This is a genomic window from Enterobacter cloacae complex sp. IR5412, assembly GCF_049237385.1.
Taxonomy (GTDB): domain Bacteria; phylum Pseudomonadota; class Gammaproteobacteria; order Enterobacterales; family Enterobacteriaceae; genus Enterobacter; species Enterobacter intestinihominis.
Genome location: NZ_JBMKHQ010000003.1, coordinates 377,833 through 435,503 on the forward strand (window position 1 = coordinate 377,833; position 57,671 = coordinate 435,503).

General features: G+C 56.8%; 36 protein-coding genes and 2 pseudogenes (2 of these 38 only partly in view). 20 read left to right on the forward strand and 18 right to left on the reverse strand.

The features are described from left to right. Positions 1–154 carry the 3' portion of a hypothetical protein gene (locus tag ACOTX2_RS08090; protein ID WP_074136297.1) on the forward strand. 92 nt of this gene lie to the left of the window's left edge, so only the last 154 of its 246 coding nucleotides appear in the window; the start codon falls outside the window, past its left edge; the stop codon is at positions 152–154. An 81-nt stretch (positions 155–235) separates the two neighbouring features. Here ACOTX2_RS08090 and ACOTX2_RS08095 read toward each other — a convergent pair whose 3' ends face one another. Then, on the reverse strand, positions 236–1,009 hold the full coding sequence (locus ACOTX2_RS08095; protein ID WP_421625902.1) for an ABC transporter substrate-binding protein: 774 nt from the start codon (positions 1,007–1,009) through the stop codon (positions 236–238). 10 nt (positions 1,010–1,019) lie between these two features. Continuing rightward, on the reverse strand, positions 1,020–2,189 hold the full coding sequence (locus ACOTX2_RS08100; RefSeq protein ID WP_023306171.1) for a pyridoxal phosphate-dependent aminotransferase: 1,170 nt from the start codon (positions 2,187–2,189) through the stop codon (positions 1,020–1,022). 113 nt (positions 2,190–2,302) lie between these two features. Here ACOTX2_RS08100 and ACOTX2_RS08105 point away from each other — a divergent pair, with 113 nt between their 5' ends. Next, entirely contained in the window at positions 2,303–3,145 is an 843-nt protein-coding gene (locus tag ACOTX2_RS08105) for a LysR family transcriptional regulator (protein WP_100148797.1), read from the forward strand. On the opposite strand, the gene ACOTX2_RS08110 is transcribed toward ACOTX2_RS08105, so the two are convergent. Both ACOTX2_RS08110 and hglS read right to left on the reverse strand, forming a co-directional pair. Beyond that, the gene (locus tag ACOTX2_RS08110) at positions 3,132–4,637 is read right to left on the reverse strand and encodes a carboxylesterase/lipase family protein (RefSeq protein WP_063147346.1); all 1,506 of its coding nucleotides are present in this window, start codon (positions 4,635–4,637) and stop codon (positions 3,132–3,134) included. The two genes, ACOTX2_RS08105 and ACOTX2_RS08110, sit on opposite strands and share 14 nt — an antisense overlap. 42 nt (positions 4,638–4,679) lie before the next feature. Then, positions 4,680–6,023, reverse strand: a complete 1,344-nt coding sequence (gene hglS, locus ACOTX2_RS08115) for a 2-oxoadipate dioxygenase/decarboxylase HglS (protein WP_063147347.1) — start codon at positions 6,021–6,023, stop codon at positions 4,680–4,682. Positions 6,024–6,250: 227 nt separating this feature from the next. Between hglS and ACOTX2_RS08120 the strand changes: the two genes are divergently transcribed. Next, positions 6,251–7,174, forward strand: coding sequence for a LysR substrate-binding domain-containing protein (locus tag ACOTX2_RS08120; protein ID WP_022648073.1), 924 nt, complete (start codon positions 6,251–6,253; stop codon positions 7,172–7,174). 41 nt (positions 7,175–7,215) lie between these two features. Here ACOTX2_RS08120 and ACOTX2_RS08125 read toward each other — a convergent pair whose 3' ends face one another. The 3 genes from ACOTX2_RS08125 to ACOTX2_RS08135 form a co-directional block, all read right to left on the reverse strand. After that, a complete protein-coding gene (locus ACOTX2_RS08125) occupies positions 7,216–8,907 on the reverse strand; it encodes a methyl-accepting chemotaxis protein (RefSeq protein WP_063147348.1) in 1,692 nt (563 codons plus the stop codon). A 159-nt stretch (positions 8,908–9,066) separates the two neighbouring features. Then, positions 9,067–10,185, reverse strand: coding sequence for an S-(hydroxymethyl)glutathione dehydrogenase/class III alcohol dehydrogenase (locus ACOTX2_RS08130; RefSeq protein ID WP_017693450.1), 1,119 nt, complete (start codon positions 10,183–10,185; stop codon positions 9,067–9,069). A 32-nt stretch (positions 10,186–10,217) separates the two neighbouring features. Then, the gene (locus ACOTX2_RS08135) at positions 10,218–10,493 is read right to left on the reverse strand and encodes a metal/formaldehyde-sensitive transcriptional repressor (RefSeq protein ID WP_003857256.1); all 276 of its coding nucleotides are present in this window, start codon (positions 10,491–10,493) and stop codon (positions 10,218–10,220) included. Positions 10,494–10,736: 243 nt separating this feature from the next. On the opposite strand from ACOTX2_RS08135, the gene ACOTX2_RS08140 reads away from it, so the two are divergent. The 5 genes from ACOTX2_RS08140 to ACOTX2_RS08160 all read left to right on the forward strand — a co-directional run bounded on the left by ACOTX2_RS08140 (position 10,737) and on the right by ACOTX2_RS08160 (position 12,947). After that, positions 10,737–11,342 (forward strand): hypothetical protein, encoded by a 606-nt coding sequence (locus ACOTX2_RS08140; RefSeq protein ID WP_063147349.1) that lies wholly within the window; start codon positions 10,737–10,739, stop codon positions 11,340–11,342. Positions 11,343–11,528: 186 nt separating this feature from the next. Continuing rightward, the gene (locus ACOTX2_RS08145; protein ID WP_003857263.1) at positions 11,529–11,801 is read left to right on the forward strand and encodes a DUF883 family protein; all 273 of its coding nucleotides are present in this window, start codon (positions 11,529–11,531) and stop codon (positions 11,799–11,801) included. Between the two features lie 192 nt (positions 11,802–11,993). Beyond that, complete coding sequence (gene ycgZ / locus ACOTX2_RS08150; protein ID WP_003857265.1) at positions 11,994–12,233, forward strand: regulatory protein YcgZ; 240 nt, start codon at positions 11,994–11,996, stop codon at positions 12,231–12,233. 112 nt (positions 12,234–12,345) lie between these two features. Further along, the gene (locus ACOTX2_RS08155; RefSeq protein ID WP_023306164.1) at positions 12,346–12,645 is read left to right on the forward strand and encodes a hypothetical protein; all 300 of its coding nucleotides are present in this window, start codon (positions 12,346–12,348) and stop codon (positions 12,643–12,645) included. A gap of 23 nt (positions 12,646–12,668) precedes the next feature. Continuing rightward, entirely contained in the window at positions 12,669–12,947 is a 279-nt protein-coding gene (locus ACOTX2_RS08160; protein ID WP_075208094.1) for a biofilm development regulator YmgB/AriR family protein, read from the forward strand. An 84-nt stretch (positions 12,948–13,031) separates the two neighbouring features. Here ACOTX2_RS08160 and ACOTX2_RS08165 read toward each other — a convergent pair whose 3' ends face one another. Then, positions 13,032–14,489 (reverse strand): EAL domain-containing protein, encoded by a 1,458-nt coding sequence (locus tag ACOTX2_RS08165; RefSeq protein WP_063147350.1) that lies wholly within the window; start codon positions 14,487–14,489, stop codon positions 13,032–13,034. A 286-nt stretch (positions 14,490–14,775) separates the two neighbouring features. Between ACOTX2_RS08165 and ACOTX2_RS08170 the strand changes: the two genes are divergently transcribed. Beyond that, entirely contained in the window at positions 14,776–15,660 is an 885-nt protein-coding gene (locus tag ACOTX2_RS08170) for a hypothetical protein (protein ID WP_023300064.1), read from the forward strand. 33 nt (positions 15,661–15,693) lie between these two features. Here ACOTX2_RS08170 and ACOTX2_RS08175 read toward each other — a convergent pair whose 3' ends face one another. The 5 genes and pseudogenes from ACOTX2_RS08175 to ACOTX2_RS08195 all read right to left on the reverse strand — a co-directional run bounded on the left by ACOTX2_RS08175 (position 15,694) and on the right by ACOTX2_RS08195 (position 36,841). Beyond that, positions 15,694–16,869, reverse strand: coding sequence for an HlyD family type I secretion periplasmic adaptor subunit (locus tag ACOTX2_RS08175; RefSeq protein ID WP_100148796.1), 1,176 nt, complete (start codon positions 16,867–16,869; stop codon positions 15,694–15,696). Beyond that, positions 16,866–19,031 carry a type I secretion system permease/ATPase gene (locus ACOTX2_RS08180; RefSeq protein WP_022648065.1) on the reverse strand — a complete coding sequence of 722 codons (2,166 nt, stop codon included), beginning with the start codon at positions 19,029–19,031 and terminating at the stop codon, positions 16,866–16,868. Before ACOTX2_RS08180 ends, ACOTX2_RS08175 begins: the two co-directional genes overlap by 4 nt. Before the next feature lie 176 nt (positions 19,032–19,207). Further along, complete coding sequence (locus tag ACOTX2_RS08185) at positions 19,208–34,309, reverse strand: Ig-like domain-containing protein (protein WP_421625907.1); 15,102 nt, start codon at positions 34,307–34,309, stop codon at positions 19,208–19,210. Between the two features lie 45 nt (positions 34,310–34,354). Then, positions 34,355–35,407 (reverse strand): annotated as a pseudogene (locus ACOTX2_RS08190) (BapA/Bap/LapF family prefix-like domain-containing protein); the annotation flags it as partial. A 120-nt stretch (positions 35,408–35,527) separates the two neighbouring features. Beyond that, positions 35,528–36,841, reverse strand: a complete 1,314-nt coding sequence (locus tag ACOTX2_RS08195; RefSeq protein WP_223861947.1) for a TolC family outer membrane protein — start codon at positions 36,839–36,841, stop codon at positions 35,528–35,530. A gap of 755 nt (positions 36,842–37,596) precedes the next feature. On the opposite strand from ACOTX2_RS08195, the gene ACOTX2_RS08200 reads away from it, so the two are divergent. Continuing rightward, positions 37,597–38,340, forward strand: a complete 744-nt coding sequence (locus ACOTX2_RS08200) for a DeoR/GlpR family DNA-binding transcription regulator (protein WP_022648061.1) — start codon at positions 37,597–37,599, stop codon at positions 38,338–38,340. 13 nt (positions 38,341–38,353) lie between these two features. Then, on the forward strand, positions 38,354–39,421 hold the full coding sequence (locus ACOTX2_RS08205; protein ID WP_038416023.1) for an oxidoreductase: 1,068 nt from the start codon (positions 38,354–38,356) through the stop codon (positions 39,419–39,421). Between the two features lie 42 nt (positions 39,422–39,463). On the opposite strand, the gene cybB is transcribed toward ACOTX2_RS08205, so the two are convergent. The 3 genes from cybB to ACOTX2_RS08220 form a co-directional block, all read right to left on the reverse strand. After that, a complete protein-coding gene (gene cybB, locus ACOTX2_RS08210; protein WP_023300059.1) occupies positions 39,464–39,994 on the reverse strand; it encodes a cytochrome b561 in 531 nt (176 codons plus the stop codon). Positions 39,995–40,502: 508 nt separating this feature from the next. Then, complete coding sequence (gene aldA / locus ACOTX2_RS08215) at positions 40,503–41,942, reverse strand: aldehyde dehydrogenase (RefSeq protein WP_063147352.1); 1,440 nt, start codon at positions 41,940–41,942, stop codon at positions 40,503–40,505. A gap of 199 nt (positions 41,943–42,141) precedes the next feature. Further along, entirely contained in the window at positions 42,142–42,936 is a 795-nt protein-coding gene (locus tag ACOTX2_RS08220; RefSeq protein WP_022648057.1) for a YdcF family protein, read from the reverse strand. Positions 42,937–43,327: 391 nt separating this feature from the next. On the opposite strand from ACOTX2_RS08220, the gene ACOTX2_RS08225 reads away from it, so the two are divergent. The 5 genes and pseudogenes from ACOTX2_RS08225 to ACOTX2_RS08245 form a co-directional block, all read left to right on the forward strand. After that, positions 43,328–44,647, forward strand: a complete 1,320-nt coding sequence (locus tag ACOTX2_RS08225; RefSeq protein ID WP_023300056.1) for an MFS transporter — start codon at positions 43,328–43,330, stop codon at positions 44,645–44,647. A gap of 158 nt (positions 44,648–44,805) precedes the next feature. Beyond that, on the forward strand, positions 44,806–46,458 hold the full coding sequence (locus tag ACOTX2_RS08230) for an MFS transporter (RefSeq protein ID WP_023300055.1): 1,653 nt from the start codon (positions 44,806–44,808) through the stop codon (positions 46,456–46,458). Positions 46,459–46,480: 22 nt separating this feature from the next. Beyond that, a complete protein-coding gene (locus ACOTX2_RS08235) occupies positions 46,481–47,563 on the forward strand; it encodes an HlyD family secretion protein (protein WP_032624299.1) in 1,083 nt (360 codons plus the stop codon). Then, positions 47,560–48,939: an efflux transporter outer membrane subunit gene (locus ACOTX2_RS08240; protein ID WP_063147354.1), complete on the forward strand. Its 1,380-nt coding sequence runs from the start codon at positions 47,560–47,562 to the stop codon at positions 48,937–48,939. Before ACOTX2_RS08235 ends, ACOTX2_RS08240 begins: the two co-directional genes overlap by 4 nt. A 61-nt stretch (positions 48,940–49,000) precedes the next feature. Then, positions 49,001–49,441 (forward strand): annotated as a pseudogene (locus ACOTX2_RS08245) (O-methyltransferase); the annotation flags it as partial. A gap of 82 nt (positions 49,442–49,523) precedes the next feature. Here the strand turns inward: ACOTX2_RS08245 and hrpA are convergent. Beyond that, on the reverse strand, positions 49,524–53,426 hold the full coding sequence (gene hrpA / locus ACOTX2_RS08250; protein WP_063147355.1) for an ATP-dependent RNA helicase HrpA: 3,903 nt from the start codon (positions 53,424–53,426) through the stop codon (positions 49,524–49,526). 203 nt (positions 53,427–53,629) lie between these two features. Between hrpA and azoR the strand changes: the two genes are divergently transcribed. Together azoR and ACOTX2_RS08260 are read left to right on the forward strand one after the other, a co-directional pair. After that, positions 53,630–54,235, forward strand: coding sequence for an FMN-dependent NADH-azoreductase (gene azoR / locus ACOTX2_RS08255; RefSeq protein ID WP_022648050.1), 606 nt, complete (start codon positions 53,630–53,632; stop codon positions 54,233–54,235). A gap of 89 nt (positions 54,236–54,324) precedes the next feature. Beyond that, positions 54,325–55,011: an RluA family pseudouridine synthase gene (locus tag ACOTX2_RS08260; RefSeq protein WP_063147356.1), complete on the forward strand. Its 687-nt coding sequence runs from the start codon at positions 54,325–54,327 to the stop codon at positions 55,009–55,011. A 7-nt stretch (positions 55,012–55,018) separates the two neighbouring features. Here the strand turns inward: ACOTX2_RS08260 and ACOTX2_RS08265 are convergent, their stop codons facing one another. After that, complete coding sequence (locus ACOTX2_RS08265) at positions 55,019–55,558, reverse strand: DUF2058 domain-containing protein (protein WP_022648048.1); 540 nt, start codon at positions 55,556–55,558, stop codon at positions 55,019–55,021. A gap of 168 nt (positions 55,559–55,726) precedes the next feature. Between ACOTX2_RS08265 and ACOTX2_RS08270 the strand changes: the two genes are divergently transcribed. Further along, positions 55,727–56,701 carry a DUF1852 domain-containing protein gene (locus ACOTX2_RS08270; RefSeq protein ID WP_063147385.1) on the forward strand — a complete coding sequence of 325 codons (975 nt, stop codon included), beginning with the start codon at positions 55,727–55,729 and terminating at the stop codon, positions 56,699–56,701. A 26-nt stretch (positions 56,702–56,727) separates the two neighbouring features. After that, positions 56,728–57,671 carry the 5' portion of a methionine synthase gene (locus ACOTX2_RS08275; RefSeq protein WP_003857302.1) on the forward strand. 85 nt of this gene lie beyond the right edge of the window, so only the first 944 of its 1,029 coding nucleotides appear in the window; its start codon is at positions 56,728–56,730; the stop codon falls past the right edge of the window.

A 57,671-nucleotide genomic window follows, 5' to 3' on the forward strand; every position in this document is an offset into this window, starting at 1 on the left:
GAACAAACCGAGAAATATTTTCTGTCGACCAGAACGGCCTGAAAGTGGTGTAAAAAACAGTAAATACACTAAATCATTCATGCTGGATCAAGGCGGCAAGTCTGAGAATCCCCAGGAGCTTACTCAAGTAAGTGACCGGGGTGAACAGACGTAGCCAACGCAGAGGCAGCCTGAAGGATGAAGTGTATTTAAAAGTGTCCCGGCTGGACATCGACAGCCGGGACCAACGAGGCGGTTATTTTACGCTGACATCGATACCCGGGAAGTACTTATCAGCCAGTTTAGCGATCGTGCCGTCGGCACGTACTTTATCAATTGCGGCATCAAGCTGCTTTTTGGTGGCCTCATCCCCCTTACGCAGCCCAAAGCCGATCCCACTGCCGAGGATGGTGTCGTCCGACACCGGTTTGCCGATAAAGCCAAACCCTTTGCCCTGCGGCTTGCTGAGGAAACCTGCCTGCCCGGCCGCTGACATGACCAGCGAGGCATCGATGCGGCCATTCAGCAGATCTCCCCAGGCCATATTCTGATCTTTATAAGACACCACGGTGACACCGTGCTTTTCCCAGTGCTCTTTGGCGTAGGTTTCCTGAATTGAACCCTGGAGAACGCCGATGGTTTTGCCCTTCAGCACTTCCGGCGTGGCCTCTACCGCAGAACCGGCTTTGCCCACCAGCTGGGAGGGAATACGGTAGATGGGCTGGGTAAAATCAATGCTCTTACGACGCTGTTCGGTGATGTTCATCGCCGAGTTTATGGCGTCGAACTTTTTCGCCAGCAGACCGGGAATCAACGCATCAAACGAGGTTTCTACCCAGCTGCACTTCAGCGCGGCGGCTTTACAGATGGCATTTCCCAGTTCTACGTCAAATCCTTCCAGCTCCCCTGAGGCATTGCGGCTTTCAAACGGCGGATATTCCGCTTCCAGCCCGTATCGCAACTCGGTAGCAGCAAACGACGAGAATGAACACAGCAGTCCTATGCCGACAACTAACGCGCGTAATTTCATCTCAAATTCCTTAACGTGGTGTAACCCGACAAAGGGCCTGGGCACCTGCCCGTAACGTCGCCTCATCTTTCGCAAAAGAGAGACGGATCAGTTTATTGTCCGTGCCATCGGCATAAAACGCTGACAGCGGAATGGTGGCAACCCCGTACTCAACAATCAGCCTTTTCACCATCTCGCTGTCGCGCTCGTCGCTAAAGCCGCTGTAATCCGCAAGCAGGAAAAACGAACCGGCACTCGGAAGCAGCCTGAACGGTGAGTCGGCGAGCAAACTTTGCAGCAGATCGCGCTTGCGCTGATAAAACGCCGCCAGCGACAGCCAGGTTTGCGGATCGGTCATGTGTTCGGCAAACGCGTACTGCATCGGCGTATCGGCCGAGAACATTAAAAATTGATGGACCTTACATATTTCATCCATCAGCTCCGCGGGCGCCACACAATAACCCACGCGCCAGCCGGTGACGTGATAGGTTTTTCCGAAAGAAGAAATAATCACGCTGCGCTCCGCCAGTTGCGGGTGCGTTGCCATCCCATGGTGCGGTTCGCCATCAAAAACGACGTGCTCGTACACTTCGTCAGACAAAATGATGATGTCGGTGTGGCGCGTCAGCGCTGCCAGCTGGTGCAGATCGGCGGCTGAAAACACCTGTCCGCTCGGGTTGTGCGGCGTATTGACGATGATCATCCGCGTGCGCGGGGTAATAGCCGCGCGTACTTCATCCCAGTTCACGGCAAAATCCGGTACCGTCAGCTTAATAGCGATCGGCGTCGCCCCCTGCAGACGGACAATCGGCGCATAGCTGTCAAAGGAGGGCTCGAAATAGATCACCTCATCGCCAGGATGAACCAGCCCGCTGATGGCTGAGTAAAGCCCTTCGCTGGCGCTGGCGGTCACCAGTACCTCACTCGCCGGGTCATAGCGGGTGCCATAGAGCGTGGCAATTTTGTCCGCGATGCGCTCTCTGAGCGGTTGCAGCCCGGTCATGGAGGCATACTGGTTATGCCCTGACTCCATGGCGCGAGTGACGCCGGAGATAAGTTTTGGGTCGCAGGAAAAATTCGGCGCACCCTGAGAAAGGTTGATGGCGTTATGCCGGGCTGAAAGCTGGCCGATAACGGTAAAAATGGTGGTTCCTACATCGGGCAATTTAGAGCGGGTCTGCACCGGCGTTTTCAAAGTCATCCTCTGTCCCTTCTCGTGGTGAATGCATAACTATTCAAACAATAACTTGATTGCCGGGACAATCGAATTGTTGTCATAATAGCCATGACAAAAACGCATAGCTAAGGTGAGATATGTCGCGTCGTTCATTTCCGCTTAATGCCGTAGAGACGTTTATCGTGACCGCGCGTCACCTGAATCTTACCCATGCCGCGAAGGAGCTTTGTCTGACGCAGGGGGCGGTAAGCCGCAAAATTGCCTCGCTGGAAAGCTGGTTCGGCTTCCCGCTGTTCGAACGCCATGCTCGCGGCCTGCGTCTTTCTTCACAGGGAAGCGCCCTGCTGCCGGAACTGCAATCTGCGTTTGAGCACCTGCTTAACGTTGCTGAACAGGCGCGGACGCACCAGACCGTAATTCGACTGAAAGCGCCTACCTGCGCGATGCGCTGGCTGGTACCGCGTCTGTTACAGGTCGAGCGCGAACAGCCGGAGCTCCAGATTGCGCTGACCACTACCACCGATCATAACGTCAATTTCAAAACCGAATCCTATGACGCGGCGATTGTGTTTGGAACGCACATGAGCGCCGGCGATCTGCTGTTCGAAGAGGCCTTAACCCCGGTGATGAGCCCGCTGCGGGCCGGTTCTGCGCTGGAAACACTCACCTTCCTTCACCCCACGCGGGATAAAACGGACTGGACGCTGTGGCTGGCGAAACAGCCGCGTCCGGCGCCAGCTATGCTCAAAAATCAACACTTTGAAACCATGGATCTGGCCATTACCGCCGCCATTCAGGGGCTGGGCATCGCCATTGCGGATGAAACGCTGGTGGAGGAGGACGTGCGCGCCGGACGGCTGATGCGGCCTTATGATACGAGCATAAAGACGGGGGCGAGCTACCGGCTGGTGTTACGCGACGCACCCGACCCGGAGAACGGGCTGGATGCGTTTCGTGACTGTCTGCTCAGTCGAGGCTGACGTGGTGTTTCATTACCCGTTTGAAGAGGCTCATACGGGCACGCATAAAACGGTTTTCAAGCCGAAAACCTGCATGTTTATTCACACCGATGCGCAACAACACGTCCCGCCCTTTCCGGCAGGCGGGCCAGCGCGTGGGCCCCACCAGGCTATCGCGTGCTCCCGCATCCCGGGCGAAGCTCACCCAGTAGTCCGCCACCTGAGCGGCGAAGGCCAGATCGCGTTCATTTACATACTGCCGCGAGGGTTCCACCTGCCCAAGGGTATCGAACACGTAGGGCACTTCGTTACCGTGCCAGGCGCCGTTGGTATACGTCGCGTGCTCCGCTTCGGCCACATAATCAAACCAGTATCGCCAGCACAGGCCGCCTGCCCGCTGCTGCGCCTGCATCACCACGTATCCCATGGTGGTAAAGGCCATGTCGCGGCAAACCTGCCTGCCGAGTTCCTCATCGCCCTTCACGCCCGGATAAAGCAGCTTGATCAGCCCCAGGCCAAAGCGCCGCTCGCGACGGAGCTTCTGGATCTGCCCGGCAAGATCGACCCCGAACACCGACATTACGCTGGCTTCGTCGCTGTTTGACCCAATCATCACCGGTACTGAATGCTGACGGGCAGCGAAAAAGACATCGAGCATGGCCTCAGGCAAAACGCAGTCACCCACGATGGGCGCAGGGGCGATATTCAGTGGCGAGGTTAGCGGCCAGAACGCCTCAGGCGGGATCGCGCGCAACTGTTCCGCGGTGGCATTTTGCAGGCCAAAATGGGCAGCAATCACTTCGCCTTTATGCATGGCCTGCTCGCGCGGGGTGTCGGGCAGCGTGTACCCGCTTTGCACAATGGCTTTATGGAACAGTCCTCCCGCAAGCGGAGAAGCCATCAGCGACAGCACGCTGCGCGCACCGGCCGACTCGCCAAATACGGTGATGTTCTCAGGATCGCCGCCGAACGCGGCAATGTTATCGCGCACCCATTCCAGGGCCTGGATCTGATCGAGCAGCGCAAAGTTATGCACCACGCGTTCTTCTTCCCCCTCCAGCGCCGGATGGGCAAAAAAGCCGAGGTGGCCGAGACGGTAATTAATTGTCACCACCACCGTACCGCGCTTCGCCAGCGCCCTGCCGTTATACGGAGGCAGACCGCCAGCGCCGAGGGTAAATCCTCCGCCGTGCAGCCAGACCATCACCGGAAGCGGATCGGCGCGTGCGACTGGCGACCAGACGTTAAGGTACAGGCAGTCTTCAGAGAATTGGCCAGGATCGCCGCCGCCCAGCTCCTGACAGCTTTCGCTGCTCTGCCAGCTGGAGGCGGAGAATGCCGTCGCCGGACGCACGCCATCCCAGCGTGCAGGGGGGCGTGGGGAGCGCCAGCGCCACGGGCCAACCGGCGGTGCCGCATAAGGAATGCCACACCACACATGGGTATCGCCTTCAGTAGAACCAATTAGTGCGCCCTGGCGCGTTTCAACCACAGGGGCGGAGGGATTTTCCATACCAACCTTCTTTTTCCATCACACCCCTGCAGAGTAACGGTTTCAGAGCAAACCGCAACGCTGTTTGCTGCGCGCTTCCGCCTCCTCGTAAAGCGTAAACTCGTCGTACACCGCACAGCCGAGCGCGGCTTCGAAGGCATTGCGGCTGGCATTGCCGTGGCTGCGCGCCTGCGTTTCATTGCCAAGATTCGACTGGAAAATCCCCGCCGCGCTGACGGGCAGAAAATCCTCATAGGTGATCGGCTGCGCCACAACCCAGCCGCGTTCGATCAGCGGCTGCGGATCGTCGCCGGGACGAAACGCGTGGCGATGCGCCTCACCTGTCGGAGTCAGACGGTAGCGGAAATAAGCCAGCCCCTGACGGCGCAGGAACATTTCGCTGTCCGGGAAGGTGCTGAAGATCTCGCGCAGGTGAAGCTGATGGGTCAGGTTGTCTTTGCCGGTCCCGGCCTGATTTAACAGACGGTCGTACAGCTCGCGTCCTTTCGGCGTAAGGGCCACGCCCCGCTGCTCAATCTCACCGAAACGCGCGGTATGCGTACCCTTGTGTTCTCCCGCGAAAAGCACCGGCTCTTCCAGCGCCTTAAAGCTGGTCTGGCGCAGGAGGATCGGCACCTCGCGGCGTGGCGGGCCTTCAATCAGGATTTTCGGCTCAATGCCGTAATTCGGCATCAGTTCCTGTACCCGGTCGATATCCAGCGTGCGCGGCGTGAGATGGTTGATATGGCACCCTGGGAAACAGACCACGTCGGCAATCAGGCGATGTTCGTTGCTAAGCGCCAGATAGGTTTCCTGATCGACCGTCGCATGGCGATGCCAGCGGAAGGTTTCTAAGGCTTCCTGCACAAATTCGCGCGCCTGTGCCTCGGTAAAGTGTCCCTGTACATCATGCAGGTCGATCAGGTCCAGGCAGCGCGGCGTAAAGATGTTGCGCCGGGAGAGGATCTCTGCCGCCCTTTCGCGCAGCGCAACGTTTTCAATCAGCTCCAGGCGCAGCAGCGAGGTAAAAATGCGAAACGGATTACGGCAGAGCGCCGCATCGTCAGTCGGACGAAACGCCGTCGAGTGGACGGGCACGCCCGCCTGGGAGAGATCGTAGTAGCTGACCGGGTACATGCCCATAATGGCGAAGATCCGGCGCAGGGTGGAAAGCTCCTGCGCGGTGCCAACGCGGATCGCACCGTGACGTTCAACATTCAGGCGCGCCAGTTCGTCTGCATTTGCCAGTTGTTCATGTAAAAGTGGGTTATTTTCCAGAACCGCCAGGTTAACGTCCGCCACCAGTTCCAGCAAGGTGCCGTACTGCGGAACTTCCTGCTGGTACATCGCCGACATAGCCTGCGAAAAGTGTTCCCGAATATCATCAGCCGTGATGGTGTTCGCCATGATGTCATGCCTCCAGTGAATACTACCTGGAGTGTAGAGAAGCCCGTTCTTTTCGTTGGGAAGAATTTACAAATTGTGATCCAGGCAGACGAGTGGTCAAAGCATGGGCGTTTTCGAAAAACAGTTGTAACTCAAACAGATCAAATGTTAAAAATATTTTGCTATCAGGTTATCAAATTCAAACAACTTAACTTGTCACCCGCGTCGCTCTGTTTTTAACATCGCCTATGGAAAAAAATGGTCTGTTCAGTCAGCGCATACGCTTGCGCCATTTGCATACATTTGTGGCCGTCGCTCAACAGGGAACGCTGGGGCGAGCGGCTGAAACCCTTAACCTTAGTCAGCCTGCACTATCCAAAACGCTGAATGAACTGGAACAGCTTACCGGAACCCGTCTGTTCGACCGCGGCCGTCTGGGCGCTCAGCTTACGCTCGTAGGCGAACAGTTCCTGACGCATGCCGTTAAAGTTCTTGATGCCCTCAATACCGCCGGTCAGGCCTTAAACCGTAAAGAAGAGCAGGCCAGCGACATCGTGCGCGTGGGCGCACTGCCAACGGCGGCGCTGGGCATATTGCCTGCGGCGATCGGCCAGTTCCACCGCCAGCAAAAGCACGCCACGCTTCAGGTCGCGACCATGAATAACACCATGCTGCTGGCGGGCCTGAAGTCAGGCGAGCTGGATCTGGGCATTGGCCGGATGTCCGATCCGGAACTGATGAGCGGCCTGAATTACGAGCTGCTGTTCCTGGAATCACTGAAGCTGGTCGTGCGTCCGAATCATCCCCTGTTGCAGGATACCGTCACATTAAGCCGCGTAATGGAGTGGCCAGTGGTAGTTTCCCCGAAAGGAACGGTTCCGCGTCAGAATGCGGAAGCGTTGCTGCAAATGCAGGGCTGCACGCTGCCTTCAGGGTGTATTGAAACGCTCTCGGCGTCTCTTTCGCGCCAGCTGACGGTGGATTATGACTACGTATGGTTTGTGCCGTCCGGCGCGGTGAAGGACGATCTGCGACGCGGCGTGCTTACGGCGCTGCCGGTAACCTCGCCCGGCGCCGGTGAACCCATTGGGATCCTGACGCGGGTAGATGCCCCGCTCTCTGAAGGCGCCCAAACGCTGTTAAGCGCCATTCGTAAGTCAATGCCTCTCTGACCCTAAACGCAGAACCCGCCGCGAGGGCGGGTCTGTCTTACTCAGAACGTTTCCCAGTTATCACCTGAGACAGCCGCCGCCGGGGTTAAAGGCGCGGGTTTTGCTGCGGTTGCGGCGGCTGTAGTCCGTCCTGCGCGCGCCCCGTTGAGACGAAACGCGCCAACGGCTTCCGTCAGACGCGCGCCCTGCTCTTCCAGCGAGGCCGCCGCCGCAGAGGCTTCTTCCACCAGCGAGGCATTCTGCTGCGTCACCTTATCCATCTCGGAAATCGCCTGGCTCACCTGAACAATGCCGCGGCTCTGCTCATCAGACGCGGCCGCAATCTCCAGCATAATATCGGTGACGCGTTTAACCGCCTCGACGATCTCATTCATGGTATTGCCCGCCGCAACCACCTCCCCGGAACCCTGATCGATAAGCGACACCGATTCATTAATCAGGCTTTCAATCTCTTTCGCCGCGTTCGCGCTGCGGCTTGCCAGGGTGCGGACTTCACTCGCTACGACCGCAAAGCCGCGTCCCTGTTCACCCGCACGCGCCGCCTCGACCGCCGCATTGAGCGCGAGAATATTGGTCTGGAACGCGATGCTGTTAATCACGGCGGTAATTTCAGAGATCTTCTTCGAGCTGGTGGAAATATTACCCATGGTTTTCACCACGCCGGAGACCATCTGCCCCCCGCGGCTGGCCTTACCGGAGGCATCTTCTGCAAGTTTACTCGCATGATGCGCGTTATCGGCGTTTTGCTTCACCGTCGCGGTGAGCTGCTCCATGCTGGCCGCCGTCTGTTCGATGGCCGCCGCCTGCTGTTCGGTTCGGGATGAGAGATCGGTATTACCCGCGGAGATCTCGCTGGTTCCACGGTAAATCTCCTCCGCCCCCTGCCGCACCGTGCCCACGGTTGTCACCAGCGCCTGCTGCATTGTTTGCAGATCGCGCGTCAGGCGGCCAATTTCGCTGCGCCCGGTCGGTTCGTCCGGCATGGTTAAATCGCCTTTCGCGATATTTTCGATACGCGTAGCGGCTCGCTGAAGCGGGTTTATCACCGTACGGCGCAGCACCACAAAGGTGATCACCGCCAGCGCAAGCGCCAGGCCAAACGCGCCGAACATAAACATCAGCCCCAGCCGGGTGCGGGTGTGAGCCTGCGCCGTCAGTGCGTTGGCGCGTTCGGTGCGGATTTTTATCGCCTTCAGCAGCACCGCGTTATAGGCATCGTCCAGCGGACGCGCGGTCTCATTTTCATGGTTGATAATGGCTTCAAACATGCCGTTTTTGGCATATTTCAGCATCGGCTGCATACCGGCGATGTAGGCGTCATAGCGGGCTTTCAGATCGCCATCCAGCGCTTCATCAGCCTGAGTGCGAACGGTGCGCTTCATATAGGCGGCAAATCCATCCTGCGACTGCCTGATGCGGGTCTCAGCCTCAGCGATGTTTTGCTTCATCGCCTCCATCTCCGCGATGCGGCTCGCCGCCCCCGCGTGGATCATGTTGATACGGGCGGTGCGTAAATGGTTGGAACTGTTTGACAGACCGGTGCGCACCTGGATTTCTGCTGTGACATCCTGCTGATTGTTATCGGCCTGGAGCAGGAAATAGCCTGCCAGACCCGAGCTCAAGGCAAACAGGAGAATAATGCCACCGAGAATGGAGGAAAACAGCGGAACCAGCCGGATGTGATGCAAGAAACTCAGCTTGTGCTGCGCCTGCATCGATGTTGTGTTGTCCATGACCGTCGACTCTCTTATAGGTAAGATGCGTAAAAACACGCCTGTAAAAGAGTCATCGGCACAGCGGGGAATTAGATTACGCCTAAAAGCGCCAGACAGGTCACACTTTAGAGAAGATCAGGGAAGAAATGCCAGCGGGAAAAACCACTGGCAGAATAATCAGTTGTCGCCGAAATGGATGACGGTACGAATGGATTTTCCTTCGTGCATCAGATCGAAAGCTTCGTTGATCTGCTCCAGCGGCAGGCGGTGCGTAATGAACGGGTCGAGCTGAATTTTGCCGACCATCGCATCTTCAACCATGCCCGGCAGCTGTGTACGGCCTTTCACGCCGCCAAATGCCGACCCGCGCCATACGCGCCCTGTCACCAGCTGGAAGGGACGGGTTTTAATCTCCTGACCCGCGCCGGCCACACCGATAATGATGCTCTCACCCCAGCCTTTGTGGCAGCACTCCAGCGCTGAGCGCATCACGTTGACGTTGCCGATACATTCGAAGCTGAAGTCCACGCCGCCGTCGGTCAGCTCAACGATCACGTCCTGAACCGGTTTGTCGTAGTCTTTCGGGTTGATGAAGTCGGTCGCACCCATCTCACCTGCGAGCTTAAATTTCTCCGGGTTGGTATCCACAGCAATGATACGCCCAGCTTTCGCCTGTACCGCGCCCTGGATGACCGCCAGACCGATCCCGCCCAGGCCGAACACCGCCACGGTGTCACCCTCTTTCACTTTCGCCGTGTTATGCACCGCGCCGATACCGGTGGTGACACCGCAGCCGAGCAGACAGACTTTATCCAGCGGGGCCTGCGGATTCACTTTCGCCAGTGAGATCTCGGCGCACACCGTGTATTCGCTGAAGGTGCTGGTCCCCATGTAGTGATAGATTGGCTCGCCGTTATAGGAGAAACGGGTGGTACCGTCCGGCATAAGACCTTTGCCCTGCGTAGCGCGCACTGCCTGACAGAGATTAGTTTTGCCGGATTTGCAGAACTTACACTCGCCGCACTCTGCGGTGTAAAGCGGGATCACATGGTCGCCGGGCTTCAGGCTGGTAACGCCTTCACCCACTTCCACCACTACACCGCCCCCTTCGTGGCCGAGCACCGCCGGGAATACGCCTTCCGGATCGTCACCGGACAGGGTAAACGCATCGGTATGGCAGACGCCGGTGTGAGTAATTTTGATCAGCACTTCGCCTTTCTTCGGCGGAGCAACATCAATTTCAACGATTTTCAGCGGCTGGCCTGGGCCGAACGCGACAGCTGCGCGAGATTTCATGATGTCTTTCCCTTGTTGTGAGGTGTGTGGGTTTATTTTAGATAAGAGCGCAGCAAATGGCCGACTTCCGCCATCCGCACTGCCCGCTGATCCGGGGTGGTCTCCCCCGTCACCAGCTCATCTTTGAGGTGAATTTCAACCATTTCACCCATCAGGCCATTGGCAGCACCGCGCACGGCGGCAATTTGCTGCAGAATGGCGAGACAGGGATCGCCCGACTCCAGGGCGCGTTCAAGGGCATCAACCTGGCCTCGAATGCGGCGGACGCGGGTCAGAATACGTTTTTTATCTTCGGGTGAATGCGGCATACGCCCTCCTGATACTATATGGGGGTATGGTACCTCGTATGTTATTGCCCTGTAAACCACAAGATAGAGACGCTGCAATGAGCACATCGCCGGCAAGGAACAAAAGATATTTAGGGTTTATTCTGGCCGCTACGAATCCTATTTAGCTCGTAATGTTAAAATTCAGCACTTATATGGCACGATGTGAACAGAAATAACATTCTCGTCACCTAACATACTGCTACAAACAAAATGGTGGTGTTAATGATTGTACTAAAGAGCTTTTTATTCTTTGTTGGCGCGGCGGTCGCATGCGCGCTTATTATACTTTGTCTTTGGGTTGATATGCGGTTTGTCGGCCATGATATTCCGGAATTATCACTGACCGAAATTATGCAGGAAACGGTATTAGCGACTATCGTTTTTCTCCATTTTTGTCTGGCGAAAATGGATGAATCCATGCGTTACTGTAATATACTGGTTGGCGGTTTTTTCCTGACGATGTTAATTCGTGAACTGGACGCGCTTTTTGACCTCATTTCTCATGGGAGTTGGGTGTGGTTCGCGCTGATTACCGCTCTGCTGGCTATAATTCGCCCCGTTATGCATTTTCGCACTACCCTGGAACAGCTGGCAAAATACACGCAATCCCCCTGGTACGGTATTCTGTTGAGCGGCCTGCTGGCTGTACTGGTCTTCTCCCGTCTCTTTGGGATGCAAGTGCTGTGGCACGCCATTCTGGAGCATGGCTATATGCGTGTCGTGAAAAACGCCGTGGAGGAAGGTTCGGAATCGTTCGGCTATATGCTGTGCCTGGCCGCATCCCTTGGCTATTACATTACCTTTCGCGCTAACGCACGAGAGAAATAGTCTCTTCCCGCTACGTAGACAGAGACGGCGAGGGAAATATTTATCCACTCCATCCTTAGGGCGTTATGGTGGACATGTAAGAAAGACATATCCTAAAAAGAGGTAATCAGGCGTCGATTTTAGCGAATTCTCTCTCACTCTTGCCATCAGCGTCTATCCTTAGACTATCAACAAAAGGAGGCTGGAATGTCTGATTTCGACACTGATAAAAATGCACAATACGCTGGCGATAAAGCCAAAAACAAACTTGATGAATTATCCGGCTCTGCGCAGCAGCAGTTTGGTGAATTCGTTGATTCCCCTAAACATCAGGTGAAAGGTGCAGCGAAAAAATATGCTGCCCAGGCTAGTGATGCCGTCTCGGATGTTACTGAAGCCGTCAGAAATAACCCGTTAACGGGCTTAATCGCTGCGGGTGCGGTAGGCATCGTTCTGGGACTTCTGCTGGGACGGAAATAATTTCAGGCCCTCCGGGGCCTTTTCTTTTCCCCACGTTTTTCTCCCTCTCTTCCCCCCCTAATTTTGATAGTTCTTATGACAAATCCCCGAACCGCACGAAAAACTTGTACAATTTAGATGTACAGATTTGACCGGATAGTATAAATTCGATGCCAGTGATGTTACAAAATTGTTTGTCAACGGTGGAAAATTATGCGTCGCAACCATGCTCCCTCTACAGCAGAAAGCGCTATAACCTTGTATTTTAACAAGGATAATGTCCCAACACAGCAGGAAACCCTTGGTGCCATCGTCAGTGAGATCATCAAAGAAAATGTACAACTGAGCAGAATGACAATTTGTACAAAGCTGTTGCGCAGAATTGAAGAATCAACGTCTGACGTTGAGAAAGCGCACTATAACGGTTTGATAGCCCTCTTCTTCGAGCGTTAACCTGAACACTGTTTTTAACTTACTAAGTTAGTCATGCTGAGTGAGAATAGAGCATCTGGATGCGATGACTAACCCCATGCTACAGCCGCGTGTAGCAGAGTGAGATTAAGCTATGCATAGAACTAAATTTGAACGACTTAAGGATGACCTTATCGGTGAGGCCGTATTATCCATACTGAAAGAGAACGGACCTATTACCTTTGCGTCTCTTGCTAATCGCCTGCTGGCGATGGCTAACGTTGAATCAAATGATGAGCGTAAAAATGCATTGATTGCCGCTGAAGATGAAGTGCGCCAGCGTGTAACCGGCGTATCGCACGACCGGGGAAGAGTGATGGGCGATTATGAAATTGGCCGCATGCGCTCTCTCTTTACTCACAACACGCTTCTGAGCCCAAATAAGAAACACTAATTTTAACCGAGACGGTGACCACCATGAGTAAAGCGACTATGCACCAGACGTATAATTTTGAAGCCCTGCACGATAAAGGACTGGCGGAACACTTTCTTAATGCTGGAAAGCATCTCAGTGGTGAAGTTGAAGTGTTAGGCTCGGCAATACGCTGTATTATGCTGACCGGTGACAACCTTTCGAATAAAGAGATCATCCTGCAACTGATTCACGCCCTTGAAATTACCGAGGAGCCTGAAGCCTGCGATGTCATTCGCAACACACTTGAAATTGTTGTCGGCTTTACGCGTGATGATATCTGAGAATACACTATTGCGACGGTGAGTGAGTGTTTTTTACTGGTGGTCGAATACTGTAGTCTGTCGTACCACCAGCATATGAAGCCGTTAACTAAATAGCCGTACCATTCGATCCAACTCTTCTTCTTTAACCGCGCGGGAAAGATAATAACCCTGGAATCGCTTAACCCCTAACGCGACAAGTTTTTCAAATTTTTCTTCGCTATCGACGCCTTCCGCAACGCATTCGGTCCCCGTCATGTCGCTGTAAACCTGTATCGCTTTAATAATGCTATAGTCTTTGTCGTTAGCCACAAAGTGCTCAACAATATCGCGATCAAGCTTTAGTCCATCAACATTAATCAGTCTGATGGGCAGCATAGCATGATATTTTGAAAAACAGTCATCCAGAAAAAGCCGACATCCCTCGGCGCGTAAACGCTGGAGTGTTTCGGGAATATTTTTATCCTTTGTTACGTCAATCGTTTCAGCTAGTTCAAAGACTAGTTTCCCGGCCCACTGCGGTTTGAGTAACATTTCGACGGCCTTTTTGGCCATCCCCGGCAGCGCGTTTCCCGAAGCAAGTTGAGGAGGAATGTTAATTGAAAAATAATATTTTCCATTGTATTTATTGATACCTGATACGGCCGCATGGATGACTAACGCCGTTAGCTTGAGCCATATTTCACTATTTTTTATCCCTCCCAGAAAATAGGCTGGCTTCAGGATCTCACCTTTTTTATGCCAGCGCAGCAGGATTTCAAATCCAACTCCTTTTTTATCACTATCAGTGATAATTTGATAAGCCGCAAAGATTTCCCGTTTATGTAACGCTTGTAATATATCTATTTCCGTTTCCGAAAACACTTTTGTTTTATTTTTTCCTGCACAAACCTCATCTCTGAAAACGCGAGAGTCGCTAAACCATACTCTGATAATATATAATTTACCCAAACCCACCTTGCGATGGGTATAAATAGTTTTATCTGACAGCCCTAACCTCTTACTCTGCTCTTTTATGGAAATACCCCGATAGAAATTCAGTAGCACGGTTAACTCGCGATGTGTTAACCCATGCAAATTTTCTTTACCCTCCTTGTCCGGTACGTTACGCAACAAGCGTGAAGGGCCAGCACGCTCATCTGTCTCATTTTTTACAAAGCCCATTATTTCTGTAATATTCTCTACCCTGATCGTGGAAAGCTTTTTTGTATTATTAACGAGACTTCTCAACGTTGCATTAAGCCATCGCTCAGGTAGTGCACCATACAGGGTGACCCTGCAAATCACCGGCAGTGCATTCAGAACGGATACCAAGCGCTTCAGGCTTTCAAGAAAAGTAGCAACGTCACGACCAAGGAAAACCGAAACCTCGGGCGATTGATTTTCCATCATTTTTTCAACGTCAACGGAACATATTTCATCCTCTTCAAAATGGAGTCGCGTGGCGTGTACGCCTCGAGATTTCAGAAGCAGGCTATACCCTTCAAAGGTGAAACCGCAGGCTGAAATAACAAACCGTTGCTTGTAGCAAGTACCTTGCACAGAGGGTAAATTTTGAGACATAACCTGCTCCTGAGAATACAAACATCATTCCCATATGTAATTAAAGCCAATATTCCTTGTCGCATTGAATAATTTTACCGCACCCCATTTGGTTAATAAACCGTTATCAATGTTATGCACATGAACATCTTTGCGTTAATCAACCGACTCATCCATATGCAGCATAAATATCATTTTCTTTTCATATAACAACAGTAACCAGGACTTTCTCAAGGTATAATGAAAATTCCGAAAAAGAAGTCCGGACACTTCTTCTCATCGGCTCAGACAAAAAAGAGAAAATGCTATGGATAATCACATCTCATCCAGAGCTTTGCTACATCGACGGGATGTCATTAAAAACAACCCGCGATTTAGTGAAGCTATAATAGAACACTACAGAATCAATGACGCCATTTATAAAAAACAACCCCTGTTCTACAAAACGATGCTTCAGGAATCACGGTTCAATATAATACTCTCAATATGTTGTTTTGTTTTTGGCAATCAGGCTGAGTCGGTCTCGGAGATTAAGGCACTGTGCTCACGCTATAATATCGCCAGCCCTAACAGCGTTATTGCGATCATCACCATACTTAAAACCACCGGGCGAATTAAGACTTGGCGCTGTACCGAAGATCGGCGAAAAACAAAAATCGCGCCTACGGAAAAAGGACTGGATGAGCTTAAACGCTATATGTCCGGGGCGTTCACGCCTGTTAGCATTCTTTATCCGACATTCAACATTAATGTTAATCTTCTGGACAATGACACACTCAGGCACAACTTTTTCCGGCGCGCCGCAGAATACCTTTTCCGCGGATTAACATTCAGTAAAGTACTTCCGGAGGTGGGTTTATTTATTGATAAGGATGGTGGCCGGATGATTATGCTCTATCTCTATTTGCAGGCCATTAAAAACAAAACAGCATACGGTGCCATAATAGCGTATTCAGCCAGCACACTTGCAAAAGAATTTTTCGTCTCGCGTATTCACGTCAACCGCATTATCAAATCGGCACAGGAGGCAGGTTATCTTAAAGATCGCGGCGATGGCCGGATGTCCATTTACCCGGCATTTATCGAACTTGTCGAAAATTATGCCGGTTTATATTTTGCCTATGTCACACATTACATCAATGTGGTGCCAAAAGAACGACGCCATGCTGTCAACATGACGTCTACACTCTGATCTGACGGGCGTTCGGCTTGCTGAACGCCTTTTTTATCGCTCGCGCAGCGCCTCTTTTGCCTTATTTAACGGTTTCAGCAGATAATCAATGACGGATTTACTGCCGGTTTTGATATCAACCGTAGCTATCATGCCCGGAAACACCGGGAATTCCTTGCCCTGCCGGTTAGTCAGATGGTTACTGTCTGTACGGATATAAACGCGATAATAATAAACATCCCGTTTCACCTCGTCCTGAAGGGTATCCGGTGAAATCATCGTCACCTCCCCCTCCAGCCCGCCGTAAATGGAGTAGTCATAAGCGGTGATTTTCACCAGCGCTTTTTGCCCGGGATGGATAAACGCGACATCGCGCGGCGAGATTTTCGCTTCTATCACCATCTGGTCATCAAGCGGTACCAGGCTCATCAGTTTGCCGTTCGGCGGGATCACCCCGCCAACCGTCGTCACGTCAATGTCTTTCACGATGCCACGCACCGGCGCATTAAACGTTAAGCGGGTGAGTGAGTCTTCGCGCCCTTTCATCACCGAACGCTGCGCTTCGATTTCCGCGTTCGCTTTCGCCAGTTCTTCGCGGGCGCGAACGTAGTACTGGTTTTTCATCTCGGTGATTTTGCTCTCCAGCTCATTTTTTTGGCGTTCAAGGCGTAAGACTTCGACCTTACTGGCTGCCCCCTGCGTCACCAGCGGGCGCGTTAATGCCAGTTCACGCTGCACGAGATCCGCTCCCTGGCGTAAACCCGCCAGCCCTTTTTCAAGGCTTTCGCGACGAGACTGGTAAAGCGCCGTTTCCTGTTTAACCAGCTCAACGTCGTCATCCAGCTCTGCCGGGAATGTCAGCCCGGTGTCGTTCACTTCAGCATTCAGACGCGCGGCTGTCGCCATCGCAGCATTTAATCGAGACTCGCTCTCAAGCACGCTGGACTCGGTTTTCGTCCGGTCCAGTTGGGCAAGCTGTTGACCACGCTCGACGATATCGCCTTCGCGCACCATCAGACTGTGGATAATCCCCCCTTCCAGGGACTGGATCACCTGCTCGTGGGAGGACGGGATCACCTTGCCACTGCCCGTAGTGAACTCATCCAGCTGGAACAGGCTGGCCCAGGTAATAAACACCACCAGCAGGGCAAACAGCGACCATGCCACCAGCGACGATCGCGGCAGGCGGGGCTCCTTCAGTCGGCTATTAAAGCGGGAGAAATCATTCATGCCACGCCCTCCGTTTTCAGTTTAACCGTGCGCTGCGGCGCCTGCTGCGGGGCCATTCCGTGCTGGCGTAAAATGGCATCACGAGGGCCATCCATCACCACTTTGCCGTTTTCCAGCACGATGATGCGGTCAACCAGGTCCAGAATCGGCAGACGATGCGTCGCCACCACCAGCGTCCGGCGCTTACCGAGCCACTGGTGCAGATGCTGGATAAACTGCTTCTCGCTGACCTCATCCAGCCAGGCGGTGGGTTCATCCAGCAGCAGAATATTCGGCGAGGTGATCAGCGCGCGGGCCAGCAGCAGCGCCTGACGTTGCCCGCCGGAAAGCCCCATTCCGCCCTCGTTGATGATGGTGTTCAGCCCCATTTTCTGCTTGCGCACAAACTCCAGCGCGCCGCTATTGACCAGCGCCTGATGGATTTCCTCGTCTGTCGCCAGCGGATTACCCATCAGGATGTTGTCGCGTACGGAGCCGAAGAACAGCCTCGCCTGCTGACTGAGCAGCTGCATATCGCGGCGTACGTCAGCCGGGTCAAGATGATTGAGAGCAATATCGTCCAGCAAAATGCTGCCCTGCTGTGGCTCCTGCATTCCCGCCAGCAGGTGCAGCAAAGTGCTTTTCCCCGAGCCATTCCGCCCGAGCACCGCCACGCGCTCCCCGGCGCGAATGCGCAGTTTGCTGACGTTCAGCACGGTGAGCTTCTCTTCTTCGTCGTAATAAAACCCGACGTCGTCCAGCTGATAATCACCGCGCAGGTGGGCTTTATGCACTTTTTTGCCGTGCTGGGGATCGTCAATCGGACGCTGCATCAGGTCATCCAGTCCCTTGCGGGCCACCTTTGCTGACTGCCAGCGGGAGAGCACGCCGGAAATCTGCGACAGCGGCGCAATGGTGCGGGACGCCAGAATCGAGGTGCCCACCAGCGCACCGGTGGTCATGTCGCCGCTGATGACCAGGTAACAGCCCACCAGCAGCACCACGGCGTAGACGATAGATTGCACCTCCTGGGTCCAGGTCAGCAGCAGCCCCGTCAGCCAGCGCTGTTTCATGCCGACGCTGGCGGCAACGTCATTGGTGTTATTCCACTGGTTCTGGAACCGCTGCTCGGCGCGCATCAGCTTGATGTCCTCAAGCCCCTGCACCGCTTCCACCAGCGTGGCGTTACGAATCGCCGATTCACGCATCCCTTCGCTGGAGAGTTTTCCCAGCGGGCGCTGCACCAGCAGGCCGGGAATGAGCAGCAGCGGCACGGCCAGCAGCACCACCAGCACCAGCGGGCCGCCAATCATCCACAGAATGAAGACGAACAGCAGGAAGAACGGCAGATCGGAGATGGCTGCAATGGTGGTGGAGGTGATCAGCTCCCGCACCGACTCCAGCTCGCGGATCTGGGCGATAAACGACCCGGTCGATTTCGACCGTGCGCCGTTTTTAATCCGCAGGGCGTGGGCAAACACGCGCTCGGAAATACGCAGGTCGGCGCGTTTCCCTACCACATCCGAAATATGCACCCGCAGCATGCGCATAATGAATTCAAACACGATAGCGATCATCACGCCGCCAAACAGCACCCACAGCGTGGCCTCCGACTGGGACGGCACCACCCTGTCATACACCTGCATGGAAAAGACCATGCCGGAGAGCGCCAGCACGTTGGCGACCAGCGCCACCAGCATAATATCGCTGTAACGACGCCAGTCTTTCAGCGCCAGCTGCCAGAACCAGTTTTTCTCATAGGGTTTGATGTAATCATCCACGCGCGCATCCGGCGTGGACTCCAGGGGACGCAGCACCATCAGCCCTTTTAACCGCGAACCGAGTTCGTCACGCGTCAGCGTCGTCTCCAGGCCGCCGTCGCCGCTGAACTGCACGCTGATGTTCCCTTCGTTGTCCATACGGTTGATGACCGCGATTTGCCCGCCGGTGAACTCCGCCAGCAGCGGTAAGCGCCACGGGTCGAGCGATACGGCTTCCGCCGCTACCCAACGCATCCCCAGCCCAAGCTGGCGCGCCATCTCCTCCAGCACCAGCTGGCGCGAAGACTGGCTTTCATGGTTAATCGTGACCCGAACATGCTCCGCCGAAAAATCCAGCCGATAGTGCTTAGCGATGATGAGCATGCCCTGCAACCAGGGTTCGTACTGTGGATGTGTCTTCATAATGCTACGTCCTGTTCAGGGCGATGATTTCGCACTGAAATGATACCTTTGCGAGATGATTAGAAATCGAACGTTGCCTAAACGAGCCCGCAAAATAATCTTGTGAAATAGAGGGTTATGGCTATTAATGTAAAGAAACGCAAAAAGCCGCGAGGATCGCTCCCCGCGGCGTTGTTTTACGCAATTAACAGTTGATGATTTGCCAGCAGCGTCGCCAGATCCGTCTGCACGCCGTTCAGCGTCACCAGGGTGGTTGGCGAGAACTGGCCGCCCGTCCCGTCGAGGTCAACCTGGATCTCGGTGTTGCTGCCGTTCTGCACCACGCGGATGTAGTCAGCAATGTTGCCCGCGCTACTGTCCAGCGTCGCCACGCCGTTCACGTAGCTCGCCGAGCCGGTGCCGGTATAGCCGCTGTCGGAAAGCAGGTCACGCAGATCGATGCGGTCCGTGTCTGCCGTCCCTTCCCAGGTACCGACGGTAAAGCCGTTCACCACATCGCTACCGTTGCCGCCGGTCGCGTCAGACGCGTTGATCAGCTTATAGAGCAGCGTGTCCTGACCGCCGCTGCCGATGTTGAAGGTGTCGTTACCGCCGCGGCCTTCGAACTGGTTATCACCGCTGTTGCCGGTGATCACGTCGTCATAGTCGGAGCCGTTAATCCCTTCAATATTCAACAACCGTGTGGTACCGAACCCGGTGTCCTGCGCCGTTGAGAGGCGCAAATCAACAGTTATCTCAGAGGTGGCATTGCGGTAATCCACCACGTCCATGCCGCCGGTATTGCTCCAGGTGTCGTAGTCGGAATGGGTATTCCAGCCGCCGGAGCCATTATAGGTATAGCTCCCATCCTCTGCGATAAAGGTGTCGTTATACCCGGTTCCGGTAATGGTTCCGTTGTGGCCGCCGGTGGCCGCTTCGGCGGTGAGAACATAACCCTCTTTGCCGTTGCTCGCGTCCAGGCCGGTCCAGGTGACGTTATCCGACACGCCGTTGGTGATCTTCACGATCTCCGCCGAGTAGGTTTCGTTCGGATCCAGCCCGTAGAAACTTACCAGCGCAGAGGTATCATTCGAGCCAATGCCGGACTGGGCGTTGATGATCTGCGAGGCCACCAGTACGCCCGCGGCGTTGTACAGATTGACCGTGTTGCCGTAGTAGGCGTTGATGCCCTCGCTATCGACAATGTGCAGATGCATCGCGGTACCGTCAGCAATGGTTTTGCTGTTTTGCACCAGCACCACCTTGCCATTCTGCTGAGACACCAGCAGATCCTGCGCACCATCCCAGTTGTAGTCCACCGCGGCGACGCCGGTGACGTTAGCAAGCCCTGACGCAAGCTGGCTTGAAGTCCAGGTTGAGCCGTAGCCGTTGTTGGTGAACAAGGTTGCCGTCTGCGAGCCGCCGTAGGTGCTGAGCTTGATGATGTCCATCTGCCCATCGCCGTTCCAGTCCACCGCCACCGACAAATAGCCCGCCGTGGCGTTAGAGGCTTCCACCGCGCTCCTGGTGGTGGATAGCTGCCCGGTACCGTCGTTGTAGTAAATCACCCCGCCGTTGTTGTTGTAGCTGCTGCCCAGGTACAGGTCCATGTAGCCATCGCCGTTAAAGTCCGCCCACGTCATGGACGCCGCCGTGGTGGTATTCGAGGCGTTGGCCACAAACACGTTGGTCAGGTTCTGGCCAATGGAGAGCGTACCGTTCCCGTTGTTGTTTATCACGGTGAGCGAGTACGCCCCGCTGCGGTTGGTGTGCTGCACGATGTCCACGGTGCCGTCGTTGTTCAGGTCGACGCCGGAGATTTCACGTCCGGAATCGAACTGGCCGTAGAATCCACCTTCCCCGCCGGTGCCGTCCGGCGACAGAACGCCGTTGGTATTAACCAGGTAGGTCAGGGAGTCCATACCGGCATCTCCGTAGGCCAGATCCAGATAGCCATCCCCGGTTTTATCGTAGGCAATTACGCCGCCGTACCAGATAGTGGTCCCCATTGCCAGCTGGCTGGCGGTGTAACTGCTGCCATCGTAGGTCCACATCACCTGCGTAGAACCCGCGTAGGTGTTCTCAGTTGCGAAAATATCCTGGGTGCCGTTACGGTCAAAGTCGGCGGCGGTCTGACTCACCACGTAATAGCCACGGGTGTTGCTCAGCGTATTGCCGGCATAGGTCGAGCTATCGCTGCTGGAGTAAGACTGGCCGTTAGCAATGATATTCCACAGGCCGCTGCTGTTCGTGCCGACCGTCATAGTCGAGTTATTCAGGTTACCCGCAGTGGTCGCCCAGTCGGTATTCACCGAGGTGGTATCGATCACCAGGCTGCCGGTTGCCGTACCAGTGGTGTTACCGTTGCCCGCGCTACTCTTCACCTGCGCGGTTACGTCGTAGTTCGCCACGCTCAGGGCATCGCTGTCCGGGATCTGCAGATACCAGGTATTGTGATCCGGGTCGACTACCACCGCGCCGCCGGTCTGCGACGTATAGGTTTTCCCGTTCACCATCACCACCAGGTACTCCCCATTCACCAGGTCCGCAGACACCGTGCCATTAATAATCGGCGTGGTATCCGAGGTGGTCTGGGCAGTAATCGCCGCCGTGGTGGTCGGGATGCTGGTATCGACGTTCAGCACAAAGCCATCCGATTCCGTGTAGTTACCGGCTTTGTCGGTGACGCGCAGAATGTAAGTGTGATTCCCGTCGAGCAGGCCGTTGTCCTGATAGGACCAGCTTGCGCTGCCGTTCATTGTGACCTGACCCAGCAAGATCCCGTCCCGGTAAAGCTGCACGATTTCGCCGTCTTCCGGAGCACGGTTAAGCGTACCGTTGATCAGTGGTGAGGTATCGTCCGTCGCGACTGATGCGCCGTACGTGCCCGTACGTTCACCTTCCCCGTCGGTATAGCTGACCACCGTTCCCACCGTTTCAGGCGGCGTGGTATCAACCGTTACCACCTGCGAAGAGGTTGAGCCGACGTTGCCCGCCTGGTCGATGATCCGCACCTGCCAGGTGTAATCCCCGTCCGCCAGATCGCGGGTATCCGTATAGCTCCAGCGCTGGTTAGTGACGGCAGTGTCAATCCAGGTATTGCCTCCGTCGAGGCTGATCTGTACGCGCTCGTCGCTGGCCAGCGCGCTGCCCAACGAGCCGTTGATCGTCAGCGAGGTGTCCATGGTGATGAAATCACTCCCGGACTGCCCGGTATCTTCGCTGATGCTGTCAATGGTGATGCCGTACTGCGGCGCCTGGGTATCCACCGTCACGTCCTGCGTGGTGGTGGCCCCGACGTTGCCCGCCTGATCGACAACCCGCACCTGATAGCGGTAGTCGCCGTCGGCCAGGGTGCGCGCGTCGTTATAACTCCACCGGGTGCCGCTTACCGTGGCGTAAACCCAGGTAGTGCCGCCATCCATGCTCACCTGCACATACTCACCCGCCCCGAGTTCGGCCCCGAGCGTCCCGTTGAGCGTGTACGAGGTCGAACTGGTCAGGAAGTCGTTATTGTCGAAGCCGGTATCGACGGTGATGTTATCCACGGTCACCGTAATCGCCGCATCCGGCGCGACCGTATCGACCGTCACCTGCTGATGAGCGCTGGCACCCACGTTGCCCGCCGCATCCACTACGCGAACGTAGTAGTCATAGGTCTGGTTACCCAGCGTGCGGCCGTCCACGTAGTACCAACTGTTGCCGGTGACGATCACGTTCTGCCAGCTGACTCCGCCGTCGATGCTAATCTGGGCATATTCGCCGTCGGCCAGCGTTGCGCCGAGCGAGCCGTGCAGCGTCAGGGAGGTATCATTGGTGATAAAGTCGCTGCTGCTCAGGCCGGTATCGTCGCTGATGCTGTCGATAGCGATCGTTTTGCTGGCGTCCGGCGCGACGGTATCAATGGTCACCACCTGGCTGGTGGTGGCGCTGATATTCCCCGCGTCGTCAATCACCCGCAGCTGGTAGTTGTAGTCTCCGTCGGCCAGCGTGCGGCCATCAACGTAGGTCCAGCTCAGTCCGCTGACGCTCACGTCAGTCCAGGTCGCGCCACCGTCCAGGCTGATCTGCGCGTGGTCGCCGCTGCCCAGGGCCGCGCCGAGCGTCCCTTTCAGGCTAATCTGGTTGTCGCTGGTAATGAAGTCGCTGTCGGACAGGCCGGTATCCTGCGAGACGGAATCCACGGTAATGCTCGTCGCCGCAGGCTTCGTCAGATCGATTACCACGTCCTGGCTGTCCGTTGCCCCGACGTTGCCCGCGTTATCAATGACGCGCACCTGGTACGGGTACGTACCGTCCGTCAGGGTGCGGCCATCGGTGTAACGCCAGGTGGTGCCGGTCACGGTCAGGTCAATCCAGGTGACGCCGCCGTCGAGGCTGATCTGCGCCTTCTCGTTATTACCGAGCTGCGCGGTCAGGGAACCGTTCACCACCACCTGCTTATCGTTGGTGATGAAGTCACTCGCGCTCAGGCCGGTATCGTTTTGCAGGGAATCAATGCTGATCCCCATTGACGGTGCGGTGAGATCCACGGTGACGCTGTGGTTATCGCTGGCGCTGTTGCCGATGGCGTTGCTCACCTGCGCATTGATCATGTACGAACCGCCGTCCGCCAGCGCGGTCACGTCTGCGCTGCCGACCGTATAGCTCCAGGTGCCGTCATTTTGAACGGTAGCCGTGTAGGTTTTACCGTTAAGCGTAATGGTCACCGTCTGGCCCGCAGGCGCGTCGGTGGTACCGCTGACAATTAGCGGCGTGCCGTGCTCGGCGGCGTTGACGATATCGTCCTGGGCAAAGGTGTTGATGACGATGGTCGGCACGTCGCCGTTCAGCGTCATGTCGTGTGTTGCGCTGCCCGGGTTACCCGCCTTATCGCTCACCGTAGCCGTAATGGTGTAATCCCCATCGCTCAGGCCGAGGAAGTCGCGGCCCGGCACGAAGACCGACCACGAACCGTCTGATCCAACGGTCGCCTGATAGCTGTGCCCGTTGAAGGAGACGGTCACCGTCTGGCCCTGCTCCGCGGTGGTGGTCCCGCTAATAGTCTGCCCCGCCAGCAGCTCGGCGTTGTTGACGATATCGTCATCGGCCACGGTGCTGATGGTGACGGCTGGTGCGACGGTATCGACCGTTAAGGTATGGGTCGTCTGGCCGCTGTTACCGGCTTTATCGTTGACCACGGCGGTCACCGTCAGCGCACCCTGGCTCAGTGCGACCAGGTCTGCCGCCGGAACGTCCAGCGTCCAGGTGCCATCGCTGCCGACAAGCGCAGTGTAGGTTTTTCCGCCCAGCGTGACGGTCACCGTCTGGCCTGCTTCCGCGCTGGAAGAGCCGTGTACGGTGAGCGGCTGCTGAGCTTCCGCCGCATTCAGCACGTCGTCGCCCGACAACGTGTTCACGCTAATCACCGGCGCGGTGGTGTCCACGCTGATGGTATGCGTCGCCGAGGCGCTGTTCCCGGCGCTGTCCTGCGCCGAAGCAGAAACCTGGTAGCTCGCGCCGTCGGCCAGAGCGCCCACGTCGGCGGCTGGAACGGTGGTCTGCCAGGCGCCGTCGCTCTGAATGGTGGCCGTATAGCTCTTACCATTCAGGGTGATAGTGACCTGCGTGCCGCTGGCGAACTGCGCACTGGAACCGTTGATAACCAGCGACGCGCCCGCTTCTGCCGCATTGATCACGTCATCACCGCTGAGGGTGTTGACGGTCAGCGCGACCGATGCGGTATTTACCACCACGTCATGGGTCTGAGTGCTGCTGTTGCCTGCGCTGTCGGTGATAGTCGCGCTGAGGGTTACGGTGCCGTCGGTCAGTGCGGAAATCACGCTGGCCGGAACGCCCACGCTCCAGTAACCGCTGGCGTCAACGGTGGTGGTGTACTGATTCGAACCGATGGTGATAATCAGCTTATCGCCGACGCTGGCGCCGGTTGCGGTGCCGCTGACGATCTGCGCCTGCCCGTGCTCCACGCTGTTGATGACGTCATCACCCGCCACGACGTTAAAGCTGACGGTCGGCGGCGTGGTATCAAGCGTAATCGCTTTGCCCGCGCTGCCCGGGTTACCCGCGGCGTCACTCACGCTCACCTGCACGGTGTAGCCGTTATCCGCCAGGGCGGACAGGTCTGTGCCCGGCACGTTAACGCTCCAGACGCCGCCCTGCTGAACCTGCGCGGTGTAGCTGTTCCCGCCGAAGGTTACGGTTACCGTCTGACCGACTTCCGCCGTGGTGGTGCCGGAAATGGCCACGCCCGCAGCCGCTTCGCTGCCGTTGATCACGTTGTCGCCTGCGACCGTGTCAATCGTCACGGTTGGCGCGGTGGCATCTACACTGTATTCGCGGCCCGCAGAGGCGCTGTTGCCGTGCGCGTTGGTGATGCTCACCTGCACGCTGGCGTCGCCGTCTTTCAGACCCGCAAGATCCGAGGAAGGCACGTTCGCCGTCCAGTTGCCGTCGGCATCGACTTTGGCGGTGTAAGACTTGCCGCCAAAGGTGATGGTCACGGTCTGGTTCTCTTCCACATTGGATGTGCTGCCGGAAAGCACCAGATCCGCGCCTTTCTCCGCCGCATTAATCACGTCGTCGGTGGCGATGGCATCGATGCTGATCGCCACGGCTGCCAGATCGACGGTGACGTCGTGGCTGATGGAGACCGGATTTCCCGCCGCGCTCTGGCCCGCTACGGTGACGGTCATCGTGCCTGCGGCCAGAGCGCCCACGTCTGCCGCCGGGATCGCCGCGGTCCAGGAGCCGTCTGCCAGTACCGACGCGGCATAGGTCTTGCCATTCAGGGTCACGGTGAGCGTAGTGCCCGCCGCCAGCCCATCGCTTGAGCCAGTGACGATAAGATTCTGACCATGCTCAATGCTGTTGATCACGTCATCGCCCGCCACGGTATCCACGCGCAGCCCCGGCAGGCTGGCGTCGATAGTGATATCGCGCTCGCCCGTTCCCGTATTGCCATGGTCATTAGTGACGGTCGCTGACACCATTAAATCGCCGTTGCCCAGCGCCGTCAGAACCGACTCAGGCACGTTCACGGACCAGGTCAGATCGCTCTGCACCGTCGCGGCGTAGCTGTTGCCGCCGATGGTCACCGTCACGGTGTTGCCCGCCTCAGCGTTCGTTACCCTGCCGCTGAGGGTCTGCCCCGCAGCCACTTCCGCCGCGTTAATCACGTTGTCGCCCGCCACGGTGTTGATGGTGACGGTTGGCAGCGCGGTGTCGACAAGCAGGTTCGCGGTATTGCTCACGCTGTTGCCCACGCCGTTGGTGGCGGTCGCGTTAAGGGTGTAACTGGCCTGACCGAGACCGGCCAGATCCGCCGCCGGAACCGTCAGGCTCCAGGTGCCGTCTGCCGCAGTTGTCGCCGTGTAGTTTTTACCGTTCAGAATGACGGTCACCACGGTGCCTTCCGCCAGGTTGGCGCTGGTGCCGCTGACGCTCAGGTCCTGGCCTTTTTCAACGGCGTTCAGGACGTTGTCATCACTGATGGCGTTGAAGCTGACCGACGGCAGACCGGTATCGACGGTCACATTATGCGTGCCGCTGCCGGTGTTGCCCGCCGCGTCGGTGACAGACGCAGTGACGGTCACCGTACCGTCGCTGAGGCCTGAAATCACATTTGCCGGAACGCCCACGCTCCAGTTACCCGCCGCGTCCAGCACGGTGGTGTAAGTCTGGCCGCCGATCGTGACGGTGACCTTATCGCCCGCCGCCGCGCCGGTGGCGGAGCCGCTGATAATCTGTGCCTGCTTGTGTTCAGCCACGTTAATCACGTCGTCGCCTGCCACGGTGTGGATGGTCACAGTCGGAACGGTCACATCCACCATCAGAGTGTGATCAACCGATGCCGGGTTACCCGCCTTGTCGCTGACTGAGGCAGTGACCGTCACGCTGCCGTCGGTTAATCCTGCCAGATCCGCCGCCGGAACGTTCAGCGTCCAGCTGCCGTTGGCGCTGACGGTTGTGGTGTAATCTTTGCCGTTCAGCGATACGGTCAGCGTCTGGCCCGCTTCGGCGGTGCTGGTGCCGGAAATTGCCAGGTCTGACTGCGCTTCTGAGGCGTTGAGGATATCATCTGTGGCAATCGTGTTGATGGTCACGGACGGCGCGGTAGCATCCACGCTGTACTCGCGGCCCGCCGAGGCGCTGTTGCCGTTCACGTTGGTGACGCTTACCTGCACGCTGGCATCACCCTCTTTCAGACCGGTCAGATCCGAAGATGGCACAGTGGCGGTCCATTTACCCTCAGCGTCCACCGTGGCGGTGTAGTTCTTGCCGCCGAAGGCGATGGTGACGGTTTGATTTTCCTCCACGTTCGCAGTGGTGCCGGAGAGCACCAGATCCGCGCCCTTCTCGGCGGCGTTGATCACGTCATCGGAAGCGATGGCGTCAATGCTGATGGCGACGTTTGCCAGATCCACCGTCACATCATGGTTGATAGTCACCGGATTGCCCGCGCTGCTCTGGCCTTCAACGGTCACGGTGACCGTGCCTGCGGCAAGGGCACTCACGTCCGCAGAAGGGATCGCCGCACTCCAGGTGCCGTCTGCCAGCACGGTAGCCGCATAGGTTTTACCGTTTACGGTGACGGTCAGCGCCGTACCCGCCGTCAGGCCGTCGCTTGAACCCGTGATAATCAGATTCTGCCCGTGTTCGATGCTGTTAATCACGTCATCGCCCGCCACGGTGTCCACGCGCAGGCCCGGCAGATTCGCGTCTATCACGATTTCGCGCTCGCCCGTTCCGCTATTGCCCACGCCGTTGGTGACGCTGGCTGACACGGTTAAATCGCCGTTGCCCAGCGCGGTCAGCACAGACTCCGGCACGCTAACGGACCAGGTGAGATCGCTCTGCACCGTTGCGGTGTAGCTGTTGCCGCCAATGGTCACGGTCACGGTGTTGCCTGCTTCGGCATTCACCACCTTACCGCTGATAATCTGGCCGGTTGCCAGCTCCGCCGCGTTAATGACGTCGTCACCTGCCACGGTGTTGATAATCACGCCCGGCAGAACGGATTCCACGTTCACGGTGTGCGAGGTGCTGGTGCTGTTGCCGACGCTGTCCGTCGCGGAGGCCGACACGGTGTAAAGCGCTTCACCCAGTTGCCCCACCTCGCTCGCCGGAACGGTGGTGGTCCATTGGCCATTGGTAGCTACCGTGGCGCTGTACGCTTTGCCGTTCAGTATCACGGTCACCACCGCGCCTGTCGCCAGGCCGGAAGCCGTACCGGAGATCGTCAGATCCTGGGTTTTCTCGGTGTTGTTGATCACATCGTCACCGGACACGGTGTCAATGGTCAGCACCGGCGCGGTGAGGTTGACTTCAACCTCGTGCGTTGTGCTGTTGCTGTTTCCGGCTTTATCGGTCAGCGCCGCGGTGATGGTGTGATCCCCGGCGGTCAGAGCACTCACGTCCGCCGCAGGCACGCCCACGTTCCACTTGCCGGAAGCGTCCAGGGTCGCCGTGTAATCTTTGTTATTGATGGTGACGGTCACCACGTCGCTCGCCTCCGCACCGGTCACGGAACCGGTGACAATCAGCGCCTGCGCATGCTCGGCGCTGTTGATCACGTCGTCGTCGGAAACGGTGTTAATGGTCAGCTGTGGCACCGTGGTATCCACCAGCACATCGCGGTCCGCCAAGGCCGGGTTACCCGCCTTATCCGCGACGGCTGCCGTGATGGTGTAATCGCCGTCGGTAATCGCGCCGATATCCGCAGACGGTACGGTGACGCTCCAGCTGCCGTTCGCCTGTACGGTGGTGGTGTAGTCCACGTTGTTCAGCGTCACGGTCACGGTCTGACCCGCTTCGGCGTTGGAGACACCGTTAACGACCAGATCCTGCTGCGCTTCGGCCGCGTTGATGATGTTGTTGTCGCTGACGATCTCGATGGACACCGTCGGCGCGGTGGCGTCCACGCTGTACTCGCGGCCCGCTGAGGCGCTGTTGCCGTTTACGTTGGTGACGCTGACCTGCACGCTGGTGTCGCCGTCTTTCAGTCCGCCCAAATCGGCAGACGGTACGGTCGCCGTCCAGTGGCCGCTGGCATCCACCGTCGCGCTATAGGTCTTACCGCCGAAAATGATAGTAACGGTCTGGTTTTCTTCCACGTTGGTGGTCGAGCCGGACAGCACCAGATCCGCACCCTTCTCGGCTGCGTTAATCACGTCGTCGGTAGCGATGGCGTCGATGCTGATGGCGACCGGCGCCAGATCCACCTTCACGTCATGGCTGATGGAAACCGGATTACCCGCCGCGCTCTGGCCGTCAACGGTCACGGTGACTGTACCTGCGCTCAGCGCGCCGACGTCAGCCGCCGGAATAGCCGCCGTCCAGGTGCCGTCCGCCAGCACGGTTGCCACGTAGGTTTTGCCGTTGACGGTGACCGTCAGCGCCGATCCGCTCGCCAGCCCGTCGCTGGAGCCGGTGATAATCAGGTTTTGAGTATGCTCGATGCTGTTGATCACATCGTCGCCTGCCACGGTATCCACGCGCAGGCCCGGCAGGCTGGCATCAATCGTGATGTCGCGCTCGCCGGTGCCGGTGTTGCCGTGGCCGTTGGTCACGCTCGCTGTTACGGTGAGATCGCCGTTACCGATAGCGGTTAAGACGTCAGATGCCACGTTAACCGACCAGCTCAGATCGTCCTGAACCGTCGCGGTATAGGTGTTGCCCCCGATACCGATCGTGACAGTGTCACCGCTCGCCGCGCCGCTCACTTTCCCGCTCAGGGTTTGTCCGGAAGCCACTTCCGCTGCGTTAATCACGTCGTCGGTGGCAACTGCATTAATGGTGACCTGCGGCAGCGCGCTGTCGACCAGCACGCTATGGCTGGTGTTCGCGCTATTACCCGCGGTATCGGTCACGCTGGCCGTCACGCTGTAGCTCGCTTCGCCCAGTGCCGAGACGTTTGCCGCCGGAACGGTGACGCTCCAGTTACCGCTGGCATCGGTGGTAGCGGCGTAACTGATACCGTTCAGGGTTACGGTGATGCGGGTCCCGTCCGGCTGGTTGCTGGTGCCGGAGACCAGCAGATCCTGACCTTTCTCGGTCGCGTTGATCACGTCGTCAACCGCCAGGGTAGTGATCGGCGCGGTCAGGGAGACGTCAAACGCGTGCGTCGCGCTGGTGCTGTTGCCCGCTTTATCGGTGAGCGTGGCGGAGATCGTTTGATCGCCGTTAGCCAGCGCGCCCACGTCCGCCGCCGGAACGCCCACGCTCCAGTTACCGGCACCGTCCAGCATGGCGGTGTAGTCTTTGCCGTTCAGGGTCAGGGTAATCACATCGCCCGCCTGCGCGCCCGTCACCTTGCCGGTGACAATCAGCGCCTGGCCGTGCTCGGCAATATTAACAATGTCGTCGCCCGCCACAATGTTGAAGGTAATCTGCGGCACGGTAGTGTCGACCAGCACGGACGCCCCCGCGCTGGCCGGGTTGCCCGCTTTATCGGACACGGTCGCCGTGACCGCCGCGCTACCGTCTGCGATCCCCGCCAGATCCGCCGCCGGTACATCCAGCGTCCAGCTGCCGTTTGCCTGCACCTGGGCGGTGTACTGATTGCCGTTGAAGGTCACGGTGACCGTCTGGCCTGCTTCGGCAGTAGACGTCCCGCTCAGGGTCAGGTCCTGCGCCGCCTCTGCCGCATTTAGCATGTTGTCGCCGCTGATGGTGTTGATGGTGACCGCTGGCGCGGCGGTATCGACGCTGAATGCCTGCGAGGAAGAGGCCGCGTTGCCGTTCATGTTGGTTACGCTGACCTGTACGCTGGCGTCGCCATCCTTCAGGCCGCTCAGTTCGGCAGCCGGTACGGTGCAGGTCCAGTCGCCGTTGGCATCGACCATCGTGGTCCAGGTTTTACCCGCAAAGATAATGGTAACGGTCTGGCCCGCTTCAACGTTCGAGGAGGAGCCGGACAGCACCAGATCCTGGCCTTTTTCTGCCGCGTTCAGCACGTTGTCGTCCGTCACGCTGTTGATGCTTATCGCCACCGGGGCGAGATCGACATCCACCACGGTACCGATGTTCACCGGGTTGCCGGAGGTATCCTGCGCGCTGGCGCTGATGGTGAGCGCTCCATCCGCCCACCGGGAGACGTCCGCGGCCGGAACCGCAGCCTGCCAGGTGCCGTCCGCCAGTACCGAGGCGGAATAACTCTTGCCGTTGATGCTCACGGTGACGGTGCTACCCGCCGCCAGGTCGGTGCTGGTGCCGGAGATAACCAGGTTCTGCGCGTGTTCAATAACGTTAATGACGTCGTCACCAGCGACGGTATCAATGCGCAGGCCGGGCAACTGGGCGTCAATGGTGACATCCAGGGAAGACGATCCGGTATTACCGTGCGCGTTCGTCACGCTGGCCGAGACGGTCAGGTCGCCGTTGCCGAGCGCGGTTAACTGACTCTGGGTTAACGGCAGGCTCCAGGTGAGATCGTCCTGTACGGTAGCCGTGTATGTCTGCCCGCCGATGATAATGGTGACGGTATCGCCCGATGCCGCGTTCGATACTTTCCCGGTCAGGGTTTGCCCTGCGGCCACTTCCGCCGCGTTAACGATATTGTCGCCCGCGACGTTGTTGAGGGTAACAACCGGCAGCGAGCTGTCCACCAGCACATCGTGCGTGGCAGAGGCGCTGTTGCCCACATTATCGGTGACGCTCGCCGTCACGGTGTAATTGGCTTCACCCAGCGCGCTCACCGCAGAGGCGGGTACGGTAACGCTCCAGTTGCCACTGGCGTCGGTGGTGGCTGCATAGTTGATACCGTTCAGATTAACGGTGATGGTGGTTCCTTCCGGCTGGTTGCTGGTACCGGAAAGCAGCAGATCTTCGCCCTTCTCTGCCGCATTGATCACGTCATCCGCTGCCAGCGTATTAATACCGATTACAGGCGTGACTGTATTGACCACCACATCCACTGAACTGCTGCCGGTGTTGCCGGACCGATCGGTCACGGAGACGTTAATGGTCCAGGTGCCGTCCGTCAGCCCCTGAACGACGGACGCAGGCAGGCCGAGGCTCCAGTTGCCCGCCGCATCCACCACGGTGGTGTAGTCCACGTTATTGATGGTGATGATGACCAAATCACCCGCCGCCGCGCCGGTGACGGAGCCGCTCAGGATCTGCGCCTGTGAATGGGCCAGCTGGTTAACGGTGTTGGTGTCGGTGACGAAATCGTTGATGGTCACCTGCGGCACGGTGGCATCCACCAGCCCAACGCGGTCCGCGCTGCTGCTGTTGCCCGCCACGTCACTGACGGTGGCCGTGACGGTGACATTGCCATCGGTCAGCGCGCCAACGTCGGCGGCAGGCACGTTCAACTGCCAGCGACCGTCCGCCTGGACCGTGGTCTGGTAAGATTTACCGTTCAGCGTCACGGTGACCGTCTGGCCCGCTTCAGCGGTTGTGCTGCCGCTGAGCACCAGATCCTGCTGCGCTTCTGCCGCATTAATGATGTTGTCGTCGGTCAGGTTATCAAGCGTAATGGCTGGCGGCTGCGTATCGACGGTCACCACGCGTGAGGCGTCCGCGCTGTTGCCGTTGACGTTAGTCACGCTGACGCTCACCTGCGCCCGCCCGTCGATCAGCGTTTCCATCGCGCTCGCCGGAACGGTCAGGCGCCAGGAGCCGTCCTGCTGCACCTGTGCGGTAAAGGTTTGATCCGCGAATTTCACCACCACGGTTTGCCCGGCCTCTACGCCCTGCGTCTGACCGGAAAGCGTGACATCCGCGCCTTTTTCCGCCGCGTTGAGCATATCGTCAGTGGTTACGGTATCGATGGTGACGGCCACCGCGTTCAGGTCAAGCTCGATCGGGTGTTCAGCCGCCACGGTGTTGCCCCAGGCATCTTCCGCACTGACGCTGACGGTCATGCCTCCCGCCGTCCATGCCTGCAGGTCCGCTGACGGCACGCCAATCTGCCAGCTGCCGCTGGCGTTAACCGTGGTGACGTATTCAACATTATTGATGGTGACGGTGATCTGTGTGCCTTCGGCCAGATGAGTGCTGGAGCCGGTCACGGCCAGATCCTGCTGCTGTTCAATGGCGTTAATCACGTCATCGCCAGAGATCGTGTTCACGCGCAGGCCCGGCAGTTCGGCGTTGATGTTGATATCACGCTCGCCGGTGCCGGTGTTGCCGTGCGCATTGGTGACAGAGGCGCTGAAGGTTAAATCGCCGTCGCCAAACGCCTGAAGGTCGGCCGATGGGATGGTCACGCTCCATTTCAGGTCGCTGCCAACCGTCGCGGTGTAGCTCTTGCCGCCCACGGTGACAGAGACGGTATCGCCCGCCGCCGCGCCGGTGACGCGTCCGCTGAGGGTTTGGTCAACCGCCGCTTCGGCGTTATTGACCAGGTTATCCCCGGCAAAGGAGTTGAGGATCACCTGCGGCAGCGCGGTATCGACCAGCAGATTCGCCTCGGCGGAGCCGCTGTTACCCACGCTGTCGGTGCCGCTGACGCTCACGGTGTAAAGGGTATTCGCCAGATCCAGCACGTCGGAAACCGGCACCTGAACGGACCAGCTACCATTCTCAACGGTGGCCTGATAGTTAACGTTGTTCAACGTCACGGTGACAGCGCTGCCGTTCGGCAGATTACTGGTCCCGCTCAGGCTCAGAGGCTGCATGGCCTCCTGCGCATTCAGGACGTTATCCTGGCTGATGGGGTCAAGGGTGAATTCCGGCGGGTTGCCGCTGAGCGTAATGCCGTGCGTCGCGCTGCCGGTGTTGCCCGCCGCATCGGTCACGGAGACCGAAATGCTGTGGCTACCTTCACCCAGCGCGCCAATGACAGAGGCAGGCACGCCGACGCTCCAGCTGCCGTCCGCCTGGACGACACCGGTAAAGGTCTTGCCGCCAACGGTCACGGTGACAACGTCGCCCGCCGCCGCGCCGTTCGCCTGGCCGGAAATAATCTGAGCCTGCCCCTGCTCGCTGGTGTTCAGAATGTCGTCGCCCGCGACAGTGTTGATAGTGACCACTGGCGCTGCGGTATCGACCGTGAAATCGGCGGTGGTGGAGGCCCCGTTACCCGCTTTGTCGCTGACGTTTGCCGTCAGGGTGTGCTCGCCGTTAGCCATCGCCTGTACTTCACTGGCCGAAAGCGTAACGGACCAGGTGCCGTCGCTGCCCACGGTCGCCGTGTGATTTTTGCCGTTCAGCGTGACCGTCACAATCTGGCCCGCTTCCGCATCGGTTTTTCCGGTCAGCGTCAGCGGCTGATTATGTTCAGCCGCGTTGATGATGTTGTTTTGGGCGATTGTGTCGACAGAAATTGCTGGCGCAGCGGTATCGACGCCAATCGTCTGGCTGCCGGTAACGGTGTTGCCCGCCGCGTCTTTGCCGCTGACGTTGACCGTCCAGGTACCATCGCCCAGCGCCTGCGCGTCAGCAGCAGGCACCTTCACGCTCCATGCGCCGTTTGCCCCTACTTCTGCGGAATAGGTTTTACCGTTCAGCGTGACGGTAAGCGCCGTTCCCTGCGCCAGGTTTTTGCTGTTGCCGGACAGCGTAAAGCCAGCGGCCTGCTCGCTGGCGTTGATCACGTTATCGCCCGCCGTGGTGGCGAGCGTCACGCTGGTATCCGCTGTAGAAACGGTTACGGTAATACTGCCCGCAGAGGTCGTTTTACTGCCGTCGATCTGGACGACGGACCAGGTATGTTCCCCCTCCGCCTGGGTCGGAAGTGTTACCGTCCAGGTGCCGTCCTTTGCGACCATGGTGCTGGCGATGGTGCTGCCGCTGCTGTCTTTAACCTGAATGGTCGCGCCCGGCTGCCCGGTACCGCTGAAGGTTGGGGTGTTATCATCCGTGACCTCTTTTGCACTCAGCACCCCCTGCTTGTCACCCGCGTTATCCGTCAGCAAAAATGTTGGCGTGGCGCTTTCGACTTCTTTCGTATTATCAATAACTTTTGTTTTGGTTTCGCCGTCACCGCCGTGAGCCAGCAGTGCGCCAATCGCACCGCCTCCCAACGCCGCTCCGGCAATCCAGCCCCACGGCGCATCGCTTAAGACGCTTCCCTGCTCCAGAAAAGGTTCAATGCTGCTAATGGGTGCAGCCTGGGCGGTTAATTCGGTGGCGGCAACGCCTGATGCTTCCCCGGCATCGGCAAATGAAATATGCGTCAACTCCTGGTTATCGTTAAATACCAGTTCGGAATGATTATGGGTTTCCGTGTCTTCGACAAAATAATTATTGCAGCGGATCACGCTGCCATCTTTCATATAAATGAGGAGGTCATTCCCCTGGCGGACATAACGCACCACGTCCTGAGCAGAACCCTGAATTTCAATCACGCTCGGCGATGAAATAGAGACCGAGAGATTCCCTTCACCGGTTAATTTCGTTTTTTCTGCCGTTTTTCGAATGATAACATCAACAACTTTTGCGTTACTCATATTCTTCTCCTTGCAGGTGCGCGTATTCCTGTGGTTATGTCCACCAGAGGGATGTAACTATCCCTGGGAAAAACCACCCATTATTGTCTGACTTATTTCGCGCAGAAAGGCGCGCCTTTTTTAACTCAAATCAGGTAATTTCGCGGCAGCGTTTTTCTCTATTCCGATAAGCGGCATGAGATTATCCACCGCGGAGGCGTAATTAATCGCCGCGCTCCAGCCATCGTATTCAGCCATTATTTTCGCTGAGGTGGCAGACCAGACATCCTGCTCCACGCTGAGCAGATCGTTAATGCTGCGCTTGCTCAGGGTATATTCATTTTTGTAGACGTCGCGGGCGCGCAACGCATTTTCCAGCTGACGTTTTCCGGCCTCCATACGTCCTTGCGCCCCGGTCCAGTCGGCCTGTGCGACGGAGGCTTTTTGCAGGACATCAAAACGGGCCTGATCGACCTGAGACGATGCCATTGCCCTTGCGCCCTCGGCCTGACGGACGCGCGCCGAGACCGCGCCGCCCTGATAAAGCGGTGCATCAATATTGAGCTGGATCTGATCATCCCAGTACGCGCGATTATCAGACTCGTACCGGGTGCGGCCCCCTTTCAGGCTTAAGGTTGGCCAGTGCTGTGACTTCGCGGTTTCTACGCCGTACTGGGCTGAACGCTCCATGTTCTGCGCGGCCATCACCGTTGGAATCAGTGAATAATCAATTCGATTGAGAGAATCCGACTCCACGGCCAGACCTCCCGGAACCGGTGAATAGCGTTCAGCCTGTATGCCAGTTAATACCGCCAGCCGCGCGCGGGCGCTGTTCAGGGACGCATTGTACTGCTCTACCGTCGCCTGCATTCCGGCAATACGGGTGCGGGTCTGAAGCTCATCAGAGGTGGAGCTTACCCCTGCATCGGCGCGGAGTTTTGCCAGCTGCTCAACGTTTTTAAGCGCCTGCACGTTCTCTGTTGCCGCCTGTAACAGATCGCTGTAGCGTTTCACTTCCACATAGCTGAGGGCCGTTTTTTCCGCGACGGCAGACATCGTGCTCATCAGCTGGTAGCGATAGCTGTCACGCTGAGCTGAAGACTGGCTGATGCTGTTATTGGTCTTGCCAAAATCGTACACAAGCTGCGTCAGGCTCAGACCCCAGGCTGCGGAATTTCGCAACGAGCCGCTCGAATCGGTGGTCTGGCTGTGACCCGTACTCCCGTTCAAGGCTATTTGTGGCATCCAGCCACTACGCGCTTCGTCTATTTGTGCCTGGCCAATCCCCAGCTGTGCAGCCTGCTGACTCACCGACGGGTCGCGGTCAAGAGCGAAAAGAATACTTTCTTTCATCGTCATTGCCGCAACGGGAGATATCCCTACCAGACCGTTAGTTGCATGAGCCGCAGTCACCACCAGTGAAATTAAGGTCAGGGAAGCAGATAATCTGAGCATCCTGTTATTGCATTTCATCTTTATAATACCCCCGACTTCAGGTGATGGCTAAATAATTACCAGGAAGAGGTACAAATAATTCACCCTATTTGCCCCACTCCTGTTTGATAAATTCCGCCAATAGTCACCCACACCCATTTCAATTGAGATGAGAGCCGTACAATCTCTTTTTTTCTTTTAAGAATTTACTTAAATATTTATTGATTCGCAGCATAACAAAATGTGATATGAGCGACCACATCCGTAATGTTAATGTGGTGTTACAAATAAGAAAAAAGATGGGGTTTCTGGACAAATGGCTATTAGATGCGTTTACGCTGAATCATATAAACCCTCTGTAATTTAAGGAAAATCCTGAAACACCTTGATGTACATTTTTGCGTTTATTTCATCTCGAATCAGACACAAAGATTTTCAAAGAACTGTCAATTTAAGTCATTCGCTGATTAATATTAAATTATTTTACTTTAAAAAGAATATCTAATAGATATAAGCACCAATTTATATTTATAATCTGGTTTTATATTCTTATTCGAACTCCTTATTCGGTAGCTTTAACCAAATTTCTATGTAAAACATAGCGTTAACATCAGGTCTAAACGATACATACATGTTTTTGATGACTGATTAATGCTAATTCAATATTCACCTTATTAATCTGTTTTTGGACAACATCCCCCTCCTGTTACGATTCCCTTTCCTGTAAAATGCTGTAAACTGCATAGTATTGCGACATTTTGCAGGATGCTGCACCCATGCATAAAACCGCCAGACAAAAATATGTACTTGAAATTATTACTGAACAAGGCCAGGCCAGCATCACTGAGCTGGCAGAAAAGTTGCAGGTTTCGGCGGATACCATCCGTCGCGATCTGACCGATCTGGAAAAACAGGGACTGGCACAAAAAAACCATGGCGGCGCCATCGCGCTGAATCTCTCGACGATGAACCGAGTTAGCAGGAATACCTTACTGCCTGAAATCAAGCAGCGGCTGGGTAAACAGGTTGCGCAGTGCGTACCTGCGGGCTCGACGCTTTTTCTGGACGCCGGAAGCACACTTCTGGCCGTTGCCTCTTTCCTGCAGGGACCGCTGACCATCATCACCCCTTCTCTTGATATCGCCCAGCAGGTTAGCGATCGGGAAGATATCGATCTGATCCTGCTTGGTGGAAAGTGGGATCAGAAACAGCGCCTGTTTGCCGGAAGCGCCACCCTTTCGCTGCTCTCTCGCTACCGGGCGGATATCGCCATCCTTGGCGCATGCGCCATTCATGCCGAGCTCGGATTGAGCGCCAGTCAGGAGGCGGATGCCGAGGTGAAGCGTGCCATGCTGGCCGCAAGCCAGGCGCACTGGGTAGTCGCCGACCATCTTAAACTCAACCAGTGCGAACCTTATCTGGTTTCAGGGTTATCCCAGATTCATCAACTGTTTTTAGATCGTCCCTGGGCAGAGCTCGGGGACCATAGCGCCGTGCAGGTTACCGTTTGCGCGCATTAACGTGGAGAAGGTCATGAATAAAGTGAAGACAATGAATATTGCGCTGATCGGGTATGGTTTTGTGGGTAAGACGTTTCATGCCCCGCTGATCCAGTCCGTCGACGGCCTGAAGCTGGCGGTGGTCTCATCCCGGGATGAAGAAAAGGTCAAACGCGATCTGCCGGACGTCCTCGTTGTTGCCACCCCTGAAGAGGCTATTCAGCACCCGGATATCGACCTGGTGGTTATCGCCTCCCCTAACGCGACCCATGCGCCGCTGGCCACCCTGGCGCTCAACGCCGGCAAGCACGTAGTGGTGGATAAGCCATTTACGCTGGATATGCAGGAAGCGCGAGATCTGATTGCGCTTGCGCAAGAAAAACAACGCCTGCTCTCTGTCTTCCATAACCGCCGCTGGGACAGCGATTTTCTCGGCATTAAGCAGGTGATTGAGCAAGGCAGTATCGGCAAGGTAAAACACTTTGAATCGCATATCGATCGTTTCCGCCCGGAGGTTCGCGTGCGCTGGAGAGAGCAAAATGTTCCCGGCAGTGGCCTGTGGTTCGACTTAGGCCCGCACATGATTGACCAGACGCTACAGCTTTTTGGTCTGCCGCTGTCGGTACAGGGCAACATCGCCACCCTGCGTGACGGTGCGGAAATTAACGACTGGGCGCACGTGGTGCTGAACTATCCTGAACACAAAGTGGTCCTCCATTGCAGCATGCTAGTGGCAGGCGGCGTTGCCCGCTTTACCGTCCACGGCGATAAGGCCAGCGTGGTGAAAGCGCGCATCGATCAGCAGGAAGCCCAGCTTCTGGCAGGCGTCATTCCGGGTAGCGAAAGCTGGGGTGAGGACAGCGACGCTATGGTGCTGTTTAATGCCCAGGGTGAAGCCAGCGCTATCCCTGCGCCAAAAGGCGACCAGCGGCAGTACTATATAAACGTGCGCGATGCCCTGAACGGCAAGATTGACAATCCGGTCCATCCGGTGGAAGCCCTGGCGGTGATGGCGGTGCTGGAAGCGGCGGTAAAATCTTCAGAAACGGGTACAACTCAGGAACTGGACTTAACGGCGCAGGAGCGCGCGCAACTGCAATAAGCCGCAAAAAAAATGCCCTGCGGGTTGGCAGGGCATTATCGGTCACTGACGCTTTTTCGGCATCATGCGCAGCAGCGTATTGTCTTTCCAGAAATAGTGATGCATCAGCGCGGCAAAGGCGTGCAAACCAATCACAAAATACCCCAGATTCGCCAGCGTTACGTGCCACGCTTTTAGCGTATCCACCAGGTCAAAATTCCCCTCCGCCGCATGCGGCATCGTCAGGCCAAACGCAAACCAGTCATTTCCCCGGTTATACATCATCACCATGCCGATCAGCGGCAGCGCAATAAACAGCAGGTAGATAACCAGATGCCCCAGATGGGACAGCCCGGTGATCATCGCTTTTGGTTTCGGTTGAATGGGCGGAGCAGGGAACTTCAGGCGGATAAGCAGGCGCGCCACCATCAGCACCAGGATGCTGATCCCGCAGGAAACGTGGATCATATTAATAAGCGGACGATCGGTTCGCGGGAACCAACCTCTGAATTCCATGGCGCAATAGGCCATAATAACTAACAGAAAAACCAGCCAGTGAATGCTGATTTGCAGACCCGTATATTTTGTGCGCATGTTGTTTCCCGATAAATAACAGTTATCGCGCCAACATAACCACCTTTCCTGAAAATGTGAACCCCCTTTTACGGAGGGCCGAGTATTCCCAGTTATCTGAAATCAGAAGCATTAACGTGCCTTCAGAATAACGGAGGGATTACAGCGATGCCCAGGTCCTGCTGTAAATCGCTGAGGCGTTTGCCTTCCGGCCGGGGCGTGGCGCAGGGATGCGCCGAGAGGGCGGGCTTTACAGGGATGTTACCTCCGCCCGTCCCCGATAAGCCGGAAGGAATAAGCCGAAGGGACCGCGAAGCGGCGATTTACCGCCGGGAGCCCGGGTCGCCAGGGTGGTGGCGACTGAGCCACCCTGGCACGTTCACCGGTCATTTTGTTACAGAGTAGCAAGGAACCTAAAGTGAACGGAATGACCACCAGAGCCGTATGTTCCCCTCACCCTAACCCTCTCCCCAAAGGGGCGAGGGAACTGCTCCGTGCACACATTATCTCGCATGGAGGGGGCTCCTGATTACGACTGCAAATAGACTACCTGCGTCTGCAAATACTCATTCAGCCCGTGTTTGCCATCCGCCCCGCCGATCCCGGATTTCCGCCAGCCCGCATGGAAGCCCTGCATCGCTTCAAAGTTTTCACGGTTAATGTAGGTCTCGCCGAACTTAAGCCCTTTAATGGCTTTCATGGCGACATTCAGATCCTGCGTATATACAGACGAGGTTAAACCGTAGTCGCTGTCGTTGGCCATTTTCAGGGCCTCTTCCAGGGTGTCGAAAGCCACTACCGGCAGTACCGGGCCAAAGGTCTCTTCGTGCATGATGGCCATGTCCTGATGTACGTCCAGCAGCAGCGTTGGGGGATAAAAATACCCTTTGCCCTCTGCCGCTTTACCGCCAAGGACCACTTTAGCCCCTTCCTGCACCGCGCGCGCCACCTTCTGCTCCACACGCTCCAGCGCGGCGGCGTTGATCAGCGGCCCCATGCCGATATCCGTTCGCTCAGCCGGATTGCCAAACTGGACGGCTTTCATTGCCTCGCCCAGACGATTCACAAAGCGGTCGTAGATCCCCTTCTGAACATAGACACGTTCCGCGCAGTTACACACCTGTCCGGTATTGATGACGCGTGAATCCACAATGGCCTTCACGGCCAGCTCGAGGTCGGCATCGTCCATCACGATGGCCGGGGCTTTACCACCCAGCTCCAGCCCCACTTTGGTGATGTTTTTCGCAGCCGCAGCCATGATCTTTTCACCCGCCCCGACGCTGCCGGTCATGCTGACCATCGCCACTTTCGGGTTCCCGGCCAGCTCCTGTCCGACGGTTTCACCGCGGCCCAGCACCAGGTTGAAGACGCCTTTCGGCAGGCCAATCTCGTCGACGATTTTGGCAAACGCAGTGGCGTTGTTTGGGGTAAATTCGCTCGGTTTGATAACGATGGTGTTGCCGGTGATTAGCGCAGGAGCGAGCTTACGGGCAATCAGGAAGAAGGGAAAGTTCCACGGCAGAATGCCGGTGGTGACGCCAAGGGCGCGCTTAAACACCAGAATATTCTCGCCCGGACGGTCGCTCTGAATGATTTCCCCTTCATAACGGCGCGCCCACTCGGCCATATAGTCGATATAGTCAGCTGTAAAGTTAACTTCCACTTCCGCCAGCTGCTGGATCTTGCCCCCTTCGGCCACAATCAGCGCGCTGATTTCGCTGACGCGCTCGCGGATCCCGGCGGAAATTTTGCGTAGCCAGCTGGCGCGTTCAATGGCAGGCAGCGCCTCCCAGCCAGCCTGCGCGCGCTCTGCCGCGTCAATGGCCTTGCGGGCGTCCTCGGCGGTGCCGTCGGGAATACGGGAAATGACCTCTTCCGTGGCCGGATTGATCACGTCAATCCAGGCATCACCCTGCCAGGCAACAAACTGTCCATCAATATACATAGGATGTTGTACGGGTACTGTCATAACCTGCTCCTGTAATCACACTGTTTTTAACAAGTAAACTTAATGTTAAAAACTATAATTACCGGGGCAATTGCCTACTCTATGAGTCTGTTTTTGTGAGATATCTCATAAAAGAAACGGGTCAGCCCGTTTCAAAAATCACAAATCGGCAACAAAGGCTGCCCGTTTGCGTAAAAGATGGCGCAAACGGGCAAGAGCATTACAGCAGAGAACGGCTCACCAGCGCGTCGGTGAGAATGACGTCGTTTCGCAGGATCTGCCACGCGGCGTCCACGTCGGCAGGGATATCGACATGGGCAATGAAATCACGTCCCGCCGGACCGTAGCCGTTGATGTCGTCCCTGAGTCGCGGAAATTCACCCAGCACCAGCGACAGGTAACGTTCTACCGGCCATAACCCCTCGACCGGGCCGCTGAACGCCAGACCGTCGTCACTGTTTTGCAGCACGGGCGTCAGGCCGGGATGACTCATCCATGCGGGCGATGCAGCCTCGTCGCGGCAAACGCGGGCAAACGTAGCCATTGTGCGACGCTGCATCGTCGGGTCCTGCACTACCAGCACCCGGGCGGCGTTCAGTCCGGACTGTTTCATCAACGCCCGGCTGAAGCGGGCGTTTTCGCCACAGTTGGTCGACTGATCCTCAACGTGAAGATGCTCAGCCGGAATGTTCCAGAATTCACGGGCGATGTCGGCCAGAATAGCCGCCTCAGCCCGCCCGGTGGTGGGTATCCTGTTATAGCGGGGGTGCTTTGCAATCGCGGCGTAGAGGAAGGTCGTCGAGTGACCGATCCCGCCGCTGATGATCAGAGGAACCCCCTGTTCAGCCGCGATTTTACAGGCAGCATCAATCGCGGGGATCACCGCGTTACCCGCCAGAATCACCAGATCAACGGGCTGGTTGTCCTGATAGTCGTCCTGAGCAAGCCACGCCCCAACGGTATTCACGGCGTCGAGTGTTGTGCCAGGCAGACAGGGGAAAAGTGCCATTGTCATCGTTACCTCCTTACAGCATTAATCTTTAGAGTACTTCACACAACGGGGGTGAAAAGGAGATCACTCTGAAAGCCGAGGTGCTCATTACGCTGCATATTTGTCATTTTGATGAAATAACCAGAAACATCCAAAAACAATTGGGTTGCACCCTGAGTTTGTGCTTTTGATTATCTGCCCTTCAACACATCCTGCCACAACAGCGTGCTGAAAAAGCACCAGTTGCTGCTTAATCCATCGTGATCTGACCCGTTTTAGTTCTGGCTGACTTGCCAAACGTAACATCCAACCCTAAGTTGCTTAACAATTTCACAACCATTACACACCGACAGGTTGCACCTGAAGCGCGCCAGGTAACACCTCTATTATCATCCACGTGGCGGAGTTTTGAGTCATGACACAACATGAGAGCACGGCAACGGTATTACGGAAAAACAAAAAGGTATTAATTGCCAGTCTTACGGGAAGTTCTATTGAATGGTTTGATTATTTTCTCTATGGCACCGCTGCCGCGCTGGTGTTTAACAAGATTTTCTTTCCGATGGTCGACCCGGTTATCGGGCTGATCCTCTCCTATCTCTCCTTCTCGTTGACCTTCTTTATTCGCCCCATTGGCGGCGTTCTCTTTGCACATATCGGGGATCGTATCGGTCGCAAAAAAACGCTTGTCCTCACCCTTTCATTGATGGGAGGTGCAACCGTGATGATTGGCCTGCTGCCCACCTACGACATGATCGGGATGTGGGCGCCCGCGTTGCTGATCCTGATGCGTATTATTCAGGGGATGGGTATCGGCGGTGAATGGGGTGGCGCGCTACTGCTGGCTTACGAGTATGCGCCAGAAAAACGCAAAGGCTTCTTCGGCAGTATTCCGCAGGCGGGCGTTACCATCGGCATGTTGATGGCGACATTTATCGTCTCGCTAATGACGCTGTTCAGCGAAGAGGATTTTCTCTCCTGGGGCTGGCGCATTCCGTTCCTGCTCAGTTCCGTGCTGGTAATATTGGGGCTTTGGATTCGGAAAGATATTGACGAAACGCCTGATTTCCAGAAAGTGAAAAAATCCGGCCAGGTTGCGAAAGCTCCGCTGCGCGACACCATAAAACACCACTGGCGTGAAGTGCTAATTGCCGCCGGGCTTAAGGTTGTGGAGACAGCACCGTTCTATATTTTCTCCACGTTTGTGGTGAGCTACGCCACTACCACCCTGACCTATCAGAAATCCCAGGCGCTGGAGGCAGTAACTCTTGGCGCACTGGTCGCCACTATCATGATCCCGCTGATGGGGCTGCTCTCCGACAGGGTTGGCCGCCAGCGTATGTACGCCGTCAGTGTCTTCGTGCTCGGCCTGTTTATCGTGCCCTGGTTTATGCTGCTGAATACCGGTACCACCTGGGGAATTGTGCTCGCGACCGTTATCGCTTTTGGCGTACTGTGGGCACCGGTGACGGCGGTTCTCGGCACGCTCTGCTCTGAAATTTTCAGTGCCAACGTTCGCTACACCGGTATCACGCTGGGTTATCAACTTGGGGCCGCGCTGGCGGGCGGAACGGCACCGCTAATAGCTACCGGACTGCTGGCGAAATACGACGGCGACTGGGTACCCGTGGCCTGGTATCTGGGCGTGACGGTCGCTATCTCCCTCATTGCAATTTTTTGTGCCAGCCGCATCAACCGTGAACGCCACCTTCAGGCGCAGCCGGAACAGCGATAATATTATTGCGGCTCCGTTCGCGAGCCGCACTTTTTCTTCATCATTCCCTCTACATTTGATTAACATACAATATTCGTATTCACTTGAATTATGATTTGCGTCAGCCGTAGAATCATTAGCCCGCTCACAATTCAACATTTTTAAAGGTAAACCCCGTTATGCGCCTGCCCCAACGCGATCCTTATGCTCCTCGCGAGTGGCAGCCACACGAGAAACCCGCTCTGCTGGGTTCCCCTTCCACCCCGGAACATCCGACGTCGAAAAGGATCGCCTATGGCGTGGTCGGCCTGCTGGTGTGCCTGACCGGGGCGCTGGGTAACGCGGTCGTCACCGCCAATCTGCAAAATCTGCAAGGCACCTTCGGCGCCTGGTCGACTGAAATCGCCTGGCTGCCTGCCGTCTATGTCATGACCAACGTCTCCATCAACCTGCTGCTGGTAAAGTTTCGCCAGCAGTACGGTTTGCGCGCGTTTACGGAAGGCTTCCTGGTGCTGTATGTGCTGGTCACCTTTTTCCACCTGTTTGTGAACGATCTCAGCTCGGCGCTGATGGTACGGGCGGCACACGGGATGGTCGCCGCCGCGCTCAGCTCGCTCGGCATTTATTACCAGATACAGGCCTGGCCCGCGAAGCACCGACTGAAGGCGCTGACCATCGGCATTACCGGTTCGTCGCTGGCGATACCGCTGGCGCGGCTGTTCTCCACCGAGCTGTTGCAGCTTGATGAGTGGCGTGGGCTGTACTTCTTCGAGCTGGGTTTGGCCCTGATCTCACTGGCCTGCGTGATGGTGCTGAAACTGCCCCCGGGCGATCGACGCAAAGTTTTCGAGAAGAAAGATTTCATCACCTTCTTTTTGCTTGCGCCCGGTATGGCGCTGTTGTGCGCGGTTCTGTCGCTAGGGCGTCTGGAATGGTGGTTTGAAACACCGTGGATCGGCTGGGCGTTGGCTCTCTCGCTGGTGCTAATTGTCTGTGCAATCGTCTTTGAACATAACCGCAGCAACCCGCTGCTCAATACCCGCTGGCTGTCCAGCGGCAGCATCGTACGCCTGGGGTTGATTATGCTGCTGATCCGCATCGTACTGGCGGAACAGAACACCGGCGTCATCGGCTGGCTGCAATATGCGGGCCTACAGAATGAACAGATGACCCATCTGGCGTGGTCTATTTTCGCCGGAATCGTCTGCGGTATCGTCACCAGCTGTCTGACGATCAAACCCACTAAGCTGGCCTGGCCGATTATCACCTCGCTGGCGCTGATGATTGTTGCTTCGCTGCTGGACAGCCAGTCCAACAACCTGACCCGGCCGGATCAGCTGATGTTCAGCCAGTTCCTGCTTGGTTTCGGCAGCGCTTTCTTCCTCGCCCCTGCGATGCTGGCCGCCATTGGCGGGGTGATCGCCGAACCACGCAATCTGGTCAGCTTTTCCGTAATGTTTGGCATGAGTCAGAACCTTGGTGGCCTGCTGGGTTCTGCAATCCTTGGTACCTTCCAGACCTGGCGCGAGAAGTACCATTCCAGCCTGCTGGCTGACCAGCTCACCACCCTCAACCCGCTGGTGAACGAACGCATTCAGCTTTACACCCAGATGTATAAAAGCCTGGTTGGCGACAGTTCCCTGTTGGGAACCCAGGCCATTATTCAGCTTCAGACGGTGACGACGCTTGAGGCAAACATTCTGGCTTACAACGATACTTATCTCCTGACGGCGAGCATTGCCACAGCCACGCTGGTCTGGATTTTATGGCGCTTGCTGCGCCTGCGCATCACCGCCCGTATGGCCCTTAAGAACGCCACTGGCAATAAGTAATGACTATTTTTCAGGAGAAGTTATGAGTCAGCAGGATGCCGCCAAAGAGCAGGCCAACACCCGCAAAAATGTACGCGTCGTTTCCATTTTCACCGCCGCGGCTATCGGCATTGTCGGGGTGCTGGTGATCCTTTATGCCTGGCAGTTGCCCCCGTTCACGCGTCATACCCAGTTTACTGATAACGCCTACGTGCGCGGCCAGACCACGTTCATCAGTCCGCAAGTCAACGGCTACATTACTGAGGTCCATGTTCAGGATTTTGTGCAGGTTAAAAAAGGCGACCTGCTGTTGCAGATTGATGACCGGATCTATCGCCAGCGCGTCCATCAGGCCGAGGCGCAGCTGGCAATGAAAATTGCTGCGCTGAACAACAACCTGCAACAGCGTAAAAGCGCGGAAGCGGTGATTGCCAAAAACGAAGCGGCACTGAAAAACGCCCGTGCCCAAAGTCTGAAAACCCAGGCGGATCTGAAACGCGTGAAGGATCTGACCGCAGACGGCTCCCTGTCCATTCGCGAGCGCGATGCGGCGCTGGCCAGTGCCGCTCAGGGGAGCGCCGATATCGACCAGGCGAAAGCAACGCTTGAGATGTCGCGCCAGGATCTACAAACGGTTATCGTCAATCGCGCTTCGCTGGAAGCGGACGTTGAAAATGCAAAAGCCGCGCTGGAGCTTGCGCAGATCGATCTGCAAAACACCCGCATTGTCGCGCCGCGTGACGGTCAGCTCGGGCAGATTGCGGTGCGTCTTGGAGCGTACGTCACCGCCGGGACGCACCTTACCACGCTGGTCCCGCCGCAGCACTGGGTGATCGCCAATATCAAAGAGACGCAGCTGGCGAATTTACGCGTCGGACAGCCAGTGAAATTCACCGTCGATGCGTTAAACGATAAAGCCTATCAGGGCCGCGTGGAGAGCATATCCCCGGCCACAGGCGTCGAGTTCAGCGCTATTACCCCGGATAACGCCACGGGCAACTTTGTTAAAATCGCCCAGCGCATCCCGGTACGCATTGAGGTACTCGGTGAGCCGGAGGCGTACCGGCTGCTGCGCCCTGGCATGTCGGTGCAGGTCACCATCGACACGCGGGAGGCGAAACAATGACGCTTCGCCCGATAGCCGGCCTGCTGATGATGGCTATCCTTGCGGGTTGCCAGTCGGTTGACGTTGAGCCCGCCAAATCGTCCCTGCACATCCCGGCCCAGTGGCGCGCGACGTCGGGGCCAACCAGCCCGACAGAGCAGCTCTGGTGGCGTAATTTCCACGACAGCAATCTGAATCACTATGTGGATCAGGCGCTGAAGAACAACAGCGACGTGCTGATTGCCCGCGAGCGGATTAATGAGTATCAGGCCCGGGTATACGCCGCCGACGGCAGCCTGTTCCCGTCGCTTGACGCGGGCGTGACCGGGACGCGCGCGCGCTCGCAGTCCGCCGCCACAGGCCTTCCGGTATACGGTACGTTGTACAAAGGCAGCCTGACCGCCAGCTACGACGTGGATATCTGGGGGGTAAACCGTAGCACCTCCCGTGCCGCCGAAGCGTCGCTGGAGGCACAAAAGGCGGCGGCCGCGGCGGCAGATCTCACGGTCGCAACGTCGGTGGCCTCCGGGTACGTCACTCTCCTGTCGCTGGATGAACAGCTTCGCGTTACCCAGTCCACGCTGAAATCGCGTGAAGAGGCGTTCAATCTTGCTAAACGACAGTTTGAGACGGGATACAGCTCTCGCCTTGAGCTGATGCAATCGGATTCTGAGCTGCGCGCCACCCGCGCTCAGGTTCCACTGCTTCAGCACCAGATTGCGCAGCAGGAGAATGCGCTCAGCCTGCTGCTGGGCAACAACCCGGGTGACGTTGCGCGCGGTGAAAGCTTTGATGCCCTGATGCCGCTGAAACTGCCCTCCCAGCTGCCGTCGACGTTACTGAACCGGCGTCCGGATATCGTCCAGGCTGAACGTCAGCTGATTGCGGCGGACGCGACGCTGGCGGCATCGCGTGCCAGCCTGCTGCCGTCGATCAACCTCACGGCCACAGGATCGGTGCAGGATCGCACGCTGTCGGGATTGCTGGATAACCCCCTCCAGCTCTGGAGCGTGGGCGGCAGTATTCTTGCGCCGCTGCTGAACCGACAGGCGCTGAATGCACAGGTGGATATCTCTCAGTCTCAGCGTAATCAGGCGTTGTACAGCTACGAAAAAACCGTACGTAATGCGTTTGCCGAGGTGAATGACAGCCTTGATGCCATCACCCGTTATCAGGAACAGCTTAACGAGCTGCTGGCTCAGCAGGCGGTCGCGCAGGAGACGCTGCGGATAGCGCAAAACCGCTACCGCAACGGGTACTCTTCTTATCTGGATGTGCTCGATGCACAGCGCACGCTGTTCTCGGTGCAGACCAGCGTGGTACAGGTGAAAAACAACCTGCTGCTGGCGCAAATTGATTTGTATAAAGCGCTGGGCGGCGGTTGGGTCAGTGCGTGAAAACATGCCGGGTGGCGGCTACGCCTTACCCGGCCTACATTTCGCCTCTGGCGATACCCCCATGGCGCGCGCCCTGCCGCCGGATGGAAAGCTGATTACGCTTGAAGCGGACCCGAAACATGCCGCTGTTGCACGCCAGAACATTCACCTTGCGGGACTCAGCGATCGTATCGAACTGATTACAGGCCCGGCGCTAAAGTCGCTCGAGAATTTCGGTGACGTCCCGCCCTTTGACCTGATCTTTATTGATGCCGATAAGCCAAACAATCCCGGCTACCTGGAGTGGGCGCTGCACTACTCCCGTCCCGGCACGGTCATAATCGGCGATAACGTGGTGCGCGACGGCGAGGTGGTTAACGGGCAAAGCGACGATGCACGCGTGCAGGGGGTACGGAAGTTTATCGAGATGACTGGAGATAACCCACGCTTAACCGCCACCGCGCTGCAAACGGTGGGCGTTAAGGGGTGGGATGGGTTTACGCTAGCGATGGTGGAACGATAAAAAGCCGGGTGGCGGCTACGCCTTACCCGGCCTACATGTTCTCCCGTATGCCCGGTAAGCGCAGCGCCACCGGGCAATGGTTTTAGCCGGAGATCTGCTCCATCGCCTGCAAGATACGCTTATCCGAAATGGGATACGGCGTACCGAGCTGCTGGGCGAAGAAGCTGACGCGCAGCTCCTCGATCATCCAGCGGATCTCCCGCACGTCGTCGTCATCGCGACGCGCTGGCGGCAGTTTGTTGAGCCACTGCTGCCACGCCTGCTGCACGTTTTCGACTTTCAGCATCTGCGCTCGATCGCGATGCGGATCGACCGCCATTTTCTCCAGACGCTTCTCAATCGCCTGCAAATAACGCAGCGTATCACCCAGACGCTTAAAGCCGTTGCCGGTGACAAAGCCGCGATACACCAGCCCCGCCATCTGCGCCTTCACGTCCGACAGACCCAGGGCCATGGTCATATCCACCCGCCCCTTCAGACGCTTGTTGATATTGAACACGGCGGTGAGGATCTGCTCGACCTGTTTGGCAATCTCCACCACGGTGTCGTTCAGCTCCGCGCGCACCTTTTCATGAAGCTGAGCAAAGCCCTCTTCCGTCCAGACCGGACCGCCCGCCTCGTGGATCAGTTTGTCCACACCGCAGGAGATGCAGTCGTCGATCAGATCCAGCACCTTACCGTACGGGTTAAAGTAGAGCCCCAGCTTGGCTTTGTTCGGCAGCTTCTCGTGCAGATACTTAATCGGCGACGGGATGTTAAGCAGCAGCAGGCGACGCAGCCCGCGCCACATCATCTGCTGTTGCTCCTGCGGATTGTCAAAGAGCTTAATCGCCACGCTGTCGCGCTCATCCACCAGCGCGGGCCAGGCTTTCACCTTGTAGTTCCCGCGCTTCTGCTCATAGCTTTCCGGAAGCTGACCAAAGCTCCAGATGTGCAGCCCGCTCTGCTCAATACCGTCATCGGCCACCGCAGAGAGCGTCTCCTGGACTTTACCTTTCAGCGCTTCTTTCAGCTCCGTCAGAGAACGGCCTTCGAGCAGCTTTTTGTTTTTATCGTCCACTACGCGGAATGTGATTTTCAGGTGATCGGGCACCTGATCCCAGTTCCAGTCGTCGCGGTCAATGGTGGTCCCGGTCATGCGTCGGAACTCACGCTCCAGTGCGTCCAGCAGCGGCAGTTCCAGCGGCGTGACGCGGCCTAAAAACGCTTCGGCGTAGTTCGGTGCCGGTACAAAGTTGCGCCGCACTGGTTTAGGCAGGGATTTGATTAATGCAATGACCAGTTCGCGGCGCAGGCCGGGAATTTGCCACTCAAACCCGCTCTCATCCACCTGGTTTAACAGCGGCAACGGAATGTGCACCGTCACGCCATCGGCATCCGCGCCCGGCTCAAACTGATAGGTCAGACGCAGCTTGAGGTTGCCCTGATGCCAGAAGTTCGGGTAGTCGAGCTTGCTGACCGACTCCGCGCCCTCTTTGATCAGCATGCTCTTTTCAAAGTTGAGCAGGTCCGGGGTCTCTTTGCTGGCTTTCTTCCACCAGCTGTCGAAATGGCGCGCCGAGATCACATCGTGGCTGATGCGCTGGTCGTAAAACTCAAACAGCGTCTCGTCGTCCACCAGAATGTCGCGACGGCGGGACTTGTGCTCAAGCTCTTCCACCTCGGCGCGCAGCTTGAGGTTTTCGCGGAAGAACGCATGGCGCGTCTGCCAGTCGCCTTCCACCAGCGCATGGCGGATAAACAGCTCGCGACTCAGCGCCGGGTCAATCTGGCTGTAGTTAACCTTACGCGCTGCAACCACCGGCAGGCCGTAAACGGTGACTTTTTCCGTCGCCATCACCGCGCCCTGCCCGCGCTCCCAGTGCGGCTCACTGTACGAGCGTTTCAGCAGGTGCTGCGCCACCGGCTCAACCCACTCTGGATCGATACGCGCGGCGATACGCCCCCACAGACGGCTGGTTTCCACCAGCTCGGCGACCATGGTCCACTTCGGCGGCTTCTTGAACAAACCGGAGCCCGGGAAGATGGAGAAACGCGCGTTGCGTGCGCCGGTAAATTCCTGTTTATCCGCATCCTTCATCCCGATATGAGACAGCAGGCCGGTCAGCAGGGCGATATGAATTTCGCGGTACTCCGCCGGTTCACTGTTCACCGGGATGCCCAGCTCTTTCACCACCTGGCGCAGTTGGGTGTAGATATCCTGCCACTCGCGCACGCGCAGGTAGTTGAGGAAATCCACCCGGCACTGACGGCGGAACTGATTCGAAGAGAGCGCTTTTTGCTGCTCGCCGAGGTAGTTCCACAGGTTGACGAATGCGAGGAAATCGGATTCTTTATCGTGGAAGCGACGGTGTTTTTCATCCGACGCCTGCTGTTTGTCCATCGGACGCTCGCGCGGATCCTGAATGGAGAGCGCCGAGGTGATGATCATCGCCTCGCGCACGCAGCCGTGTTTTTGCGCCTCCAGCACCATGCGCGCCAGCCGCGGGTCGACCGGCAGCTGGCTAAGCTGGCGGCCCAACGGCGTTAGCTTGTAGGCCGTCGCCTGCTCGTCGGTAGTAATGGCCCCCAGCTCTTCCAGCAGCCGCACCCCGTCCTGAATATTGCGCTTATCCGGCGCTTCCACAAACGGGAAGGCGGCGATATCGCCCAGCCCCAGCGCGGTCATTTGCAGGATAACGGATGCCAGGTTGGTTCGCAGGATCTCCGGATCGGTAAACTCCGGGCGCGACAGGAAATCATCTTCCGAATAGAGACGAATACAGATCCCTTCCGACACGCGGCCGCAGCGGCCCTTACGCTGATTAGCTGACGCCTGCGAAACCGGCTCGATCGGCAGACGCTGAACTTTGGTTCGGTAGCTGTAGCGGCTGATGCGCGCCGTACCCGGGTCGATCACGTATTTAATGCCCGGTACGGTCAGCGAGGTTTCGGCCACGTTGGTCGCCAGCACGATGCGGCGCCCGCTGTGCGGCTGGAACACGCGGTTCTGCTCGCTGTTGGACAGGCGCGCGTACAGCGGCAGGATCTCGGTATGGCGCAGATCGCGCTTGCTGAGCGCATCGGCGGTATCGCGGATCTCACGCTCGCCGCTCATGAAGATCAGAATGTCGCCAGAACTCTCGTTGCCCAGCTCGTCGACGGCATCGAAGATGGCCTGAAGCTGGTCGCGCTCGGTATCGTCCGCCTCTTCTACAATCGGGCGATAGCGCACTTCAACCGGGTAGGTTCGGCCTGAGACTTCAATGATCGGCGCATTATTGAAATGTTTTGAGAAGCGCTCCGGGTCGATGGTCGCGGAGGTGATGATGATTTTCAGATCCGGACGCCGGGGCAGCAGCTCTTTCAGGTAGCCGAGCAGGAAGTCGATGTTCAGGCTGCGCTCGTGCGCTTCATCGATGATGATGGTGTCGTACTGCATCAGCAGACGATCCTGCTGGATTTCCGCCAGCAGGATACCGTCGGTCATCAGCTTAACCATGGTGTTATCGCTGACGTGGTCGCTGAATCGCACCTTGTAGCCGATGCAGCCGCCCGGCTCCGTTTGCAGCTCGTCGGCAATACGGTTCGCCACGGTGCGCGCCGCCAGACGACGCGGCTGGGTGTGACCGATCAACCCTTTCACCCCGCGGCCTAATTCCATGCAGATCTTCGGCAGCTGAGTGGTTTTACCTGAACCGGTTTCCCCCGCGACGATCACCACCTGGTGGTCGCGCACGGCCTCAAGAATGTCCTGTTTTTTCTGGCTGACGGGCAGGTTTTCCGGATAGGTAATCTCCGGGCGTGCGGCTTCACGCAGCACAACTTTCCCTGCCGCCTGTTCAATCTCTTTGGCCATCTCCTGGTAAATGGCCTGTTGTGCATCAGGATTTTTAACCTTCTTAACGCCGTGCAGACGGCGCGCAAACCGCTGTTTATCGCGCAGCATCAGCGAATCAAGCTGTTGCATCAGCACCGGGAAGGATAATTTCTGTTGTTCTGTCATAGCGTTAACGGGCAGTGCACTGCCGGATAAAATCTCTTTTTAATGATTGCTATAGAGTACCACATCAGTGCTTTTCGCGCCTTATTCAAAAAATTCGAACATAGGCTTCGATATATTGCGCTATCCCTGTGGCAGGATTGTGAATAAAGTGTCAACAAGCAACGGGGCAACCCCCTCAATCAAATACAAAACAGGAAATTCCCATGAGCAAAGTATTAGTGTTGAAATCCAGTATTCTGGCAGGGTATTCACAGTCTGGTCAGCTGGCTGACTATTTCGTTGAACAGTGGCGTGAACAGCACAGCGCGGATGAAATCACCGTGCGTGACCTGGCGGCAAACCCGATTCCTGTGCTGGACGGCGAGCTGGTTGGCGCGCTGCGTCCGAGCGATGCGCCTCTCACCCCACGTCAGCAGGAAGCCCTGGCGCTCTCCGACGAGCTGATTGCTGAGTTGCAGGCCCACGACGTTATCGTGATCAACGCCCCAATGTATAACTTCAACATTCCTACGCAGCTGAAGAACTACTTCGACCTGGTGGCGCGCGCTGGCGTAACCTTCCGTTACACCGAGAACGGCCCGGAAGGTCTGGTGAAAGGTAAACGCGCTATCGTCCTGACCAGCCGCGGCGGTATTCACAAAGATACCCCTACCGATCTGGTCGCACCGTACATGACGTTGTTCCTGGGCTTCATCGGCATTACCGACGTGAACTTCGTGTTCGCTGAAGGTATCGCTTACGGCCCGGAAGTGGCCACCAAAGCGCAGACCGACGCGAAAGCCGCTATCGACAGCCTGGTCGCAGCCTAAATTTTCCCCCTCTCACCGCCCGGTGGGAGGGTTTTTCTTTCCCCCGTATTTCGTTATCATCCGCACCCACTCTCCAGCCCGGCGGCCTGATGTCTGTCATTATCGATACGTTTATTGCACCACCCTGTCACGACGACATTGAGATCCTCTGGCAGGACGAGCATCTGCTGCTGATCAACAAACCCTCAGGTCTGCTCAGCCTGTCCGGGAAAAATCCGCAAAACCGCGATTCCGTCCACCACCGTCTGGTGCAAAGCTTTCCCGGCTGCACGCTGGTGCATCGTCTTGATTTTGGCACTTCGGGTCTGATGGTCATTGCACGTAACAAAGCGATTAACGCCGCGCTTTGCCACCAGTTCAGCCAGCGCGCCGTGACCAAGGTTTACACCGCCCTGTTGTGCGGACATGTGGAACAGGACGAAGGGACCGTGGATGCCCCGATTGCCAAAGATCCGGCGCTGTTTCCGCTGATGACGATCTGTGCCCGCACCGGTAAGCCCGCTCGCTCCCGCTATCGGGTGATGGAACGTATTTATCAGGATACGACAATGCCGTTGACGCGGGTTGAGCTTACCCCGGAGACCGGGCGCACCCACCAGCTGCGCATTCACTGTCAGCAGTTAGGCCACCCTATTCTGGGGTGCGATCTGTATGGGGGTCTGGAATGGCCGGGGGCGGAAGAAACGCCCCGGCTGATGCTGCATGCAAGCGTTCTGAGTTTTATTCATCCGCTGAGCGGCGAGACCATGAATGCCCGTCACGCCGCGCCATTCTGAACGAGGTTTACCACATTAAATCGTCAGGGATTTTGAAGTCTGCGTACGGATCGTCTTCGTCCTGCTCTTCCTGACTCAGCGCGCTGTTTAGCACAATGCTGTCCGCATCGCGCTGGGCAATTTTATCCGCCACCACCGCCGGGATAATCGCGTAATCACAGTCGCCATTCGCGTTAATCACCAGTCGGGCAATCGCCAGACGACCGTTGATCAGTTGGGTTTGCGTCTGCTTATCGACGTCGATTTTTTTGATCAGGCTGCCATCGGTAAAGTTAAAGGTAATGTTGCCCTTCGCCACGGTGATGCGGTTCATCTCAATCAGCTGCTTCACCTGCGCCCTGAACTCTTTTGCCAGCACCGCCTGTTTTTGCTGTTCGCTCAGCTGCTTATCACGCTCCAGCTGGGCTTTCTTGTTCTCTTCAACAGCCTCTCTCGCCTCGCGAGCCTGGACGCGGGATTTTTTCGCCGTGCGCTGAACCTTCGCCATCTTTTTACTGCTGACTAAGCCCGCTTTCAGCATCTGCTCTTGTAGGGTGAGTTTTGTCATGATCGTTTAAACCGGTTGGAAATGTCGGGGGATTATACCTGAATCGCGCAGTTCATGAAGAACCCTCATGACGCAGTGAAATTAAGTCACTTCCCCTGCGCCAGTGGCTCAGGCATAAATTATGCATTGATAACGTTTAGGCAACATGAACTTAGGATGCATAACCAAATGAGTCAGGCTTTCACATTTACCCTTAAGCGCAGTTGCTTTGATGAAAATTATAACCCGTCAGAAAACACGCGCACCACCACCAACTTCGCCAACCTGGCGCGTGGCGAGAAGCGTCAGGAGAACCTGCGCAATACGCTGGTGATGATCAACAACCGCTTTAACGCGCTGGCGAGCTGGGATAACCCGAAAGCCGACCGCTATGCCGTCGAGCTGGAGATTATTTCAGTCGATATGAATATCGGCGGCGATTTTACTTTCCCGGCCATCGAAATTCTGCAAACGACGATTGTGGATAAAAAGACCCACGAGCGCATCGAAGGCATCGTCGGGAATAACTTCTCATCCTATGTTCGTGACTATGATTTCAGCGTCCTGCTGCTGGAACATAATAAAGATCAGCCCCGTTTTACCCTTCCCGAGAATTTTGGCGAGCTGCACGGCAATATCTTTAAAAGCTTCATTCATTCTGCGGAATATCAGGCGAACTTTAAAAAAGCGCCGGTGATCTGCCTGAGCGTCTCCAGCAAAGACACCTATCGTCGTACCGGTAACCACCACCCGGTGCTGGGGTATGAGTACCAGCCGGACGGCGAGTCGCTAACGGAACAGTACTTCGCGAAGATGGGCCTCAAGGTTCGCTATTTCATGCCGGAAAACAGCGTCGCGCCATTTGCCTTCTTCTTCACCGGCGATTTACTGCGTGATTACACCAATCTGGAACTGATCGGCACCATCAGCACCATGGAGACGTTCCAGAAGATCTATCGACCAGAAATTTACAATGCCAATTCCGCTGCGGGACAGTGCTATCAGCCCGACCTGAATCAGCAGGATCACTCATTAACAAAAATCGTCTATGACCGTGAAGAGCGCAGCCGGCTGGCCATTGAACAGGGTAAATATACCGAAGAGCGGTTCATCAAACCCTATAAAACCCTTCTTGAGCAGTGGTCTCATCACTTCACGCTTTAATTTAATACGAATAAAAGGTTCTTCTTATGAAAACATTGCTCCCGACATCGACGGCTGGCAGCCTGCCGAAACCCACCTGGCTTGCGCAGCCGGAAACGCTCTGGTCGCCGTGGAAACTCCAGGACGAGGAATTACTGGCAGGGAAACAGGATGCGCTGCGTTTGTCTCTGGATGAACAGATTCGCGCCGGGATTGATATCGTCAGCGACGGGGAACAAACCCGCCAGCATTTCGTCACCACCTTTATTGAACATCTCAGCGGCGTGGATTTTGAAAATCGTCAGACGGTGCGCATCCGTAACCGTTACGATGCGAGCGTGCCGACCGTGGTAGACGCGGTGGCGCGCCAGAAACCGGTGTTTGTAGACGACGCGAAATACCTTCGCCAGCTGACGGATAAGCCGATCAAGTGGGCGCTGCCCGGCCCGATGACCATGATCGACACGCTATACGATGCACACTATAAAAGCCGCGAAAAGCTGGCCTGGGAGTTCGCAAAAATTCTTAATCAGGAAGCCCGCGAGCTGGAGGCGGCCGGTGTTGACATTATTCAGTTCGACGAACCTGCTTTTAACGTCTTTTTCGACGAAGTGAATGACTGGGGCATCGCCGCGCTGGAGCGCGCCATTGAAGGGCTGAAATGCGAAACCGCAGTACATATCTGCTACGGGTACGGCATCAAAGCCAATACGGACTGGAAAAAAACGCTCGGCTCCGAGTGGCGCCAGTATGAAGAGGCGTTTCCAAAGTTGCAGACCTCAAAGATCGATATCATCTCGCTGGAGTGCCACAACTCGCGCGTGCCGATGGATCTGCTGGAGCTTATCCGCGGTAAAAAAGTGATGGTCGGGGCAATTGACGTCGCCACCCAGACCATCGAAACGCCGGAAGAGGTGGCCGATACGCTGCGCAAGGCGTTGCAGTTTGTTGATGCAGACAAGCTCTATCCGTCCACCAACTGCGGCATGGC

Bases quoted from the DNA above. Each gene is read 5' to 3' on its own strand.
- ACOTX2_RS08120 (WP_022648073.1), top strand. From the start codon at position 6,251: ATGGAAAAAAATGGTCTGTTCAGTCAGCGCATACGCTTGCGCCATTTG.
- ACOTX2_RS08200 (WP_022648061.1), top strand. From the start codon at position 37,597: ATGCATAAAACCGCCAGACAAAAATATGTACTTGAAATTATTACTGAA.
- ACOTX2_RS08260 (WP_063147356.1), top strand. From the start codon at position 54,325: ATGTCTGTCATTATCGATACGTTTATTGCACCACCCTGTCACGACGAC.
- ACOTX2_RS08100 (WP_023306171.1), bottom strand. From the start codon at position 2,189: ATGACTTTGAAAACGCCGGTGCAGACCCGCTCTAAATTGCCCGATGTA.
- ACOTX2_RS08220 (WP_022648057.1), bottom strand. From the start codon at position 42,936: ATGACAATGGCACTTTTCCCCTGTCTGCCTGGCACAACACTCGACGCC.
- ACOTX2_RS08180 (WP_022648065.1), bottom strand. From the start codon at position 19,031: ATGAAGACACATCCACAGTACGAACCCTGGTTGCAGGGCATGCTCATC.
- ACOTX2_RS08165 (WP_063147350.1), bottom strand. From the start codon at position 14,489: ATGTCTCAAAATTTACCCTCTGTGCAAGGTACTTGCTACAAGCAACGG.
- ACOTX2_RS08230 (WP_023300055.1), top strand. From the start codon at position 44,806: ATGCGCCTGCCCCAACGCGATCCTTATGCTCCTCGCGAGTGGCAGCCA.
- azoR (WP_022648050.1), top strand. From the start codon at position 53,630: ATGAGCAAAGTATTAGTGTTGAAATCCAGTATTCTGGCAGGGTATTCA.
- ACOTX2_RS08160 (WP_075208094.1), top strand. From the start codon at position 12,669: ATGAGTAAAGCGACTATGCACCAGACGTATAATTTTGAAGCCCTGCAC.
- ACOTX2_RS08110 (WP_063147346.1), bottom strand. From the start codon at position 4,637: ATGGAAAATCCCTCCGCCCCTGTGGTTGAAACGCGCCAGGGCGCACTA.
- ACOTX2_RS08155 (WP_023306164.1), top strand. From the start codon at position 12,346: ATGCATAGAACTAAATTTGAACGACTTAAGGATGACCTTATCGGTGAG.
- ACOTX2_RS08225 (WP_023300056.1), top strand. From the start codon at position 43,328: ATGACACAACATGAGAGCACGGCAACGGTATTACGGAAAAACAAAAAG.
- cybB (WP_023300059.1), bottom strand. From the start codon at position 39,994: ATGCGCACAAAATATACGGGTCTGCAAATCAGCATTCACTGGCTGGTT.
- ACOTX2_RS08235 (WP_032624299.1), top strand. From the start codon at position 46,481: ATGAGTCAGCAGGATGCCGCCAAAGAGCAGGCCAACACCCGCAAAAAT.
- ACOTX2_RS08140 (WP_063147349.1), top strand. From the start codon at position 10,737: ATGATTGTACTAAAGAGCTTTTTATTCTTTGTTGGCGCGGCGGTCGCA.
- hglS (WP_063147347.1), bottom strand. From the start codon at position 6,023: ATGGCGAACACCATCACGGCTGATGATATTCGGGAACACTTTTCGCAG.
- ACOTX2_RS08170 (WP_023300064.1), top strand. From the start codon at position 14,776: ATGGATAATCACATCTCATCCAGAGCTTTGCTACATCGACGGGATGTC.
- hrpA (WP_063147355.1), bottom strand. From the start codon at position 53,426: ATGACAGAACAACAGAAATTATCCTTCCCGGTGCTGATGCAACAGCTT.
- ACOTX2_RS08095 (WP_421625902.1), bottom strand. From the start codon at position 1,009: ATGAAATTACGCGCGTTAGTTGTCGGCATAGGACTGCTGTGTTCATTC.
- ACOTX2_RS08145 (WP_003857263.1), top strand. From the start codon at position 11,529: ATGTCTGATTTCGACACTGATAAAAATGCACAATACGCTGGCGATAAA.
- ACOTX2_RS08175 (WP_100148796.1), bottom strand. From the start codon at position 16,869: ATGAATGATTTCTCCCGCTTTAATAGCCGACTGAAGGAGCCCCGCCTG.
- ACOTX2_RS08270 (WP_063147385.1), top strand. From the start codon at position 55,727: ATGAGTCAGGCTTTCACATTTACCCTTAAGCGCAGTTGCTTTGATGAA.
- ycgZ (WP_003857265.1), top strand. From the start codon at position 11,994: ATGCGTCGCAACCATGCTCCCTCTACAGCAGAAAGCGCTATAACCTTG.
- ACOTX2_RS08265 (WP_022648048.1), bottom strand. From the start codon at position 55,558: ATGACAAAACTCACCCTACAAGAGCAGATGCTGAAAGCGGGCTTAGTC.
- ACOTX2_RS08205 (WP_038416023.1), top strand. From the start codon at position 38,354: ATGAATAAAGTGAAGACAATGAATATTGCGCTGATCGGGTATGGTTTT.
- ACOTX2_RS08240 (WP_063147354.1), top strand. From the start codon at position 47,560: ATGACGCTTCGCCCGATAGCCGGCCTGCTGATGATGGCTATCCTTGCG.
- aldA (WP_063147352.1), bottom strand. From the start codon at position 41,942: ATGACAGTACCCGTACAACATCCTATGTATATTGATGGACAGTTTGTT.
- ACOTX2_RS08105 (WP_100148797.1), top strand. From the start codon at position 2,303: ATGTCGCGTCGTTCATTTCCGCTTAATGCCGTAGAGACGTTTATCGTG.
- ACOTX2_RS08125 (WP_063147348.1), bottom strand. From the start codon at position 8,907: ATGGACAACACAACATCGATGCAGGCGCAGCACAAGCTGAGTTTCTTG.
- ACOTX2_RS08130 (WP_017693450.1), bottom strand. From the start codon at position 10,185: ATGAAATCTCGCGCAGCTGTCGCGTTCGGCCCAGGCCAGCCGCTGAAA.
- ACOTX2_RS08195 (WP_223861947.1), bottom strand. From the start codon at position 36,841: ATGCTCAGATTATCTGCTTCCCTGACCTTAATTTCACTGGTGGTGACT.
- ACOTX2_RS08135 (WP_003857256.1), bottom strand. From the start codon at position 10,493: ATGCCGCATTCACCCGAAGATAAAAAACGTATTCTGACCCGCGTCCGC.